This window comes from Streptomyces sp. NPDC058683 (assembly GCF_042716195.1).
Classification (GTDB): domain Bacteria; phylum Actinomycetota; class Actinomycetes; order Streptomycetales; family Streptomycetaceae; genus Streptomyces.
In genome coordinates this window covers 225,852-283,522 of sequence record NZ_JBHXSK010000003.1, presented here as the reverse complement: position 1 = coordinate 283,522, position 57,671 = coordinate 225,852, and the positions used below count along the sequence as shown (strand labels likewise).

The following is a 57,671-nucleotide window of genomic DNA, read 5'->3' as shown; positions in this document are numbered from 1 at the left end:
GACGGTGCCGGGTCCGTCGACGGGCTCGGGCTTGTGCGACCGCGTCTCCGGCACGAACCGCGCGCCGAGCACCAGCCCGACGACCACGACCGGCACGTTGACGAGGAACACGGCGCGCCAGCCGGTGCCCGCGATGTCGGCGGCGACCAGCACCCCGCCGAGTATCTGCCCGGCGACCATCGAGAGGCCGGCGGTGGCGCCGTACAGGCTCATGGCCCTGGCGCGGCGGCCGCCGCTGGTGGCGGCCTGGATGGTGGCGAGGACCTGCGGGAGCATCGCGGCGGCCGCGGCGCCCTGGGCGACCCGGGCGGCCACCAGCGACCAGGCGCCGGGCGCGAGTCCGCAGGCCAGCGAGGTCAGGCCGAAGGCGGCCATGCCGGCGAGGAAGAGCCGGCGGCGCCCGAACAGGTCGCCCAGCCGGCCGCCGAGCACGAGCAGCACGGCGTAGGCGACGCCGTAACCGGCGACGACGAGTTCCAGGACGGCCTCGCCGGCGTGCAGATCGGTTCCGATGGTGGGCAGGGCGACGTTGACGATGAAGAAGTCGACGAGGGGCAGGGCCGCGGCCAGCAGGACGGTGAACAGTCCGAGCCCGGCGAGCGCGGGTGCCGTGGACGGGGACCGTACGGCCGGAGTGGTGACGGTTTCGGTCATGGTCATGAGCCTGCTGTGTCACTCAGACTGGTACCAGAGTCTTCTTATCCTGGTAGAAGAAGTACCTGGAAACAGGATGCGGTCCGCGGCAGGCTGGAGGCATGACGACCATGGCGCACGAGACGGCGGCCCCGGCGGCCCCGGTGGTACGGAGCGCGGGCATCCGGCGCAGCGAACTGGCCGCGTTCCTGCGCAGCCGCCGCGAGCGGATCGCCCCGGAACAGGTGGGCCTGCCGCACGGTACCCGCCGGCGCACACCCGGCCTGCGCCGCGAGGAGGTCGCGCAGCTCTCCGCGGTCGGCGTCACCTGGTACACCTGGCTCGAACAGGCCCGGGACATCCAGGTCTCCGTCCAGGTCCTGGACGCCCTCGCCCGCACCCTCCTGCTCGACGCGAGCGAGCGCGCCCACCTCTTCCAGCTGGCCGCAGCCGTCGACCCGACCCCGGCCGCGAGCTGCACGGGCGTCACCCCGGCGCTGCAGGAGATGCTGCACGCGCTGGAGCCCATCCCGGCCTGCATCCAGAACAGCCGTTACGACATCCTCGCCTACAACCGCACCTACGCCCGCCTGATGTGCGACCTCGACGCGATCCCGCCCGAGGACCGCAACTGCATCGTCCTCGTCTACACCAACCCGGACTGGCGCCGCTCCGTCGTGCACCTGGAGGAGACCCGCCGTCTGATGGCCGCGAAGCTCCGCGCCGCCATGGCCGGCCACCTCGCCGAGCCGGCCTGGAAGATGCTGGTCAAGCGGTTGACGGCCGAGTCCCCCGAGTTCTGCGAGAACTGGGAGCGGTACGAGGTGATGGGCCTGCCCAACACCAGGACCAAACAGTTCCTCAACCAGCACGTCGGTCTTCTCACCATGGACCACACGGACCTGTGGCTGAACCCGGGGTCCGGGGCGCGGATGGTCGCGTACGTCCCGTCGGACGAGGAGTCGCGGGAGCGCCTGGAGAAGCTGTACGGGCTGGCGCTGTCGGCGAACTCCTGACCGGATTACGGGAATTCGTTCGGTCAACTGAGTACGGATACTCAGGACCGGGGGACCGTCCTGCCCCGACCATGCAGGAGGGGGCAGGAAACGACGACCGGCCCCCGGGGGAGACGACGATGGAATCCGGCCCTGCCCGCACCCTTGTCCGACTGGTCCGCCTGATGTGCGCCAACCGCCTCTCGGCGGCCTACCTCGGCCTGGTCGCCGTGGTCGTCGCCAAGGCCACCGTCGGCTCCCTCCAGGGGGCGGGCCCCGGTACGGACTACGCCTGGCTGTGGGCGCCCCTGGTCACCTTCCCCGCGTTCCCGCTCGTCTCGGCGATCGGCAGGACGGCCTGGGTCACGGATGCGCCGAACCGGTTCTTCGTCGGCATGATCGTCGTGTCGGCGCTGCTCCAGGCCCTGGCCCTGGGCGCCCTGCGCGAGGCCGTCCTCGCCCGGCACCGCCGCGCTATCCACTCCCCGTGACACCCGGGGCCGCGTCCGGCCCGCCGAGCAGTTCCCGCGCGGCGGCGAACGCGGCCCGTACGGTCGTGGGGTCGGCGCCGGGGCGGGCGAGAGCGCTCATCGGGATGGGGGTGACGGCGGGCAGGCCGCCGTACCGGGACAGGCCGTCCGGGGCCGCGCCGACCGCGGCGATGAGAGCGACGCCCTGGCCGGTGCGGGCGATGTCGAGGACGCCCGCGAGATAGCCGGCGTCGCCGACGACCGTGGCGGGGACACCGTGCGCGGCGAGGGTGGCGATGGCCCGGTGGCGGATGGCGCAGGGCTCCTCGATGGCGACCAGCGGGACGGGGGAGGGGGCGTCGGGCCGCTGCCAGCCGGGGGTGGCGTGCCAGGAGAGCGGGAGTCCGCCGACGGGCGTGCCCTCGGTGGCGGCGGCCTCGGTGACGTACACCGCCACGTCGACACTGCCCCGCTCGACCGCCTCCACCAGCCGCGCGGAGCGGTCGATGCGGTAGCGGACCCGGCAGCCGGGCCGCACCTCCTGGACGGCGGCGGTCAGCCGCGGCAGGAACTGGTCGGCCGCATGCTCGGTGGAGCCGATGGTGACGGTGTCGCCGTCCGTGTCGAGCAGCACGCGCACGGCCTCGTCGTGGACGGCGAGGATGCGCCGGGCCTGTTCGAGCAGCAGGCGCCCCTCGGGCGTGAAACGGGTACCGCGCCCCTCGCGTTCGACCACGGGGTGCCCCAGCGTCTTCTCCAGCCTGCGCACATGTTGGCTGACCGCCGACTGGCTGAGGGCGAGCGCGCGGGCGGCGCGGTGGAAGCCGCCGCAGTCGGCCACCGCGGTCAGGCTGCGCAGGGCCACGATGTCGAGGACGGGGCGGGGCATACCGGTGACGGTAGCTGTTCGCTCAACCGATCGCGAACCCTGATCGGTTTCGATGCGGAATCATCGTTGGACGCGTTCGGTCACCGCCGGTCATGATGGACGCATGTACGCGACCGCCACGGCTGCCCTTCTGACGCAGCGCCGAGTCATCGACTTCGGCGTGGCGTGCAGCGCCCGCTGTCGCTGAATCACCCGCGCGTACGCGCGTCTTCCCGCCGCCCCCACCAGGCCTGCCACGTGGCTGACACGTGCCGGTGACGGCCGCCTCTCCTCTCCCTCTCTTCCCCTTCTCTGCCCCCTCTCTCTTCCTCTCTCTTCCCTTCTCCTTCCTCTTCCCCCTGCTCCGGAACGGGAGTTGCCCCCTTATGCCCTTCTCCTGGGACGAACCCGAAGGCCTCGCCGCACGCGGCACGCTGATCGTGCTGGCCGGCCGAGGCGAACACGGCGGTGTGTACGAGCGGTTCGGCCGCCGGCTCGCCTTCGACGCCTACCGCGTCCGCGCCCTCGGCGACCCGGTCGCCGATCCGGCGGTCCTCGACGAGGCCGCCAAACTCCTTGCGGACGAGTCCCTGCCCGGCCCCAAGGTGCTGGTCGGCTCGGACACCGGCGCCCGGTACGCCGTACAGCTGGCCGCCGAACCGGCCCCCGGCGTCGACGCCCTGATCCTGGCCGGACTGCCCACCGGGCCCTGGACGGCCGGCAGTTGGGAGACGGAGGTCGAGGCGCGCACCGGCTGCCCCACCCACCAGGGCCGGCTGACCGGCGATCCCGCCTTCCGGCGCGGGGCCCTCGACCAGACCCCCGACCTCCCCGGCCTGCCCTGGGACCGGGTACGGGTACCGGTGCTGGCCCTGCACGGCAAGGACGACGTGGTCAGCCCCCCGGCGGCGGCCCGCGCGGCCTACGCCGGTTCCCCGGCGCACCTGGTGGAGTTCACCGGCGGCCGCCACGACGTCCTCAACGACGCCCTGCACCGCACGGCCGCCGCCACCGTCGTGCTGTTCCTGGAACGGCTGCGACTCTCGCCCGAGCTGCCCCTGATCGCGGAGGGCCTCGCATGAGCCGCCGGGTGACGACCACCGTCGCCGAACTGCGCGAGCTGCTCGGCTCCGGCCGGCCGCCCACCGTCCTCGACGTCCGCTGGGCGCTGGGCGACCCGCACGGCCGCGACCACTACGCCGACGGCCACATCCCGGGCGCGGTGTACGTCGACCTCGACACCGAACTGGCCGCGCCGCCTTCGCCGCAGGGCGGCCGGCATCCGCTGCCCGACCTCGCCGGGCTGCAGGCGGCGGCACGGCGCTGGGGTGTCCGGCAGGGGCGGCCCGTGGTGGTCCACGACGACCTGGGCAACACGGCCGCCGCACGGGCCTGGTGGCTGCTGCGGTACGCGGGGATCACCGACGTCACGCTCCTCGACGGGGCCCTCGGCGCCTGGCGGGCGGCCGGACTGCCGCTGGAGACCGGGATCCCCGCCGCTCCGGCGCCCGGAGACGTCGTACTCCGGGCCGGTGCGCTGCCCGTGACGGACGCCGACGGCGCCGCCGGACTCGCCGCCACCGGGCTGCTGCTGGACGCGCGTGCCGGTGAGCGGTACCGGGGCGAGGTGGAGCCGGTGGACCCCAGGGCGGGGCACATCCCGGGGGCGGTGTCCGCACCGACCGGCGAGAACCTCGCCGCCGACGGCACCTTCCTGCCGGCCGACGCGCTGCGCGAGCGGTTCGAGAAGGCGGGCGCGGGGGCGGCCACACGGATCGGCGTCTACTGCGGCTCCGGGGTCACCGCCGCCCACCAGATCGCCGCGCTGGAGATCGCCGGGTTCGAGGCGGTCCTGTTCCCCGGCTCCTGGTCGGCGTGGTCCGCGGATCCCGACCGCCCGGCCGCGACGGGACCGCTGCCCGCCGGAACCCTGCCGGCCGAACCCCTGCCGGCCGAATCCCTGCCGTCCGGTCCGTCGCCGTCCGGGCCGCTGCCGTCCGGATCGCCCGCCGCTGCGAGGGGTTCCTCATGACGACCGAATCGCTGAAGGCCGCCGTGCCCGCGCCGCAGGCCGCGCCCACGGCCGGGCGGGTCACGATCCGCGGCACCGTCCGGCAGGGCCGTCGGCCGGCCGTGCCCCGTTCCGTGCGCCGCGCCGCCGGACCGGTCGGCCTGGTCCTGCTCTGGTTCCTGGCCTCGGCCACCGGCATCCTCCCGGAGTCCGTGCTCGCCTCACCGGTCGACGTGATCAAGCAGGCCGTCGACCTGACCAAGGATGGCGAACTGCCCCGTGCCATCGCCGCCTCGGGCCGCCGGGCCGCCATCGGCTTCCTCATCGGCGCCACGGTCGCCCTCGTCCTCTCCCTGCTGGCCGGGCTGTTCCGGCTCGGCGAGGACGTCATCGACTCCTCGATGGGGATGTTCCGGGCGATCCCCTGGGTGGGTCTGATCCCGCTGTTCATCGTCTGGTTCGGCATCGAGGAGACCCCGAAGATCGCCCTGGTCGCCCTCGGCGTGACCTACCCCCTGTACTTCAACATCTACGGCGGCATCCGCTCCACCGACGCCCAACTCGTCGAGGCCGCCCGCATGATGGGCCTCGGCCGGCTCGGCCTCGTCACGTACGTGATCCTGCCGAGCGCACTGCCCGGCGCCCTCGTGGGGCTCCGGTACGCCCTGTCGACGGCCTGGCTGGCGCTGGTCTTCGCCGAGCAGATCAACGCGGACGCGGGCCTCGGCTATCTGATGAGCAACGCCCAGCAGTACTTCCGCACGGACGTGATCGTGCTGTGCCTCGTCGTCTACGCCCTGCTCGGGCTCGCCTGCGACTTCGCCGTACGGATCCTGTCGCGCCGGCTGCTGACCTGGCGGGCCAACTTCGAGGGCGAGGCATAGACATGGCCAACAGCGTGGAGATCAGGGGGCTTTCGCGGGCCTTCGACGGCAACACGGTCCTGCACGACCTCGATCTCGACATCCGGGAGGGCGAGTTCGTGGCCCTGCTCGGGCACAGCGGCTGCGGCAAGTCGACGCTGCTGCGGATCCTCGCCGGCCTCGACGACGAGATCGGCGGCGAGGTGACCGTGCCCGTGCGGCGCAGTGCCGCGTTCCAGTCGCCGCGGCTGCTGCCCTGGCTGAAGGTGTGGCGCAACGTCGTCCTCGGCCTGCCGGGCCGCCCCGACCGGGCGCTCGCCGCGAAGGCGCTGGACGAGGTGGGCATCGCGGACCGTGCCGGGGTGTGGCCGAAGACCCTCTCCGGCGGCCAGGCCCAGCGCGTCTCGCTGGCCCGCGCCCTGGTCCGGGAGCCCGAACTGCTGCTCCTGGACGAGCCGTTCGGTGCCCTGGACGCCCTCACCCGGGGCAGGGTCCAGCAGCTCGTCGCCGAGCTCTGGCAGTCGCACGGCTGCGCGGTCCTGCTGGTCACCCATGACGTGGAGGAGGCCCTGCTGCTCGCCGACCGGGTGCTGGTGATGGACGAGGGCCGTATCGCCCACGAACTCACCGTCGACCTGCCCCGCCCCCGCGACCTGACCACCCCCGAGTTCGTGACCCTGCGCGCCCGCCTGCTGACCTGGCTCGGCGTGACCCGCACCCTGGAAGGAACCCCGTCGTGATCCGCAGAATCGCCGCCGCCACCCTGAGCATGACCGCCCTGCTGGCGCTGAGCGCCTGCGGCGCCGACTCCTCGGCGGACACCTCCGCCGGCCGGCAGGTCACCCTCACCATCGGCGACCAGGCCAAGACCCTCCAGACGATCATCGCCGCCTCCGACGCCCTCAAAGGCGCCGAGTACAAGGTGAAGTGGGCCGAGTTCGAGGGCGCGGCCCCGCTCTACCAGGCCGTGCAGGCGAACGCCGCCGACACCGGCTACTCCGCCGACCTGCCCGCCCTGCAGGCGCTCAGCGGCGGGGTGAAGATCAAGAACGTCGCCGCCCTCAAGAACGACGGCACGCACGTCGGCATCGTCGTCCGCAAGGACTCCGGCATCGACAGCGTCAAGGACCTCAAGGGCCAGAAGGTGGTCGTCTCCTCGGCCAGGGGCAGCGTCTCGGAGTACCTGCTGGCCAACGTCCTCAAGCAGAACGGGCTCAGCTACAAGGACGTTCAGGTGCAGTACCTGCTGCCGACCGACGCGCAGGCCGCCTTCGCCTCCGGGAAGGTGAAGATCTGGGCCACCTTCGGCGTCTACCAGGCCGTCGGCCTGGAGCAGGGCGGCAGGCTGCTCGTCGACGGCGCGGACGGCCGGGTCAGCGGCATCGGCTTCGTCAACGCCTCCGACAAGGCACTCGCCGACCCCTCGAAGAAGGCCGCGCTGACCGACTTCCTCAAGCGGCTCGGTACGGCCCTGAAGTGGACCAGCACGCACCAGGACGCCTACGCCAAGGCCATCGAGCAGCGCAACGGCGCCGACGCGTCCGTCGCCAGGACCCTCGCCTCCGCCGCGTACAGCCAGGTGCTGCCGATCACCTCCGACGTGAACACGACCGTGCAGGGCGTCGCCGACCTCATGAACGGCATCGGCGTCCTCGACCCGAACGTCGACGTGGCGAAGTCCGCCGACACCTCTCTCCTCAAGTGACTTTTACGACACAGGAGTCCACCATGCCCGTCGAGTTCATCAGCGCCGTCCACACCGACTCCGGGGCCTCCGGTCCCGCCGCCGCCAGCCGTACCGGCCTGGACGTCGGCCACCTGCGCAGGTACGCCCGCGCCCTGGACGACGGCGGCTTCGACCACACCCTCGTCGCCTACCACTCGGCCTCCCCGGACGCCTTCCAGGTCGCCCAGTTCGTCGCCACCCACACCGAACGCGTCCGCCCGATCCTGGCCCACCGCCCCGGCGTGATCTTCCCGACCCACGCGGCCCGCGCCCTGGCCACCCTGGACCGGATCAGCGACGGCCGGCTCACGCTCCACATCATCTCCGGCGGCAGTGACGAGGAGCAGCACCGCGAGGGCGACTACCTCAACAAGGCGGAGCGGTACGAGCGTTCGGACGAATACATCCAGATCCTCAGGAAGGTCTGGCAGGCCGAAGGCCCCGTCTCGCACCACGGCAAGTACTTCACCTTCGAGGGCTACCACTCGGACGTGAAGCCGGTGCACGGGCTGGTCCCGATCTCCGTCGGCGGCTCCTCCCAGGACGCCTACCGGGTCGGCGGACAGCAGGGCGACATCTTCGGGCTGTGGGGCGAGCCGCTGAAGGAGACGGCCGAGCAGATCGCCGCCGTCAACGCGGTCGCGGACGCGGCCGGGCGCCCGCACCCCCGGATCTGGGTGTCGTTCCGCCCGATCATCGCCCCCACCGAGGAACTCGCCTGGGAGAAGGCACACCGCACCCTCGGTGTCCTCCAGGACCAGGCCCGCACCACCGAACTGCTCCGCCACTACCGCACCACAGGCCGTCCGGCCAACGTCGGCTCCCAGCGGCTGCTGGACATCGCCGAGCGCGGCGAGGTCCACGACCGCTGCCTGTGGACCGCCCCCGCCGTCGCCACCAACGCGGCCGGCGCCTCCACCGCCCTCGTCGGCACCCCCGAGACCGTCGCCCAGGCACTCCTCGACTACGTCGACATCGGCTGCGACCTGCTGTCGATCCGCGGCTACGACCCGCTCAACGACGCCATCGACTACGCCCGGCACATCCTCCCCCTGGTCCGCCAGGAACTGGCCCACCGCGCCGCGACCGCCCCCGCCGCCTGACCTCCGTAGAACCCTGCGAGCACCCCATGGAGACCCCGTGTTGTTCCGCCGCGCCCTGCGCGCGCCCGCCGCCCTGCTCACCGCCCTCCTGCTGCCCTTCGCCGCGGCCTGCGGCGGCAACGCGCAGGCCGACTCCGAGAACGACGTCACCCTCCGCGTCGGCGCCACCGGCTGGAAGGTCGAGGAGGCGGTCCTGAAGTTCGCCCACCTCGACGACACCCCCTACCAGGTGAAGTGGAGCGTGTTCCAGGGCGGCGACCAGCAGCTCCAGGCCGTCCGCGCCGGAGCCCTGGACCTCGCCGCCTCCAGCGAGATCCCGCCGGTCTTCTCGGCCGCCGACGGGGGACCGAACTTCAAGGTCGTGGCCGTCCAGCGGGGCTCGACCCTCAACCAGGAGGTCGTCGTCCCCAAGGACTCGAAGGTGAGCGACATCGCGGGCCTGAAGGGCAAGAGGGTCGGCTACGTCAAGAACACCACCGCCCACTACTTCCTCTACGAGCTGCTGAAGCGGGCCGGCCTGAAGTGGTCCGACATCGACGCCAAGCCCCTCCTCCCCAACGACGGCCTGGCCGCCCTCAACGGCGGCTCCATCGACGCCTTCGCCTCCTACGGCACCTCGATCATCACCGCCCACCAGCAGGGCGCCACGACCGTCGGCTCCGGCGCGGACATCCTCTCCGGCAACTTCCTCTGGTCGGCCCGCGACAGCGTGCTGGGCAGCTCCGCGCAGAAGGCCGCGGCGGCCGACCTGATCGCCCGGATCAGCAAGGCGTACGCCTACGTCCGCGACGGCCGCGAGGCCGGCTTCGCCAAGGTCGTCGCCCAGAACACCCACCAGCCGGTCACCCAGGCCGAACACGACCTGACCGCGCAGCAGAAGCAGCGCCCCACCCGGGCCCGCACGGTCGACGACACGGCGATCGCCTCCGAGCAGCAGGTGGCCGACGCCTTCACGGAGCTGGGCGCCCTCTCCGCGCACCTGGACGTGAAGTCCTTCTGGACCACTGCCCTCGACACCGACCTGAAGAAGGCCCTGTGACCGTCGACCGCATAGCCGAACTGGCGGCCGAGTACGACCGTTCCGGCGCGTTTCCCTCCTCGTCCCTCGAACTGGTCCACGAGGCGGGCTGGCTGACCGCGACGATCGGCCGGCAGTACGGCGGCCAGGGCGCCGGTGTCGAGCAGACGGCACGCATCCTGCACACCATCGGCCAGGGCGACCCGTCCGTGGCCCTGATCACGGCGATGACCCTCGCCACCCACGCCCGGCAGGCGGCCCGCCCGCACTGGCCGCAGGAGCTGTACGCGCGCGTGCTGAAGGAGTCCCGGGAGCGGCCGGTTCTCGTCAACCACGCGCGCGTGGAGCCCGAACTCGGCTCGCCCGCACGAGGCGGCCTGCCGGCCACCCTCGCCCGGCGCACCCCGGACGGCTGGTCCATCAGCGGCACCAAGAGGTTCGTGACCGGCGCGGAGGGCCTGGACTGGTTCCTGGTGTGGGCGACGACCGACGAACCGGAGCCGAGGGTGGGCACCTTCCTGGTGCCGGGCGGCTCACCCGGCATCGGGATCACCGGCCGCTGGGACCAGTTGGGGCTGCGGGCGAGCGGCAGCCACGACGTGACGTTCCGGGGCGTCGAGGTGCCGTACGAGCACGTCATCGGCATCGGCCCGCACGGCCCCGCCGCCGAGCAGGACAACCGCGCGGGAGCCTCCCTGCACCTGCCGCTGGCGGCGCTGTACCTGGGCGTGGCCCGGGCGGCGCAGGCCTTCTTCCACACGTTCGCGCGGACGCGGGTGCCCGCCAACCTCGGGCACCCGGTGGCCCGTACGGAACGCTTCCGCAAGGCCGCCGGCGAGATCGAGGTCCTGCTCGCGGCCGCCGAACAGCTGGTGTTCGACGGGGCCGCCAGGGTCGACGCGGCCGAGCCCTCGTACACCCCCGAACAGGCCCTCGGCGCCCGCGTGCTGGCCGACCGGCACGCGGTGCGGGCGGTCGAGCTCGCCGTACGCCTGCTCGGCAACCCCGGGCTGGCGCGCGGCAACCCCCTGGAGCGGCACTTCCGCGACATCCAGTGCGCGCCGGTGCACGCACCCCAGGAGGACATCTCCCTGCTGGCGATCGGAACGAAGGCCCTGAACCCGTGACCACCGCAGACACCACCACGACCACGACCACGACCGCCCCCGCCCGGCTGCTCGGCCTGCTCGCCCGCGACCTGCCCACCGACCGGCTGGCCACCGACCTGCGCACCCTGGCCGCGCACACGACCGACCGCTCCGGCACCCGCCCCGAGGGGCTGCCGCTGGCCGTCGTACGCGCCCGGCGCACCGAGGAGGTGACGGTGACCCTCCGGCACGCGCACGCGCTGCGGGTGCCGGTGGTGGCCCGGGGCGCGGGCACCGGCCTGTCCGGCGGGGCGACGGCCGGCGAGGGTTCCCTGGTCCTGGACCTGTCCGGGATGAACCGCATCCTCGAACTGTCCCCGCAGGACCAGCTCGCGGTCGTCGAACCGGGCGTGATCACGGCGGAGCTGGACCGCGCGGCGGGCGAGCACGGGCTGCGCTACGCGCCCGACCCGGCGAGCGCGGCGCTGTCGACGATCGGCGGGAACATCGCCACCAACGCGGGCGGGCTGCGCTGCGCGAAGTACGGCGTGACCCGGGACAGCGTGCTGGGCCTGGAGGCGGTCCTCGCGGACGGCACGGTGATCGCCACCGGCCGCCGTACCGTCAAGGGCGTCACCGGCTACGACCTCACCGCGCTGCTGACCGGCTCGGAGGGCACCCTCGCGGTGATCACCTCGGCGACGCTCCGGCTGCGCCCGCTGCCCGCCGCCACGGCGACCGTGGCCGCGTACTTCGCCACCTTCGAGGCGGCGGCCGAGGCGTCGTACGCGATCGCCCGGGCCGGGGTGGTCCCGGCCCTCGCGGAACTGGTCGACGGACCGGTGCTGGAAGCCGTCGACCCGGCCCTGCGCGAGCGCGGCGCCGCCCTGCTGATCGTGCAGTGCGACGGCGCCGGGGCGGCCGCCGAGGCGAAGGCGGTCGCGGACGTGCTGGCCCCGCTGGCCACGAGCGTGCGGAGGACCGACGACCCGGCCGAGGCGGACGCGTTGCTCGCCGCTCGCCGCCAGGCACTCCCCGCACTGGAGCGCCTCGGCCGTCCCCTCATCGAGGACATCGCGGTACCCCGCTCCCGGCTCGCCGAGGCGGCCCGCGAGATCCGCGCGATCTCGGCCCGCCACCGGGTGCCCGTCTTCACCATCGCCCACGCGGCCGACGGCAACCTGCATCCGATCATCGTGGTCGACCCGGCCCTGGACCGGCTGCCGGACGCCGCCTGGGAGGCGGCCGGCGAGATCTTCGCGCTGGCCCTGCGCCTGGGCGGCACCCTCACCGGCGAACACGGCGTCGGCGTCCTCAAGCGACAGTGGGTCGCCGACGAACTCGGCCCGGCCGCACACGCGTTGCAACGCCGCCTGAAGCAGGCCTTCGACCCGCACGGGATCCTCAACCCGGGCAAGGCCCTGTGAACCGCCCGGGGCATGCGGGCGGGGTCGAGGGCCCGGCGTACGCCCGGCCGGTCAGGAACGGGGCGGGAGGGTTCCGCGCTCCGCCGACCGGGTGAATCCCGCTCCACCGGTGCGCAGCGGGCCGACGGCATGTGCTCTCTTCTGAGGAGGAGCGCGGAGTTGTTGCCTGCTGTCCAGGAGCGGCAAGGGGGTTGGCACTGTGCGGGTGTTCATCGCAGGGGTCGACGGGTATCTCGGTTGGCCGTTGGCCCAGCATCTGTCCGCCCGGGGCCACGAGATCGCCGGTGTCGACGCGATGCTGCGGCGGGCCTGGGTCGCGGAGCGGGGTTCGGTCAGTGCCGTCCCGATCGCCTCGATCGGAGAGCGGCTGGCCGCGTTCCGTGACGCGAGCGGCGTCTCGCTGTCCTTCACGCACCTGGATCTGCGCGATCAGCCGAAGCTGGGCGAGACGCTGGCGGCGTTCGCGCCGGATGCCGTGGTGCATCTCGCCGAGTGCCCGTCCGCGCCGTACTCGATGATCGACTTCGAGCATGCCGACTTCGTGCAGAGCAACAACGTCTCCGGCACCCTGGGTCTGTTGTTCGCGATGCGCGAGCACTGTCCCGATGCCCCTCTCGTCAAGCTCGGCACGATGGGCGAGTACGGCACACCGGACCTGGACATCCCCGAGGGGTTCTTCGAGGTCGAGTTCCGCGGCCGCCGCGACCGGCTGCCTTTCCCCAGGCAAGCGGGCTCCTGGTACCACTGGAGCAAGGTCTTCGACTCCCAGAACGTCTCTTTCGCCTGCCGGCTGTGGGGACTTGCCGCCACCGACGTCATGCAGGGCATCGTCTACGGCAGCTGGTGCCCGCCCTCCGATCCACGGCTGAGCAGCCGGCTGGACTTCGACGAGGCGTTCGGCACCTCGGTCAACCGGTTCTGCTGCCAGGCGGTGATCGGCCACCCGATCACCCCGTACGGGAGCGGGACCCAGAGCCGTGGCCTGCTGTCGCTGGCCGACTCCCTGCAGTGCCTCACCCTCGCCCTGGAGCACCCGCCCGCCCCCGGCGAGTACCGCGTCTTCAACCAGTTGCGCGATGTGGTCTCCATCGGCCGGCTCGCCGAACTGGTCCGGGACGCCGCACGTTCGCTGGGAATCAGCGCACGCATCGAGCCCGTCGACAACCCACGGGCCGAGGCGGAGGCGCACCACTACAACCCCGACAGCAACAAACTGCGCGAGCTGGGATTCCGGCCCTCGGCGCCCATCGACGTGGAACTGCGGCGGATGATCGGCGATCTCGTCCCCCACGCCGACCGCGTCCGGGCCCACGCCGACCGGCTGCCGCCGACCGTCCGCTGGGAACCGGCAGCTGCGTTCACCGCAAGCGCCACCGAAGAACCGTAGGAACACCGACAGGAACACCGATAGGAACACCGACAGGAAGAAGGAACCCGGGTTGAGCACGAAACTGCAGCAGATCATGCTGGCCGCGGCCGAAGACCCCACCACCTTGTCCGAGCTGCGCGACGATCCCCAGGCCCTGGCCGACCGGTTCGGCCTGTCCTGCGACGCGTACCAGAGGCTGGCCGACGCCGAGCAGCTGATCCCCGCCCGGCGGGGCGAGTACTCGACGATCACCCTGCACACGATCACCATCACCGGCGGCATCGGCCGGTGACAGCCGCCTCGCCCGTGATCAGCGTGGTCCTGCCGGCACGGGACGAAGGCGACAGGGTCGGGGCGACGATCGCCTCGGCCCTGGACGCCGCCGCCGGTCCGGACGAGGTGGACATCGTCGTCGTCGACGACTGCTCGGAGCCGGGAAGCCGGCCCGGGATCGCCGACGGCCCCGCACGGCGCCGTACGACGGTCATCCGCTCCGACCGGCACCTCGGTGTGGGCGCGGCGCGCAATCTGGCCGCCCGGCACGCCCGCGGGCGCGTCCTCTTCGTGACGGACGCGCACACGCGTTTCTCCGACGGCTGGGACCGCGAGGCACTGCGACTCCTCACCCCGGCTCGGATCCTGTCCGTCACCGTCCGGGACAGTTCGTCGCAGTGGCGCGGCTACGGCTGCCGCCTCGTGATCCCCTACATGGGAACCCGCTGGAACACGAGCCTGCCCGGCCCCGCTCCCCACGTCCACGTCGCGTCCTCGGCCGGCACCGTCCTCGAACACGCGCTCTTCGACCGCCTCGGCGGCTACGACGAGGGGATGGTGCAGTACGGGGGATTCGAGCCCGAGTTCAGCGTCCGCGCCTGGCGCTTCGGCGCCGAGATCGTGCACACCGACGCCATCGAGATCGCCCACCGGTTCAAGCCCGAGGACGAATGCGCCGCGTTCGTCGGTCCGAGGCGGACCGCGATGGTCCACAACTGCCTGCGGTTCGGGACCGCCCATCTGCCCGAATCAATGATCCTGGAAATGGTGCGGCTGCACGCCCTGGAATTCCCCGACCACATCCAAGCCGCCCTGACCATGCTCGAACAGCGCGGTGCCTGGCGGCGCCGTGAAGAGCTGAACGCCTCGCTCCCCTACGATTTCGCCTGGTTCGTACGGCACTTCGGACTCCACGACCAGATCGGCCGCCCGGTCCCCGCTACCTGAGGCTCCCCTGCGCCTGAGGCACAGCGCGTCGCCAACCTCACCGGGCCCTACGCCTGGACCTGCTGCGTCGACCCCACGGCCGCGCGTATCTCCGGGGACGCCAGCCGCTCCGCGGCCCGCTCGGCCGTGGCGCGGGCCCAGCGGCCGTTCGTCAGGGCGCCCAGAAGCAGGACGGCGAGGCCGCAGCCCGCGAGGATCCACCAGCCCGGCCGGGCGGCGCCCACGAACGTGCCGGCGTACGACGACGAGCCGATCCCGGACGCCAGTACCGCGCCGATCACCGCGACGCCCAGGGTCTGGCCCAGCTGGCGGCTGGTCGAGGCGACCGCGGCGGCGACGCCCGCCTGGGTCCTGGGCATGCCCGACACCGCCGTGTTGGTGATCGGGGCGTTCACGAAGCCGAAGCCGATACCGAACAGGACGTAGCCGAGGAAGAGGGTGGTGTCCGAGGTCTCCGCCTCGAACGCCGCGAACAGCACCGCGCTCGCGGTCATCGCCACCCCGGCGATCACCAGCGGCAGCCGCGGACCCCGGCTGCCGACCAGGCGGCCGGCGAGCGGGGCGCACAGGAACATCGGGACGGCCATCGGCAGCATCCACAGGCCCGCGTGCAGGGCGTCCAGACCGCGCACGTTCTGCAGGTAGAGCGTGGACAGGAACAGGAAGCCGCCGAGCGAGGCGAACGCGCTGATCGCGATCACGGTCGCGCCGCTGAACGGCGCCGAACGGAAGAAGCGCAGGTCGATCAGGGGTTCGTCACGCCTGGGCTCGTACCACAGGAGGCCGACCAGGGCGACGAGGGCCACCGCGGCGAACGGCAGGACCGTGCCCGCACCGGCGGTCGGCGCCTCGATGATCGAGTACGTCAGCGCGCCGAACAGCGCGATGACCAGCACCTGGCCGACCGGGTCGGGCCGGCGGGCCTTCGGCGCCCGGGACTCCGGCACGAACCGCAGCGTCAGCAGGAGCGCGGCGAGACCGATCGGGAGGTTGACCCAGAAGATCGCGCGCCAGCCGACCGACTCCACCAGCAGGCCGCCGACCAGCGGTCCGGCGGCCATGGATATGCCGACCACCGCGCCCCACACCCCGATCGCCCGGGCCCGCTCGCGCGGGTCGGTGAAGGTGTTGGTGATGATCGACATGGCCACGGGGTTGAGCATCGAACCGCCCACCGCCTGGACCATGCGGAACGCGATCAGCGATTCGAGGTTCGGCGCCAGCGAGCAGAGCAGCGAGCCCAGCGAGAAGACGACCAGGCCCGTCATGAAGACCTTCTTGCGGCCGACCCGGTCGCCCGTCGACCCCGCGAGCATCAGCAGCGAGGCCAGGACCAGGGTGTAGGCGTCGATGGTCCACTGCAGACCGGCCGTCGAGGCGTGCAGTTCACGCTGCATGGACGGCAGGCCGACATTGAGGGCGGTGGTGTCGAGACTCACGATCAGCAGGCTCATACAGCAGATCGCGAGCACGAGCATGCGACGGCGGGGGCTCAGCTCGGGCATGCGCTCCATCGTACGCCCGTTTCGATAGTGCGTCTAACTAATGAGTGTTACATGATCATGACGGAGGGTGCGGAAGCGGCGGTTGTCCACAGGCCTGCCGAGCACCGCGGGCCGTACGGGACAATGGGGGAATGCCCGAGTCCACGACCCCGCTCCAGATCGGCCCGCACAGCGTCCGGCCGCCGGTCGTCCTGGCCCCCATGGCCGGGATCACCAACGCACCCTTCCGCACCCTGTGCCGGCACTTCGCCGGAGGCGGAGCCTTCGCCGGAGGCGAAGCGAAGGCGGGAGCCGGCGGGGGCAAGGGGCTGTTCGTCAGCGAGATGATCACGACCCGGGCGCTGGTCGAACGCAACGAGAAGACCATGCAGCTGATCCGCTTCGACGCGACCGAGAAGCCGCGCTCGATCCAGCTGTACGGCGTCGACCCGGCCACCGTCGGCAAGGCCGTCCGCATGATCGCGGAGGAGGGCCTGGCCGACCACATCGACCTGAACTTCGGCTGCCCGGTCCCGAAGGTCACCCGCAAGGGCGGCGGCTCGGCCCTCCCCTACAAGCGCAACCTGCTGCGCGCGATCCTGCGCGAGGCGGTGAGCGGCGCCGGCGACCTCCCGGTCACCATGAAGATGCGCAAGGGCATCGACGACGACCACATCACCTACCTCGACGCCGGCCGGATCGCGGTCGAGGAGGGCGTCACCTCGATCGCGCTGCACGGCCGCACCGCCGCCCAGCACTACGGCGGCACCGCCGACTGGGAGGCCATCGCCCGCCTCAAGGAGCACGTCCCGGAGATCCCGGTCCTCGGCAACGGCGACATCTGGTCGGCCGAGGACGCGCTCAGGATGGTCCGCGAGACGGGCTGCGACGGAGTCGTGGTCGGCCGTGGCTGCCTGGGCCGGCCGTGGCTGTTCGCGGACCTGGTCGCCGCGTTCGAGGGCCGCCACGAGGACATCGCGCGCCCGTCCCTGCGCCAGGTCGCCGACGTCATGGTCCGGCACGCCACGCTGCTCGGCGAGTGGCTCGGCGACGAGGCCAAGGGAGTCGTCGACTTCCGCAAGCACGTCGCCTGGTACCTCAAGGGCTTCGCGGTCGGCAGCGAGATGCGCAAGCGCCTGGCCATCACCTCCTCGCTGGCCGAACTCCGCGCGGGCCTGGACGAGCTGGACCTCGACCAGCCCTGGCCCACGGGCGCCGACGGGCCCCGCGGCCGCACGTCCGGCAACAACCGGGTGGTGCTGCCGGACGGCTGGCTGAAGGACCCCTACGACTGCGCGGGCATCACGGAGGACGCCGAGCTGGACACGTCCGGCGGCTGAACCCGGCTCCGGCGGCGCTGCCGCGCGTGCCGCAGCGTCGCCGCGTACAGCAGCAGGAACGCCGAGCCGACCACGGCCAGGAGGAGCCACGACACCGGTCGCCAGCCGGTCGGGGCGGTCCCGTGGAGCCAGCGGAGCAGGAAGTTGCTGCCGGCCGCGGCCGGGAACGAGAAGACCCAGTACCCGTAGTGGAACGACTGCTGGCGCAGGTCCGGCAGCAGCAGGACGACGACCAGCAGGGTGAAGAGCACCAGCCCGGCGAACCCCTCGCCCACGGCGTCGAACACCCCGCGGTGCGCGGACGTCCACGCGAGCCCGCCGGTGGCCGGCGGGATGACCAGCACGGCGAGAGTGGGACGGGCGGGCTGCGGCATGGCGGCGCCGCCTGCGACCAGGCCGCCGAGGACGACGGTGCCGAAGGCGAGCCAGTACAGGACGCCGACGGCGAAGGTCATCGCCGCGACCTGCGGGAGGTGCAGCGTCGAGGCGGTGATGCTGGAGATGAACGGGGCCGACACCACGGGCAGCAGGTACCCCGGGTGCAGCGGAGCGGACGCGAGACCACCGGTGACCCAGTGCGCCAGCAGGCGCGCGGCGATGACCGCGGCCATGAGGGCGAACACCGCGTATCCCCAGCGGGCCGCGTCCGGCACGTCGGGGAAGACGTGCCCCGCGGCGAGCATGCCGACGATGGGGACGTAGGCGAGGGTGAAGCCCTGGCCCGGGTGGTGGAGGTCGTCGAGGACGGTGCGCCACCGCCGGCCTCCGTGACGGAGGTACTGCACCAGCAGCACCAGCCACACCAGACCGCTCAGGGCGAACAGCGCGTGGCTCACCGCCAGGGGCACACCGAGGGTCCCTGACGCCGCCTGCCATGCGCCGCCGAGGCCGGCCGTTCCGAGGGAGACCGATTGCAGGCTGTTCCGCTCCGCACGGAATGCGGGCGACCGTTCGTCGACACCCGGGCGGCGGCGTTGCGCCGCATGGGCCGGGGCGTGCGGAGTCCGCTGCGGTGCGATGCGCATGGTGGGCCTTTCCGGTGCCCCCGGAGCCCGCGGCCACGGAACCGGACCAGTGCGGAGGGGACGACCGTCAATCGAGAAGACGTAAGAGGCGAATGCCACACGACGCTTACGCCGTGGGCTTTGCTGGGCAGCGCCTCTTTGCGCCTACCGCATTCACCAGACAGACCCAAACATCATACGCATATGTCAAACCTTGTCGATATGGCGCGACCGTGAGGCCGTGGCGCACGACGTCGCTCTTGGCGTCGCCCATGGCCTGGAGGGGGTGCCCGGACGGCAGGGCGATGGGGTCGGACCGGTCGTCTCCCGGCCGTCCTCGTCCGGAGGTGACGGCGGCCGGGAGGCAGCGGCTAGTTGTTCTTCGGGTGCGGCGTGGAGCCGTAGGCCGTCAGGAATCGGTCGCGGAAGGAGCTCATCTTCCACACCGGGGCGTTGTGCGCCGGGCGCAGGCCGTCGGTCCAGTTCCAGGAGTTGATCGCGTCCAGCATCTTCGGGTCCTTGGCGACGATCGAGATCGGCACGTCACGGCTGGCGTGGTTGCCGCTGACCCGGGCGATCGGCTGGTGGTCGCCGAGGAAGACGAGCACCGTGTTGTCGTTGCCGTACCGCTCCAGCCACTGGGTGAGCGCGGTCACCGAGTACTCGATCGACTTGCCGTACTCCTGGCGGGACCTGGTGGTGTCGGCGATGACGTCGGACGCCTTGTTGCCGGCCTTCTGGATGGCGTCGAAGACCGAACCGTCGCCCAGCTGGTCCCACGGCACCATCTTCGGGATCGGCGCCCACGGCTGGTGGCTGGAGGTCAGGATCAGGAACGACATCCGTGACTTGCCGTCGGCCGGCTGCTTGCTGTGCACCCGGTCCTGGAACTGCTGGAGCGCGTACTGGTCGGGCATCGTCGACCAGCTGAACTTGGGTCCCTGGTACCCGAGCTGGAAGGCGTTGTAGACCTTGTCGAGGCCGTAGTAGCTCTGCTCCGGCCAGCCCTTCTGGATGCCCGGCATCACACCGACCGTGTCGAAGTCACCGGTCTTCTGGAACGCCTTGGTGATGCTGAGGTGATCGCTGGCCACGACGGTCCGGTAGCGCTGCTGGTTGCTCACCCACAGCCCCGACATGGTCGTGGAGTGCCCGAGCCAGCTGCTGCCGCCGTAGGTCGCCGACGTCAGCCAGCCGCTCTTCGCGGCGTAACCGGCCTTGGTGAGTGACTTGGTCTGGGCGTCGAGCATCTTGTCGACACCGGGCGCCATGATCGGGTCCTCGATGGCGCTGCGGCCGTAGCTCTCGATGAACGTGAAGATCACGTCCTTGCCGCGCAGGTCCGGCACCAGCTGGTCGGCCGGGGTGTTCCCGAAGGCGTCCACCTTGGCGACCTTCCGGAACTCCGCCTCGTCGTGCAGGGTGTCCCGCACCTGGCGAGCCTTGATCTCCAGCGCGGTCGCGGTGCGGTCGGAGGCGAGCGGCACACCGCCGGCGATCTGGAGGCCGAAGGAGGAGCAGGTGATCCAGACGACACCCGCGATCAGCGTGCCCCGGGTGGCCCGTCCCGGATGCCGGGCCAGCAGATTGCTCAGCCGCACCGTCGCCAGGGCGAGCAGCACGAACAGCAGCAGCACGAGGACGACGGCACCGACGCTGACGGCGACGGTGGCCGTCTTGCCCAGGGTGTCCTCCAGGTACGACTCCGCGTCGCTGAGCAGGCTCCAGTCCAGGATGGCGTTGAAGCTCCGGCCGAGGTATTCGTTGAACCCCATGTCGAGGAAGTTGATCAGGGTCAGCGCACCGAGCGCGACGCCGAACACCGCGGCCAGCACGATCCGGGGCCGCCGGGGCAGCGCCAGTGCGACGGCGGCCGCGATGATCCCCTCGGACGGTAGCCGCAGGAACTTCACCGGCCCGAGCCCGACGACCGTGTTCGGCATCACCAGCGCGGCGATCACCAGCGCGGCGCAGAGCACGCTGATGCCGACGGACAGCGCGGACGCAGCCGCAGGATGAGCTTCCCGCCAGGCCTCCCGCCGCACCCGAACCCGCCCACTCCAGGAGGCCCAGCCGCGACGGCGGGGGGTGGTGGGGGCGGGAGCGTCCGGGGCGTCCGGGACGTCCGGGACGGGGACGGGGGTGGGTTCGCTGCCGCCTTCGACGGTGGGCGCGACCTCCGGGTCGACGGCGGACGCGGCTTCCGGGTCGACGGCGGACGCGGCTTCCGGGTCGGTGGGTGCGGTTTCGGAGTCGGCGGCGGACGCCGATTCCGGGCCGGCGATGGGTGCGGCCCCCGGGCCGGTGGCGGATGCGGCTTCCGGGTCGGCTGTGGATGCGGCATCGGGGCCCGGAGCGGAGTCGGACTCGGACGCGGGATCGGACTCGGCGTCGGTGGAGTCGGACTCGGCGTCGGTGGCTTCGGCGGTCGGCGTCGACCGCTCGGCCGCGGCGGCGGGCGCCGGTTCCGGTTCGGGTGCGGAATCCGGTTCGGGCTCGGGTTCGGGCCCGGCGGCGGATTCCGGTCCGGATTCCGGGGGGCCGGCGTCCGGGGCAGCGCTCTGCACGGCCGTCTCCTCGGCTATCTCCTCGGCCGTCTCCTCAGGATCCGCGGGCGACGTCTCCGCAGCCGCGTCGGCAGCGGGCTCGGAGGTCTCGGGAGCCGCTTTCCGCTCGGACGTCAGGGCCTCGGACTCCTCCGGTGCGCCCTCGCGTCCGGACGGCCCGGAGGGCGTGTCCGATGACTGGCGAATGCTCGTGTGCTGAGGCAACCCGGAGGTCCTTCCGTGCGAGACCCGTGAAACGGAATCGGCGGGCCAATGCCGAGGAGGTCCAGGCCCGCCGTCTTCCCGTACGGCTCACACAAGCCCCCTGTTCAGGTCTTTCGGCAAACAAGGGGCAAATACAGCGCCCCGATCGGGACGCGGGACTGTGTCGATATGCGGCTCCGCCGCGCGGGCGCGAACAACCTCACCGGCCCGCAGCGAACCCCGACCCCCTACGCACCGCCCACGGCAGTGAGCAGCGCCAGCGGAGCCGCCGCCGACCGGGACTCCCGCACACACGCATGCGGATACGGCACCGGCTCCGGATGCGTGTCCCTCCCGTACCCGGCCAGCACCTCCGGCAGCCGGTGCCCGCCGGCCGTCGCCGCGTCCACCAGCCCGTGTGCCACGGCCCGCGCCTCGTCGTGCAACCCGTACCGCGCCAGCCCCAACGCGATCAGCGCGTTGTCGTGCGGCCACACCGATCCCCGGTGGTACGACAACGGGTGGTACGCCGCCTGCCCCGCGGCCAGCGTCCGTACCCCCCACCCCGAGAAGAAGTCCGGTTCCAGCAGCCGCCGTCCGACCTCCTCCCCGTACTCCTTGTCGAGCAGCCCGGACCACAGCAGATGCCCGGCGTCCGAGGCGAGCGCGTCGACCTGCCGCCCCTCCCCGTCCAGGGCCAGCGCGGGGAAGGCGGACCTGTGCATCCAGAAGTCGCGCTGGAACCGGTCCCGCAGATCGGCGGCGGCCTGTTCGAGGAGCGCCGCGTAGGTCTCGTCGGCCCACACCGTCCGCGCCACCCACGCCGTCCGGCGCAGCGCGTCGTAGGCGTATCCCTGCGCGCCCGCCGCCATCACGGTGCCCACCGGCCGGCTGCCGTCGGCGGAGCAGATCGCGCCGGGGGAGTCCTTCCAGTTCTGGTTGGCGAGCCCGCCCTTGTCGGCGCGGTAGACGAGATAGCCGCGTGAGGTCAGCCCGCCGTGGTCGAGCATCCAGCCGATGGCCGCACGGGCGTTGCGTTCCAGGCGCCGGGCCATGCCGGTGTCCCCGGTCTGCTCCACATACGCGCCCAGCAGGATCAGGAAGAGCGGGGTGGCGTCGACGGAGCCGTAGTAACGGCCGTACGGCACCTGCCCGAAGTGGGCCAGCTCCCCGTGCCGTACCTCGTGGACGATCTTCCCGGGCTGGGCCACGGAGTGCGCGCCGGCCTCGGTGGCCTGGGTGGCGGCGAGGGCCGGGAGGGTGGCGGCGGCCAGCCGGGGCCGGTAGGGGAGGGCGAAGAGGGAGGTGATGAGGGCGTCGCGGCCGAGCAGGGTGAGGAACCAGGGGGCGCCCGCGGCGGGGACCTTGAGTTCCTCGCCGTCCGGGCCGGTGGCCGGCACCTGGAGCGCGGCGAGGTCGGAGAGGCCGCGGGCGCAGGCCGCCGCCAGCTCGGGCCAGCCGGTCGGGAAGGCCACGCCCTCCACGAACTCCCCTTCGAGGGCGAGGAGTTGCTCGTTCAGTGCGGCCGGGTCGCGGGGGACGCGCAGGGCCCGCTTGTCGCCGTGCGGGCGCCCGATGACCCGTACGACCAGCTCGGCCGTGCCGTGCGGCGGGAGTTCCAGCGTCCACACCATGCGCCGGGCGCCGGTCCCGGTCTCCTCGACGCCGTCCGGCGCCGGCTCGGCGGTGATCGTCGTACAGGACCGCCACTCGCCCCGGCGGTAGCCGAACTCCACCCCGTCGTCGAGGACCTGGCGGGAGCGTACGGCGCCGGACTTGGTGTAGGTGCGGTGGTCGGCGCGGAGTTCGAACTGGTCGGTGAAGTCGGCGTCGGCGGTGATCGCGAGCCGGATCGTGGTCGGCACCGGACGGTTGCTGGTGACCCGCAGGGATTCGGCGAACGAGCCGTCGCCGACGGCCTGTTCACGGAAGAGGGTGTGCGCGGGCGGTTCCTGGCGGCCGCCGCGCGGGACCAGCACACACCGGGTGCCGTCTCCGTCGGAGACCGGGGTGAGCACCTCGGGCAGCGCCCCGTCGACCGTCAGCTGCCAGCGGCTGAGGTGCCGGGCGTCCCGTACGAATAACCCGTCCGGGGAGCCGCCGCCCCGGACGCCGCTGATGTCTCCGCGGTCGTCCACGGCGGCGAACGTCGCGCCGTGCACGAGCAGATGATGCCGGTCCGTCATCCCCGGTCCCCTCCTTTGTCCCACAGGTCGAACGTGCGGTGTCCGTCGAAGACACCTCGTTTTGTCAGCTCTTGTCCATGCTTTGAAGCTTTTGAGGCTCTTGGCGCTTTTGCAGTTTCTGATGCCCGTCGTGCGGTGCGTGCCGCCGGTGGTGCAGATCGAGTGCGAGCGCCGCCGTCCAGCTGAACCCGGTCGCGCCGCACGCCTCGCCCGTGTACGGGTCGACGTACTCGGCGAACCCGGTCGCGCCGGCCGTCCGCAGGACCGCCTCGCCGAGTGCGTCCGCCCGCTCCCGCTCGCCGTGCTCGCGCAGCCCCCGCTCCAGCAGCCAGCCGGTGTTGGCCCAGGCCGGGCCGCGCCAGTACCGGTGCGGGTCGAAGGCCGCGCCGAGCAGGTCGTAACTGGGCACCAGATGGGTGCCGGTGCCGAAGTGCGGGCCGCTGAGCGTGCGGACGAGCGCCGCGGCGATCTCGCGCGGCAACTCCGGGAGGATCAGCGGGATCAGACCCGAGACCCCGCGTTCGGGGATCAGTCCGCCGCCGCCTCGCAGGTCCCGGCAGAGGAAGATCTCCCGCTCCGGATCCCACAGCCGGTCCACCAGCGCCGCCGTCAGCCGCTCCGCGCGCGCGTGCCGTGCCGTCCCCGTGGCCCCCAACTCCTGTGCGATCCGCGCCAGGGCGTGCTCGGAGGCGATGAGCAGCGCGTTGAACGCCGGGTCCTCGACGGCGAACTCCCGCCGCCGGTCGGCGTATTCGGCGTCCCGGTACTCCGTCGCCAGCCGCACGTACCGCCCGTAGTCCAGGTCCGTCGGCCGGTCCTCGGCGGCGCCGTGGTCCAGGTCGGCGCGGTGGAAGGAGCGCGCCGGAGCGGGCGCGACACGGGCCAGCGGGGCGTCCCAGCAGGGGCTGTTGTCCATACCCTGTTCCCAGGGGTGCACGACGGACGCGAGACCGCCGCCGCCGAGGTCCCGCCGGTGCAGCAGATAGCGGTGCCAGGCGGCGAGCCGGGGATAGGCGCTCGCCAGGAAGCCGCGTGCCCGCGACAGGCCGGGATCGGCGAGGTGCACCAGCCAGGCGGCCAGCGCGTGCACCGGAGGCTGCACGATCCCGGAGGTCTGTACGGTGCGGGGGGCGCCCGCGGCGCGCCCCGCGGTCGAGGAACGCCAGAAGTCGGGGCTCGGGAAGTACGCGTCGAGGGGCACGGAGGGGTTGAACACGATGTGCGGGATCCGCCCGTCGCCCCACTGGGCGGCCAGCAGCGTCTCCAGCTCCGTCTGCGCGCGCAGCGGCGACAGGTGCCTGAGGCCGATCGCGACGAACGCCGAGTCCCAGGACCACTGGTGCGGGTACAGGCTCCGGGACGGCACGGTCGAACTGCCGGTCCAGTTGTCGGCGAGCACACGTGCGGCTCTGACGTGCAGGGACCCTGGGCCGATGGTGCCGGGGGCGCGCGTGGAGGGTGGATCGTATGCGATCCCGGAACCGAGCGCATGGGCTGTGAGCTGGGCAGTGCGATCCACTCGGGGCTCCCCGAAGACATCCGGCCGACCGGGTTTGGCTGTGGCTACCGTAGGGTTACGTCTATTTAACACGCAAAACTCAATATGTAATGCAAGCTTGAGAAACACAAGGGGGTGCGCATGACCGGACGTCCCGGCAGGACCGGCAAGGGCGGCGGACAGGCGAGCTCGGGCGAACTGCTGGAGCTGGTGCGCAGCGGGCGGGCCGTGACCCGCGGCGCCCTCCAGCAGGCCACCGGACTCTCCCGCGCGACCGTCGGCCTGCGCCTGGACCGGCTGTTCCGCGCCGGCTGGCTGCGCGAGGGCGCCGGCGGCCCCGTCGACTCCCCGCTGGGCGGCCGCCCCTCCATCACCCTCGAATTCGACGACGCGCACGCGGTGGTCCTCGCCGCCGACCTGGAGACGCGCCATGCCCGGGCCGCCGTCCTCTCCCTGACCGGCGAGATCCTGGCCGAACACTCCGGCACGCTGGTCATCCAGGACGGCCCGGACGCCGTACTCACCGAACTCGGCCACTGGTTCGCCGAGTTGCTGGAGAAGGCCGGCCACCTGGCGACGGAGGTGTGCGGGATCGGCCTCGCGGTACCGGGCCCGGTCGACACCGAGACCGGCCGGGTCGTGCAGCCGCCGATCATGCCCGGCTGGGACGGCTACGACATACGCGGCCGCATGGCCAGGGCGTTCACCGAGCACACGGGCGCGCCGTCGGGGGTCCCGGTCCTGGTGGACAACGACGCGAATCTGATGGCGTACGGCGAACAGCGCACCAGGCATCCGGACTGCTCCGCGTTCGTGCTGGTGAAGGTCTCGACCGGTATCGGCGCCGGGGTGGTGGTCGACGGCTCGATCTACCGGGGTATCGACGGCGGCGCCGGGGACATCGGCCATATCCGGGTGGGCGCCGAGGCGCAGTGCCGCTGCGGTTCGTACGGCTGCCTCGCCGCCGTCGCGAGCGGTGGCGCGGTGGCCCGGCGGCTGGCGGAGGCCGGGGTTCCGGCGGCCTCCGGCTCAGATGTGCGCGATCTGCTCGCCTCGGGCCATCCGGAGGCGGCGGCACTGGCCAGGGAGGCCGGCCGCCGGGTCGGGGACGTACTGGCGACGGTCGTGACCCTGCTGAACCCGGGCGTGCTGATGATCGCGGGGGACCTGGCGGGCACGTCGTTCCTCACCGGCGTGCGGGAGCTGCTGTACCAGCGGGCGCTGCCCCGCTCCACCGCCCACCTGGACGTCGTGACCTCACAGCTGGGGGACCGGGCCGGGGTGATCGGCGCCGGGGCGCTGGTCGTGGAGCACCTGTACGCGCCGGAACGGGTCGAGGAGCGGTTGCTGGCGCTCGGCATGTGAGGCGCCTGCCGCCGGTAGGACGACGGCCTGGCTGTCGCCGGTGGGACGGCGCGGCTGCCGTCGGCGGGGCGGCATGGCTGTCGCCGGTGGGGGCGGCGCGGCTGTCACCGGTGAGGGCGGCGCGGCTGCCGCCGGTGAGATGACGCGGCTGTTTCCGTCCGCTTTCCGCGTCCATTCCGTGTCCGCATGGTGAAATCCCGGCGTCTGTGGCAGCGTGATTCTCGCCACCCTTGATAAGGGTTGCGCTCAGATGAGCGGATCATGAGCGACTGCACTTCTCCAAGGGGTGGCACTGGGTGCCACCCCTTGATCGTTCATCGATCGAAATCAGACGTGCAGTCACTCCGCTCATCTGAGCGAAATAGTGCGACCCTGAGCGGTCTTGCGTTCAAGAAGTGAAAACATCTGCCCGTCTCCGCTTGCCAAGCTTTGACTTTCGATCCCGTGGCGGACGGTCGGTTACGGGCGCATGACACGCGAGTAGACGTACCCAGGCGCCTTCGATCTGGGTATGTTCCTCGCCGTCAGGGCAGCCACCGCGTCCTTCAGGGAGTCGAGACCCGTGTCGGAAAACAAAGAACCCCACGTAGCGAAGTTCGTTTACGACTTCACCGAGGGAAACAAGGACCTCAAGGACCTCCTGGGTGGCAAGGGCGCGAACCTCGCCGAGATGACCAACCTCGGGCTCCCCGTTCCCCCCGGCTTCACGATCACGACGGAAGCCTGCAAGGTCTACCTCGACAGCGGCGAGGAACCGGTGGCACTGCGTGACGAGGTGAGTGCGCACCTCGACGCGCTGGAGCAGCGGATGGGCAAGAAGCTGGGGCAGGCCGACAACCCCCTCCTGGTCTCGGTCCGCTCCGGCGCGAAGTTCTCCATGCCCGGCATGATGGACACGGTCCTGAACATCGGCCTCTCCGACAAGTCCGTGCAGGGTCTGGCCAAGCAGGCCGGCGACGACCGCTTCGCGTGGGACTCCTACCGCCGGCTCGTCCAGATGTTCGGCAAGACGGTCCTCGGCGTCGACGGCGACCTCTTCGAGGAGGCCCTCGACGCGGCGAAGGACGCCAAGAAGGTCACCGTCGACACGGAGCTGGAGGCGGCCGACCTCAAGAAGCTCGTCACCAAGTTCAAGAAGATCGTCAAGGCGGAGGCCGGCCGGGACTTCCCGCAGGACCCGCGCGAGCAGATGGACCTCGCGATCCGCGCGGTCTTCGACTCCTGGAACACCGACCGCGCCAAGCTCTACCGCCGTCAGGAGCGCATTCCCGGCGACCTCGGCACCGCGGTCAACGTCTGCTCGATGGTCTTCGGCAACCTGGGCCCGGACTCCGGCACCGGCGTCGCCTTCACCCGCGACCCCGCCTCGGGCCACCAGGGCGTCTACGGCGACTACCTCCAGAACGCGCAGGGCGAGGACGTGGTCGCGGGCATCCGAAACACGGTCCCCCTGGCCGAGCTGGAGAACATCGACAAGAAGTCGTACGACCAGCTGATGCAGATCATGGAGACGCTGGAGAACCACTACAAGGACCTCTGCGACATCGAGTTCACGATCGAGCGCGGTCAGCTGTGGATGCTCCAGACGCGCGTCGGCAAGCGCACCGCGGGCGCCGCCTTCCGCATCGCGACCCAGCTGGTCGACCAGGGCCTGATCGACGAGACGGAGGCCCTCCAGCGCGTCACCGGCGCCCAGCTGGCCCAGCTGATGTTCCCCCGCTTCGACGAGCAGGCGAAGGCACAGTCGGTCGGCCGGGGCATCGCGGCGTCGCCGGGCGCGGCGGTCGGCAAGGCGGTCTTCGACTCGTACACGGCGGTCAAGTGGTCCCGCTCCGGCGAGAAGGTCATCCTGGTCCGCCGCGAGACCAACCCCGACGACCTCGACGGCATGATCGCGGCGGAGGGCATCCTGACCTCCCGGGGCGGCAAGACCTCCCACGCGGCCGTGGTCGCCCGGGGCATGGGCAAGACGTGCGTGTGCGGCGCGGAGGAGCTGGAGGTCGACACCAAGCGCCGTCGGATGACGGTCCCCGGGGGCCATGTGGTCGAGGAGGGCGACGTCATCTCCATCGACGGCTCCTCCGGCAAGGTCTACCTGGGCGAGGTCCCGGTCGTGCCCTCCCCGGTCGTCGAGTACTTCGAGGGCCGGATGCACGCGGGCGCCCACGACGCCGGCGAACTCGTCGAAGCGGTGCACCGCATCATGGCGTTCGCGGACCGCAAGCGCCGGCTGCGCGTGCGCGCCAACGCCGACAACGCCGAGGACGCCCTGCGCGCCCGCCGCTTCGGCGCCCAGGGCATCGGCCTGTGCCGCACCGAGCACATGTTCCTCGGCGACCGCCGTGAACTGGTGGAACGCCTGATCCTGGCCGACACGGAGGAAGACCGGGAGGAGTCCCTGAAGGCCCTCCTCCCCCTCCAGAAGAAGGACTTCGTCGAACTCCTCTCGGCGATGGACGGCCTGCCGGTCACGGTCCGCCTCCTCGACCCCCCGCTCCACGAGTTCCTCCCGGACATCACGGAACTCTCGGTCCGGGTGGCCCTCGCCGAGTCCCGCCAGGAGCCCCACGAGAACGAACTCCGGCTCCTCCAGGCGGTCCACCGCCTGCACGAGCAGAACCCGATGCTGGGCCTGCGCGGCGTACGCCTGGGCCTGGTGATCCCCGGCCTGTTCACCATGCAGGTCCGCGCGATCGCCGAGGCCGCGGCGGAACGCAAGAACGCCAAGGGCGACCCGCGCGCCGAGATCATGATCCCGCTGGTCGGCACGGTCCAGGAGCTGGAGATCGTCCGCGAGGAGGCCGACCGGGTCATCGCGGAGGTGGAGGCGGCGACGGGCACGAGCCTGAAACTCTCGATCGGCACGATGATCGAACTCCCGCGGGCCGCCCTGACGGCGGGCCAGATCGCCGAGGCCGCGGAGTTCTTCTCCTTCGGCACCAACGACCTGACGCAGACGGTCTGGGGCTTCAGCCGCGACGACGTCGAAGCCTCCTTCTTCACCGCCTACCTGGAGAAGGGCATCTTCGGCGTCTCCCCCTTCGAGACCATCGACCGGGACGGCGTCGGCTCCCTGGTGGCGGCGGCGGCGAAGGCCGGCCGTGCGACCCGCCCGGACCTGAAACTGGGCGTCTGCGGCGAGCACGGCGGCGACCCGGAGTCCGTCCACTTCTTCCACGAGGTGGGCCTGGACTACGTCTCCTGCTCCCCGTTCCGCATCCCGGTGGCCCGCCTGGAGGCGGGCCGCGCGGCGACGCAGTCGGCGGGCAGCGACCACCGCTGAGGCGCTGCCGACGGGAGGCCGGTGAGCTGACCGGCCTCCCCTGAACCCCGGGTCCGCCGTCCGTCCCCGACCCTCAAGACCGATGGACGGCGGCCCCGGCACGCAAGAGAGGGGCGGCACCCTGTGCGGGGGTGCCGCCCCTTGGTGCGTCGTCAGGCTGTTACTGGGGTCAGGCCTGCCGGTGCTCGTTTCACAGCCAGCCGCGTCGGGTGGCGGTGAGGCCCGCCTGGAAGCGGGTGGAGGCGCCGAGTTGGCACATGAGCTGGTGGACGCGACGCTGGGTGGTCCGCTCGCTCCAGCCCTGGGCGCGTGCGATGGCCGTGTCGGTGAGGCCGGAGGCGAGCAGGGCGAGCAGGGACCGCGTCTCCTCGTCAGGCTCTGCGTCCTCGGATTCCGCCGCCGCGGTGGTGGCGGCGCCGGGTGGCAGTGGGGCGTCCGACAGCGGCGCTGCGCGCTCCCACTGTGCCTCGAAGAGCGATTCCAGAGCTACGAGCACGGGGGAGCGGTGGACCAGGTAGGCGACCGACTGGTCACCAGGTCCGAGGCTGAAGGGGAGGATGGCCGCCCGGTCGTCGCTGATGACGAGCTTGAGGGGCAGCTCAGGGTGTACCCGTGCCTGCTCGCCCGCCTTCATGCTGGGCACGATGTCGTTGTTCAGCCTGCCGGGCCAGGCCACCGCTTCGCGGTCGTAGATCACCCGGTAGACCACGCCGCGCCGCTGCTGCTGAAGCTGGCTGTCGAGGTTGCTGCCGGGGCCGTCGAAATAGGGCGGCCGGTCGCACACACGCACCTCGCGGCGGGCGTCGACAGTCAGCCGGAGCACGGTGGCGTTGATGTGCTCACGGCTGGTGAGCAGTTCGACGGCCATGTCGCGCTGGCTGATCCGGGCCGCCTCCCGGTGGGTCTCGGTCAACCGCTGTACCAGGGCTCGTGCTTCCTTGAGCTGGTGCTCGCGCTGGTCTATCAGCGCGGTGACGGCGACATCCGGGGGAGCGGCGGTGAAGCGTGACGGGCGTCCGGTGTCCTGCACGGCGAGCCCGGCCTTGACCAGTCTGGACAGCAGCCTTCCCACGGTGGTCGCGGGCATGCCGCAGACGTCGGCCAACTCCGCAGAGGTGCAGCGAGGCTGCCGGACCAGTGCCACGTAGACGTGTTCTGCTTCTTCCGCAAGCCCGAGCACGTCAAATTCCATACCGCTCCGCCGATTTCCGTGGCGGCTTCCGCCACCTGGCAGAGATCCGCCAGCCTCGTAATCTTGTGTTGCGTTGGTCGCGGTTGACATCTTTCACGCTGAAGTCGGCGCTGTCCTGAGCACGTTCGAGCGGGCAGAGCCTTCCGGTGCGGATCCGTGCTCGCGGATTCGCTCCTTGAGAAAGGTGTCCCATGACGTATGCCCACACGCGCGGCAGACGGCTTGGTGCCGTCGGTGCCGCGCTCGTGGCCATCACCGCGGCCGTAACGATACCCGCGGCCGCGCTTCCCTCAAGCTCCCCCGGGTCCGGCTCCGCGGCCACTGATTCCGGCCGGTCGCCGGCCGTGAAGACCCCGCTCGGCAGCAGCTCATCGGCGGCACAGCCCGGTGCGGGGGCCGCGCTGCCCGCCACACCCGGATCCTCGGCGCTCGGTCCGTGGCGCTCGTTCCTGAAGCCCACGCCCGCGCAGTCGGCGAAGAACAGCCCTCACCAGGTCCTTGTGGTCCTCGGCTCGGCCACCCAGGTGACGGGCACGTCGCTGGGGAAGCAGCGCAATCTGCAGGCCCGTACCCCGCTGACCTCGGACACCGCGGTCAACACCGCGCTCCAGCGGGCCCACGCGGTCTCCATGCGGCCCCTGGTGCCCGAACTGTCGGCCGCCCAGGCGAAGCAGTTGCGCTCGGCCGCCCGGGCGAAGCTGGGCTCCGGGGCGATCGACCTGTCCAAGGTCCAGGTCGTCCAGCTCGCCGGCGGCGACACCACGGCGGCCGCCCGGGCGCTGGCCGCCACCCCCGGTGTCGTCTACGCCGAGCCCGACCAGACCGTCTCCCCCATGAACACCGGCTCTGTGCCGCTGCCCTCCTCGGTGAGCGCCGCGACGGGGAAGTCCGGCTCGTCGGAGAAGGGGAAGGGGCAGGACAGCGGCGCGACCGGCTCCGACGGCGTGCCCGGCAACGCGGCTCTCGGCACCTCGGCGCAGAGCTTCCTCAACGCCGGCGGCGTCAACGCGACCGGTGCCTTCAGTGTGCTGAAGCAGAAGTTCGGCCAGCTGCCGGGCACCGGTGAGACCATCACCAACGTCTCGGTCGGCGACCTCACCGACACGCAGACGCCCGACCTCGCCCCGAGCGGGCCGACGACCGTCGTCCAGAACGGCCAGCGGTACCTGGACATCCCCACGATGCCCTTGATCCCCACCTACACCGCGGACGCGACCGGCGCACTCGACCCGACCGGATCGACCCAGGGGCAGGACTCCGCGCTGGGCGAGGTGCTGCTGGACTTCTCCGTGATGGCGCCGCTTCCGCACGAGCTGCAGCGGCCGGGCATGCAGGGCAGCGGAGCCTCCGACCTGCTGGGCATCGCCCCGGGCGCGAACTACCGGCTCGTCGTCCCGCAGCAGCCGACGTTCAGCCAGATCGCGGTGGCGCTGCTGGCCGCGGCCCGGCAGCAGCCGCGACCCGACGTGATCACCGCCAGCCTCGGCTACGGCACCGACGCCCAGGGGCTCCCCGGCCGCTACCTGGAGGACGACCCGGTCCAGCAGGCCGTGATCGCGTCGATCGTGCAGCAGTACGGCATCACCGTGGTGGTCTCGTCGAACGACGGGACCAGGCTGTTCACCAACGCGGCCGTCGGGCCCGACGGCGGCAGCACCGCGACCGACATCACGCGCAAGGCCGCCGACACCACCCGGATCGACGACGACCAGCTGTCGACCACGCCGAGCAAGGTGCTGGATTCCGGCGCGATCGCCGCGGGCGGCACCACGACCGACGACACGCTGTCCGTTCCTCCGCAGAACGGCGGCGCCGCGTCGGCCAACGGCACCTGGGCGACCACCAGGCTCAACGGTTCCGAGGTCTTCTCCTCGGGATTCGGCACCCGCGTGAATGTCTCGGCGCCCAGCGACGGCATCCCCGCCTTCGAACACCAGGGCCAGACCGCACAGTCGGTGACGGAGGTCCTCAACGGAGGCACTTCGGCGTCCGCGCCCGAGATCGCGGCCGCCGCCGCGGTCGTCCTCCAGGCCTCCCGGCTGACCGGACAGCACCCGTCCCCCGATGACGTCCGTTCACTGCTGGAGCGCACCGGCCGGGCCGTGCCCACGCCGCCGCAGATCGACCGGCCGCTGCACGTGGGCCCGCAACTCGACGTCACCGCCGCGCTGCAAGCGGTCCTGGCCAAGGCGCACGGCAGCCATGCCCGCACCGGCACGCCCCGCATCGTCCGGCTCTCCGTGGCGCATCGCCAGACCGTGGGCGGACTCGGCGGCGCGTACACCGAAGGCACCGACCCCGGTTACATCGACCTGGCCGGACCCGGCACGGGCGCAAGCGCCACCGGCGAGGGCCTGGTGGGGCCGGTGACCATCGGCGCCGACGTGACCGGCCTGCCCGACCGGCAAGGCGTCAGTTACGCGCTGCGCATCGGGAATCACGAGTTCACCTCGGATGTGCCGGCGATCCGGCTGACCCCCACGCAGATGCTGACCGCGGCCGGACTGCCGGTCGTCTCCACGACGGACCGCCGGGTCTCGCTCACCTTCGAGGTGCGTCACGGCCACCAGGTGCTGGCCTCGGCCACCCACGAGCTGACCTTCGGCCCCACCGACGGCGGCTACGCCGAGTCCCTTGCTCCGGTGGTCCGGCCCGTCGTCGACGCGGGACACTCCGTGCGGGTGAGCTACGACCTCACCGGGGTGCGGAACGTCAGCTCGCCGAAGCTGGTCGTGTCAGGAGTCGGCCACTGGAGCCCCGCGGCGGCGCCCATCCTCTCCGCCTCCTACACCACCCCGCTGACGGCACTGCGCGGCACGGTCACCGTCCCGGCCGGAGCCTTCTCCGCCGGCGGCGGCATCTACGGGATCGGCATCCTCCAGAACCCCACGGCCGGCTCCAAGGGCGGCCCGGCGTACGGCGAGTTCGCCTCGATCCGGGTCGACGGCGGTGACCCCTCGCAACGCCCGGCAGCGCCGACCCTCGCCGCGAAGGCCGGAGGCTTCGGTCACCTGCTGGAGATCGACCGGGCCGCGCCGCGGTTCTCGGTGCACTACGACGTATCGGGCATCAAGCACGCCACCGGCACACTGCTGGAGTTCTCCCCGCCCGGACCGAACATGTACAACTCGTACAACCTGGTCAGCAACCAGAACGGCACCACCCGCGACCACAACGGGGTGGACAGCCCGGCCACGCTCGACCGCTCGCTGACGGGCACACGAGGCACGGCGGCACTCGACGCCCTCGCGCTCAAGCTGCCCTCATCGATCGCGTACGACCTGCGCGTGTTCGCCGTCGACCGGCACGGCCGGATTGTCGGGCAGGCCTCGCCGACGTCGCTGCTGGCATACGACGACGGACCGGCCCCCGACGGCACCAACCTGACGAACTTCGCGATCGTCCCCGGCGGCACGTCCGTCGCGGCGGTCGAAAGCCCCACCGGTGAAGGCTCGGTGTACGACTACGACGCCGCCACCGGAACCTATGGGCGCAAGTTGACGAGCGACCCCGCGTACGGCTCCATCTACGAGGTGTTCGGCGTCGACTCCGCCCACCACACGCTGGTCCTGCACAAGCAGACGACCACCGGTGAGCAGTGGCTCGAGACCTACGACACGAGCACCGGCGACGCGGTCGGCAGCCCCGTCCGCATCGACGACCAGTACGTCGTGACGGGCGGGCGGGTGGACGCCAAGCGCCACCGTGCGGCGGTGCTCGCCTACCGTTCGAGCGACCGTGCGGGCTTCGTCCTGCCCGTGGACACGGCGACCGGCACTCAGGGGACGCCGCTTCAGCTCGAGCCCACCTCGGACGGGAGAACCTCGTACGGCCTGCTGGACGTGGACGAGTCGACCGGCGTCTTCTCCGCGCAGAAGTCCGGGTCCGCCATCAACTGCCTGGCCTCGGTCGGGGCCGGCACCATGGCCTCGATCGACCTGGACAGCGCGACGGTCACCCGCAGCCAGGGGGGATCCCCTTGCGCCACGGACCTCGCCTCCGACCAGAAGGGCAGCCTCTACGAAACCTGGTACCACTCCTTCAGCGTCAACTTCGCCGGCACCGGGTACTTCGCGCAGTTGCCCGCCGGGGACCAGGTGAGCCTCGGAGCGGCGCAAGCGCCCCTCGCACTCGCCGTCGACGGTGAGCACCACCTGGCACTGTTCGCCTTCCGGCTCCCGGACCTGAAGCCGACGGGCGGCTTTCAGCAGTACGGCTTCGGCGACAACAACGCCACCGGCCGCATCGCCGTCGTCGATTTGAAGACGGGCCAGACGGTGCGCACCGTGACCGGCGTCCAGTACCCGCTGTTCGGGTCCTACAACGGCCGGCTCGAAACCCATCGCGAGCGTGTCATGCAGCTCGACCCGGCAACCCGGACCGGCTGGACGTACGCGGGCGACGGCAGCCAGATCCAGCAGTTCTCCTACTGACCCGACCCGCTGCTCGACCACCCGGGTCCGCGGGCGCCACGGCGTCCGCGGACCCGCGGCGTTTTCGACTGCTGACAGACGAGCCGCCGTACGAGACGACGTGCCGTCAGAGCAGGCCCAGGTCGCCGAGTTCCTTGTACAGGTCGGAGCGTGGCTGCGAGGCGTCGCCGGTCACCGCTCGGGGGGTCCCCTCGCCGGTGCCGGCCCGCGGGCGCCGGTCCCGGAAGAGCCAGGCGCCCGCCAGACCCCCGAGCAGCCCGCCGAGGTGGCCGAGCCAGCTCACCCCCGGCGTGCCGGGCACGGCCACGGTGAGGAGGTAGGCGAAGGAGGCGCCCATGACGATCCCGACCAGCGTGTCGATCAGGTGCCGGTCGAAGAGCCCGCGTACGACGACGTAACCGAAGTACCCGAAGATCAGGCCGCTGGCGCCGACCGTCGCCACGTCGCCCTTCTCGAAGAACCAGACCACGGCACCGCTGCTCAGCGCGATCAGCAGGGTCAGCCCCAGGAACCGCAGCACCCCGCGGTAGGCGGCGAGGAACCCGAAGACGAACAGCGGGCCGGAGTTGCTCTCGATGTGCGCCCAGCTCCAGTGCAGCAGGGGTGCGACCAGGATGTCGGGCAGCGTGCCGACGTCGCCGGAGACCACGGCGTAGTCCCGGGAGAGGGCGTAGTGGTCGGCGTAGTTGGCGAGTTGCACCAGCCAGACGACGGCGAGCAGCGCGAACATCACGAAGAACGCCTTCCGCGCCTCCGCGATCATCTCCTCGGGACTGCCCGGCACCCCGCCGCCCCGCACTGTCTTCGGCACATCCACGGCAGGCTCCCCCTCGAACGGCTTCCGCGTCCCCACCACGCCGCACTCTACGACAGCCCGCCGACAGCAGCCCCGGGCCGTGCGGGCCCCGCCGTCAGAGCGACGGCTCCGCCCACAGGTCCGCCGGTACGACGCCGGTGGAGCGGCCGTGGGGGTCCAGGAGGCGGCCGAGGAGTTTGTCCTGGCGGAGGGTGACGACCCGGTCGGCGATGTCCAGGGCCGGGTGGGCGGTGGCCAGTTGGGACTCCAGGCGGGGGATGTCGGCGAGGGAGTGGAGGGTGGCCTGGAGGATCAGGTTCTGGGGGCCGCTGATCGCCGCGCAGTTGCGGGTTTCGGGGAGACGGATCAGGGACTGGCCGATGTGCGGGAGGTCGGCGGGCGGGACCTTCGCCCAGAAGGTCACGGAGACCGGCCAGCCGCCGAGGGGGCGGGCGAAGTCGCAGCGGAAGCGGAGGAGGCCCCGGCGGGTGAGGTCTTCGACGCGGCGCTTGGCGGTGGAGAGGCTGACGCCGAGGTGCCGCGCCAGGGTCTGGTAGGAGATGCGGCCGTCGTGGGCGAGGTGGGTGACCAGGGCGCGGTCGATCGGATGGGCCTCGGCAGCGAGGCCGGCGGTGCTGCGGGGCGGCGGCGGGGGTGTCAGCCGGGCCCGTTGGGCGGGGGCCAGGGCCGCGATGCGCCAGTGGCCGCCCTCGGTGAACATGTGGGTGACGATCCGGGACCGTACGGCGGTGATGCCGGGCAGGTGGGGGAGCCGGTCGAGGGTGTAGCGGGACAGGGCCGGCAGGTCGCGGGTGGCGACCGTGGTGAGGAGGTCGTGGCCGGTGGCCGTGCGTTCGATGGTGACCATGTGGGGGTGGGCGCCGAGGGCCTCGGCGACCCGGGCCGTCGCTCCCGGGGCGCAGTCGATCACCACGTACGCCACACAGATCTGTTCGAGGAGGCGTGGGCCGGGGGAGAAGCCGACCCAGGCGGCGCCCTGCTCGGAGAGGCGGTGGAAACGGCGGGCCACGGTGACCGGGTCGACGTCCAGGGCGCGCCCGAGTTCGGTCCAGGAGGCGCGCGGGCGCAGCTGCAGGGCGTTGATCAGCGCCAGTTCGTCCTCGCTCAGCAAGGAGGGGACAGCATCCTGCGTCAGCGCGCCCGCGGTGCGAGAATCCTGCGTTTCGGGGCTGTGCCGCGTCACTCTCCCATTGTGGACCCGAGGACCCGCATCCGGCGGGCGGGGGCGTGAAGGAGGTCTGGATCATGGCTTTCGCCGACTACCAGAACGAGATCTACCTCGACGGGCTGCGCGGGGTGACGCCGCGGTTCCCGATGACGTACGACGAGCTGGAGCCGTTGGCCCAGGCCGCGATGGCTCCCTCGGTGCGGTCGTATGTCGCGGGCGGCGCGGGCGACGAGCGGACCCAGCGGGCCAACGTCGGCGCGTTCGAGGGGTGGGGGCTGGTGCCGCGCATGCTGGTGGGGGCGAGCGAGCGGGACCTGTCCGTCGACCTGTTGGGGATGCGGCTGCCCTCGCCGCTGTTCATGGCGCCGGTCGGGGTGATTGGGCTGTGCGCGCAGGACGGCCACGGTGATCTCGCCGTCGCCCGCGCCGCCGCCCGTACCGGCGTACCGATGGTCGCCTCCACGCTGACCGTCGATCCGCTGGAGCAGGTCGCCGCCGAGTTCGGCGACACCCCGGGCTTCTTCCAGCTCTACACCCCCACCGACCGGGGGCTGGCCGAGAGCCTGGTGCACCGGGCCGAGCAGGCCGGGTTCAAGGGGATCGTGGTCACCCTGGACACCTGGATCACCGGCTGGCGGCCGCGGGACCTGAGCACCAGCAACTTCCCGCAGCTGCGCGGGAACTGCCTGGCCAACTACACCAGCGACCCCGTCTTCCGCGCCCTGCTCGGCGGCCGGAGTCCGCAGGAGGACCCGCAGGGCACGGTCGCCCTGTGGGCGGGCATCTTCGGCAACCCGCTCACCTGGGACGACCTGCCCTGGCTGCGGTCGATCACCGACCTGCCGCTGATCCTCAAGGGCATCTGCCACCCCGAGGACGTCCGCCGGGCCAAGGACGCCGGCGTGGACGGCGTCTACTGCTCCAACCACGGCGGCCGCCAGGCCAACGGCGGTCTGCCCGCCCTCGACGCGCTGCCCGGCGTGGTCGAGGCCGCCGACGGCCTGCCCGTCCTGTTCGACTCCGGGGTGCGGACGGGTGCCGACGTCATCAAGGCCGTGGCGCTCGGCGCGACCGCCGTGGGCGTCGGCCGTCCCTATGCGTACGGTCTTGCGTACGGCGGTGAAGCCGGCCTCGTCCATGTGCTGCGGGCCCTGCTGGCCGAGGCCGACCTGATCATGGCCGTCGACGGGTATCCGACGCTCGCCGATCTGACGCCCGAGACCCTGCGGCGCGTCATCTGACCCGTCGGCCCGGGGAGCGGTCGTCAGTCGGTGGCGGCCGTGACCGACTCCCAGCGGGCGTACTCGTCCAGCAGTTCGGCGAAGTGGCCGCGCACCATCTCCAGGCCGGCGGTGGCCACCGCCAGGTGCACCGGGGGCTCCTCGATGCCGGTGATGTCGGCCACGGCCGCCATGGACCTGGCGAGGTTGCCCCGTACCGCCTGCTTGTCGAACTCGGCCATCATGGCGTAGGAGTCCGCGTAGTCCGGGACGGACCTGGCCGGGAGCCTGGAGCTGGTCCCGAAGTTGGTGTCGAAGCCGGCCGGCTCGACCAGGGTGACGCGGATGCCCAGCGGGCCGAGCTCCTTGGCCATTCCCTCGGTCAGGTTCTGCACGGCGCTCTTGGAGGCGCAGTACACGGCCATGGTGGGCAGGCTGACGTGGCCGCCCATGGAGCCGACGTTGAGGATGTGGCCGGATCCGCGTTCCCGCAGGTGCGGGAGGACGGCCTGGACCACCTGGACGATGCCCACCACGTTGGTCTCGAACTGGTCCCGCACCTGCGCGGGGCTGACCTCCTCGACGGCACCGAGCTGTCCGTAGCCGGCGGCGTTGACGACCGCGTCGAGGGCGCCGAAGCGCTCGACGGTCTCCCGCACGGCCTGCTCGATGCTCGCGGCGACGGTGACGTCGAGGCGCGTGACCAGGACGTTGTCGAGTCCGGCGAAGGCCGGGTTGGCCCTGGCGGGGTCGCGCATGGTCGCGGCGACGTTCCAGCCGCGCGCCGCGTACTCGAAGGTGAGGGCCTCGCCCATGCCGGTCGAAGCGCCGGTGATCAGAACGGTCTTGCTCATGATGTGCTCTCTCGTTCTCGCTCTACTAAACAGAATCTACAAAACATGTATAGCACGCCCAGTCGGTATGGTGTGCATATGACCGTGACCCGAGGGGACATCCAGCGCCGCGAGCAGGTGCTCGCGGCGGCGCTGAGCGTTTTCGCCACGTTCGGCTACCGCAAGACGTCGATGGACGCGGTGGCGCGGGCCGCGGACATCTCCCGCCCCGGCCTGTACTTCCTCTTCTCCGGCAAGGAGGAGCTGTTCCGCGAGACCATGCGGCAGGAGCTGGACCGGGCTCTGGACGACGTCCGTACGGCGCTGGCCACGCCCGGCGCGGATCTCGACGCGCGTCTGGTGGCCGCGCTCGACGCGAACCTGGGCCGGTACGTCGGCACGCACCTCAACGAGGGTGTCGACGATCTGCTGGAGCACAGCACCGCCCAGCTGCACGGCATGTACGACGACCACCGGGACGCCTTCCTCGGCACCCTCGCCGCGGCGATCGCCGACTCCGGCCAGGAGACAGGGGGCGTCACACCCCGCCAGATCGCGGAGGTCCTCCAGGCGGCCGGCGAGGGATGGAAGCACCGGGTCGCGGAGCGGGGAGAGTTCGCGGAGAAACTCCGTATGGCGGTGGCCGTGGTGTTGCGGCCGTAGCGGCCGTGGTGGCTGGAGGAGCTGGGGGGCTGTGCGAGGCGGTGGAGGAGCTGACGGCGACGCTGCCGGGGGGGGCGATGCGCGCGATGTGCTGATGGCGCTCGGGGGATCAGCCTGATGGGACGGTCAGCAGCTCCGCCAACACGTCGGCGAAATGGGTGATGCGGTCCAGCTGGGGGCCGCCGCGTGCGATGCGGAAGCCGTGCCGGCGGCCCCCGAACGACGCCTGCACGGCGTGCAACTGCGCCCAGCGGCCTACGCGTTCGCGGTCGACTTCCGCCGCCTCGGCGAAGACGTCGAGGAGGCGGTGGACCGTCCTCGGCAGATCGTCGGCCCGCATGAGGGACAGCGCACGGGACTTGAGCAGCGTGCCGCCGTCGTACGCCGGGTCTCCCGCGTAGCCCTTCGGGTCGACCGCCAGCCACGGCTCCCGGTCCGCCCGCAGGATGTTCCTCGCGTGCAGGTCGCCGTGGACGAGGGTGTCCGGCTGGTCGTGGCCCAGTTCGCGCGCGGTGGCGACGGCCGCGTCCACCACGCGGGGCGGCAGCGCGTGCGTCAGTTCCGTCGCGTCCCTGCGCAGCTCCGTCTCCCAGGTGCCGGCGCGGTCCCTCAGCCGGGGCAGCCCCGCCGGCGCCGGGACGGCCAGCCGGCGGTTCAGGCGGCCCGCGACGGCCACCACCGTCTCGTCGTCGGACCGGAGCGCCGCCAGCGTCGACATGCGGGCCCGTTCCAGCAGGAGGGCGAAACGGGCGTCGTCCCGCCGGTGCAGGAGGACCGCTCCCCGGCCCTCCCACGCCTCGAACGCGTCCGGCTCGTGGACGTTGCCGGGATGCGGGAAGGACACCTTCAGGACGAGCCGCCCGCCGGTGGGCCGCTGCCGTACCGGCACGATCACTCCGACGCCCCCGTGCGTCACCTCACCGTCCGGTACGCACTCCCAACGCTCCAGCAGGTCCTCGACGATCGCCGGGAGCCCGGCGATCCAGGCCGCCCCGCGCTCACCCTCACGGTCGACCGTGCCGCGCGCCAGCGCCTCCGGAATGCCGATCATCCCGGCACCCTACGCGCCACCGAGCGCTTCGTACGGCGCACGGCCGCGTCCGGTGTCCTGCCGTGCCCCGTCCTCGTAGGCTGGCCGCGACACAGATCCCCACCTGTGGAGGGCGCCCTCATGCGCAGCAGCGGCTGGAGAAGCGGCGACATCCCGGATCTCACCGGCCGCGTCGCCGTCGTCACCGGGGCCAACAGCGGACTCGGGTACGTCACCGCGCGCGAGCTGGCCCGCAAGGGGGCCCGGGTCGTGCTCGCCTGCCGGAGCGAGGCGCGGGGACAGGAGGCCGGGGACCGGATGGCCGCCGAAGTGCCCGACGCGCACATCGAGTTCGGGCGGCTCGACCTCGGGGACCTGGCCTCGGTACGGGACTTCGCCGGTTCGTTCCCGTACCGGCGCCTCGATCTCCTCGTCAACAACGCCGGGGTGATGGCACCGCCGTACGGGACCACCGCGGACGGCTTCGAGACGCAGTTCGGGGTCAATCACCTCGGGCACTTCGCCCTCACCGGGCTGCTCATGCCCGTCCTGCTGGGCACCCCCGCCGCCCGGGTCGTCACCGTCTCCAGCATGATGCACGTCCTCGCCAACATCGACCTCGACGACCTCGACAGCGCCCGCCGCTACCGGCGTTGGGTCGCCTACGGCCGGTCCAAGACCGCCAACCTGCTCTTCGTCCACGAGCTGGCCCGGCGCGTCGACGCCCACGGCGGCGACCTGGTCGCGGCCGCCGCCCATCCCGGGTACGCGTCCACCAACCTGCAGACCGCCGGCCCCCGTGCCGAAGGACGGCGCGGTGCCGAGCGGGTGATGGCGGCCGCCAACGTCGTCTTCGCGCAGTCCGCCGAGGCCGGGGCGCTGCCCACGCTGTACGCGGCCACCGCCCCCGGCGTACGGCCCGACTCCTTCACCGGGCCCTCGATCGCGATGTGGCGCGGCGCCCCGGCCCCCTCCCGGCGCGCACCCTGGACCCGTAACGACACCATGGCGCAACGCCTCTGGGACACCTCGGAGCAACTCACCGGGGTCTCCTACGCCGCCGCCCTGAAGGAGCTCTAGGGAGCCGGCGAGCCCTGAGCGCTACAGCGAGCCGCCGCTGTCCACCACCAGGTCGGTGCCCACCACCGACGCCGCGTCGTCCGAGGCCAGGTACAGCACGGCCGCCGCGATCTCCTGCGTCGAGGAGATTCGGGCCAGGGGGAGCGTGGCCCTCGCCCGTTCCGCACGGTCCCGCTCCGTCTCGCCCGCGCGCAGCGACATCGGCGTGGCCGTCGCCCCCGGGCTCACGACGTTGATCCGGACCCCGTCCCGGATGTGGTCCAGCGCCGCACCCCGGCTCAGCGCCGTCACCGCGGCCTTCGTCGCCGAGTACGCGGCGGCCCCGGCGGTGGTGACGTGGGCACCGAACGTGGAGGATACGTTCACGATCGCGCCGCCGGCCGGCTGGGTGCGCATCCGGCGGATCTCCGCCTGCAGCGCCAGGTGCACGCCGGTGACGTTGACCGACAGCTGCTCGTGCCAGTCGGCCTCCGGAAGGCCGGCCAGCGGGGCCCCGCCCCGGAAGATCCCCGCGTTGTTCACCGCCACGTCCAGCGAGCCGAAGTGCTCGACGGCAGCCGCCACCAGCGCCTCGGCGCCCCCGGCTCGGGAGACGTCGGCCGGCACCGCGAGCGCCTCGCCGCCCCGCTCCTCGATCAGCGCGACCGTCTCCTTGAGGGGCTGCTCACGGCGGCCCGCCACGACGACGCGCGCGCCCTCGGCGGCGAACGCCAGGGCGACGGCCCGGCCGATGCCGCTGCCGGCGCCGGTGACCAGAGCCGTACGACCCGCGAAACGATCCCGGGCAGCAGCCCCGGTAGCAGCCATCAGATGTCTCCCTTTTCTTGAACGCTTTTCTTGAACGCTTTTCTTGGACGATTTCTTGAACGATCGGTTCAATATCAGGACGCGAAGAGCCGCCCCGGCGTGGCAGGGCGCCCGCCGGCCGTCGGTCAGTCCAGCAGTCGCAGCACTTGCTCCGCCGCGTCCCGGACCCGGGCCGGGTCCGTCGACGCCTTGCCCACCACCCGCATGCCCTGGAGCAGCACCAGCAGGGTGCGGGCGAGGGCCGGCGGATCGCGGTCGGCGGGCAGTTCGCCCTGGGCCTGAGCCCGGACCAGGGCCATGTGCAGGCCGGTTTCGACCCGGTCCCAGTCGTGCTCGACGCTGCGCGCGGCGGCGGGGTCGTGCGCAGCGAGTTCGGCCGCCGTGTTGGTGACCAGGCAGCCGCGCAGGCGCAGGTCGTCGGCGGCGGACTCGGCGGCGTACTGCCGTATCAGCGCGCGTACGGCCGGCAGGGCCGGGCCCGGCCGGGACAGGTCGCGCAGGAGGGGCGGGAGGCGGTCCTGCTGGTAGCGCTCCAGCGCCTTCAGGTAGAGGTCGTGCTTGCTGCCGAAGGTCGCGTAGAGGCTGGCCCGCCCGATGCCCAGGTGCGCGACCAGGTCGGCCATGGACGTGGCCTCGTAACCGCGCCGCCAGAACAGCTCCAGGGCGGACTGCAGCGCGACGTCCGGGTCGAACTCCTTGGTCCTGGCCATGGACCGGAGCCTAGGTTTATCCGGAACGATCAGTCAAGTATCGGCGATTCCGGTACGACGGCCCGTACCGCGTAGGCGGCCACCCGCACCCCCTCGTCGTCCAGGCACTGGCCGGTCACCAGGTCGAAGCGCTGCTTGAGCAGGGGCGAGGCGACGAACGGGCGGCCCCGGTGGGTGCCGGTCAGGCCGCGGGAGAGGACCGCCGCGCCGCCGAAGGGGTCGCGGTTGTCGATCGCGTACAGGCGGTCCGCGCGGTCCCGGAAGACGGCGACCTGGCGGCCGTCCGGCAGCAGCGCGGCCACCCCCCGCCCCGGGGTCAGCCGGCTCAGGTCGCAGACCGTGAACCAGCCGTCGTCCAGACGGAGTTGGACCATCAGCTCGGTGGTCTCGGGTGCCAGGGTCATCGCTGGGCGCTTCCTTCCAGGACGTCTTCGGCGGGACGCATGCCGATCGACAGCAGGGTCAGGTCGGGCTTCGTCTGGCCGCGCTCGGGCACGAAGCCGACGACCGGGTCGGGGGTGTCGGGGGCGTTGACGAAGGACACGAACCGGGCAAGCTTGTCGGGGTCGGCGACGGTCGACGCCCACTCGTCGGCGTAGTGGGCGACGTGCGCCGCCATCAGGGACTCCAGCTCCTCGCAGATGCCGAGGGAGTCCTCGACCACCACGTCACGGACATGGTCCAGGCCGCCCGGGATCCGCTCCAGCCAGGTCGACGTGCGCTCCAGGCGGTCCGCCGTCCGGATGTAGAACATCAGGAATCGGTCGATCAGGCGGACCAGTCCGGCGTCGGTCAGGTCCTGGGCGAGCAGGTCCGCGTGGCGCGGAGTGGCGCCGCCGTTGCCGCCCACGTAGAGGTTCCAGCCGTTGGCCGTGGCGATGACACCGAAGTCCTTCGACTGGGCCTCCGCGCACTCGCGGGCGCACCCGGAGACCGCCGACTTGAGCTTGTGCGGCGACCGCAGGCCCCGGTAGCGCAGCTCCAGGTCGATCGCCATCCGGACCGAGTCCTGGACGCCGTAACGGCACCAGGTCTGTCCGACGCACGACTTCACCGTCCGCAGCGACTTGCCGTACGCGTGGCCGGACTCGAAGCCGGCGTCCACCAACCGCGTCCAGATCAGCGGGAGCTGCTCCACCCGCGCGCCGAACATGTCGATCCGCTGACCGCCGGTGATCTTCGTGTAGAGGCCGAAGTCCCGGGCGATCTCACCGATCACGATCAGGCCCTCGGGGGTGATCTCGCCGCCGGGGATGCGCGGGACGACCGAATACGAGCCGTTCTTCTGGAGGTTGGCGAGGAAGTGGTCGTTGCTGTCCTGGAGCGCCGCCTGCTCGCCGTCCAGGACATACCCGCTCACGCCGATCGTCGGAGCGAGCGAGGCGATGACCGACGCCACCGCCGGCTTGCAGACCTCGCAGCCGTCGCCGCCCCGGGCACCCTCCCGGCCGTAACGGTCGAGCAGCTCCCGGTAGGTGCTGATGCGCAGGGCGAGGACGATCTCGTACAGCTCCTCGCGGGTCTGCGCGAAGCAGCCGCACAGCCCCTTGTCGACCTCGACGCCGGACGCCTCCAGCTCGGCCGTGACCAGCTGGCCGAGGACCTTGACGCAACTGCCGCAGCCGGTACCCGCCTTGGTGCACTTCTTCACCTCCGGCACGGTGGTGCAGGAGTGCTCGGTCACCGCGCCGCGGATCGTGCCCTTGCTGACGTTGTGGCAGGAACAGACGACCGCTTCGTCGGGGAGCGCGGACGGGCCGAGCTGGGCGCCGCCGCTCGCACCGGCCGGCAGCACCAGGGACTCCGGGGAGAGGGGCGGCACCGAACCGGTGAGGGCGCGCAGGGTGCCGTACGCGTCGGCGTCGCCGACCAGGATGCCGCCGAGCAGCGTGCCGTCCCGGCCGATGACCAGCTTCTTGTACAGGCCCGAGCGGGCGTCGGAGTAGACGACGTCCAGGCAGCCCTCGGTCGTGCCGTGCGCGTCGCCGAAGGAGGCCACGTCCACGCCGAGCAGCTTGAGCTTGGTGGACAGGTCGGCGCCGGTGAAGGCGGACTCGTCCCGCGCGATGGTGGCCGCGGCCGTCGCCGCCTGCTCGTACCCGGGCGCCACCAGGCCGTACACCCGGCCGTCCGCCGCCAGCGCGCACTCGCCGATCGCGAACACGTGAGGGTCGTCCACCGTACGGCACTGCTCGTCGACGGCGATGCCACCGCGCTCGCCGACCGACAGGCCGCAGTCCCGGGCGAGTTGGTCCCTCGGCCGCACCCCGGCGCTGAACACCACCATGTCGGTGGCGAGTTCGGAGCCGTCGGACAGCCTCATGCCGACGACGGCGCCCGCGTCGTCCGTCACGATCTCCTGGGTGCCCACGCCCGTGTGCACGCTCAGGCCCGTCTCCTCGATGGTGCGCAGCAGGGCCGCGCCGCCGCCCGCGTCCACCTGCACCGGCATCAGCCGGGGCGCGAACTCCACGATGTGCGCGGTGAGTCCGAGCCCCTTCAGCGCGCCCGCCGCCTCGAGTCCGAGCAGACCGCCGCCGACCACGGCCCCCACGGTCGCCCTCGACTTCGCGTACGCCTCGATCGCCAGCAGGTCCTCGATCGTGCGGTAGACGAAGCAGCCCTCGGCGTCCTTGTTGGGGACCGGCGGCACGAACGGGTACGAGCCGGTGGCCAGCACGAGCGTGTCGTAGCCGAAGACCCGGCCGGACCTGGCCGTCACCGTCCGCGCCGCGCGGTCGACCGTCTCCGCGGGGTCGCCGAGACACAGCTCGATGCCGTGGTCGTCGATGAACTCCATGTCGGTCATGGAGAGTTCGTCGGCGGACGTGCCCGTGAAGTACGAGGTGAGGGCGACCCGGTCGTAGGCGGGACGCGGCTCCTCGCACAGCACGACCACGCGGTGCGTGGCGGTCAGACCGCGCTCGGCCAGCGCTTCGAGGAAACGCTGCCCGACCATCCCGTGGCCGACGAGCACGATCGTGGGGGTGGCCCCCGGGGTGGCGGTCATCAGGAGCCTCCATCGTGGGTGAACGCGCCCGGGGCGGCGACGGCGAGCGGTACGACGACGTCGCCGGGGCGTACCTCGGCCTCGCCGGTCGCGCGGCGGTGGTGCGGGTCGCGGGAGTGCCGTTCGCGGGAGCGCGGTTCGCGGGAGCGCGGTTCGCACCCGTCCCGTTCCCGGTCCTCGGGGTGCGCCCCGAGGCCGGCGCCGATCACCACCACACGCGTATGCGACGTCATGCCCAGGAGCGTGCGCGGCGGACGTTACCCGGCCGCATCCCCCCTGTTTCCCGCACGGAACGCTGCCCTCTTCGGGGGCGGGGGTGGGGTGTGAGGGGTCTGGGGCCGGGCCTGCGGACGCTGTGAGGTGGGGAAACGCGGGGGAGCGGGTGGCTCGCCCCGGCGGCCTGTGGGGTGCGCGTCGGTGGCCGACGGGGTGCGCGTCGGTGGCGGACGGCCGGGGGTGCGGACGGGTGTACGGCCTTGGATGGCCGGCCGGGTGTACGGCTTGGGGCGGACGGCCGGGTGTGCGGCCTGGGGTGGGGTGGTCGGCCGGGTGTACGGCCTTGGGCGGCCGTTCGTCAGCGGCTTGCCGTCAGGTGGGCGAAGACGACGACGTTTCCCTGGTAGCCGGTGGCCCGGGAGTAGCCGCCGCCGCAGGTGATCACTCTGAGCTCGGGGCGTCGCGCGGCTCCGTAGACCTTCTCGTCGGGGAAGTCCCGGGCCTGGTACACCTCCACCGCGTCGACCGTGAAGACGGCGACGGCCTTGTCCTGCCGGTCCACCTCGATGGTCGCGCCGCGCTTGAGGGCGCCGAGGTCGTAGAAGACGGCGGGGCCCTCGGTGTTGTCGACGTGACCGGCGACGATCGCGGTCCCGGTCTCGCCGGGTGCGGTGCCCGACTCGTACCAGCCGGCGAGGTTCTTGTTGCCGGCGGGCGGGACGTCGAGGCTGCCGGCGGGGGTGAGGGCGAGGCCGATGAGAGGGGCGTTCACACGGATCGCGGGGATGCGGATGCGGGTGGGCGGGGACGGGGGCAGTGCCGGGGCTTCGAGGCGTTCCTCGCCGGGATCGGGGCGGCCCTCGGCGGCGGACGGCTGGGGTGGCGCGGTGTGCGGGCCGGAGCCGGGGCCGAGCAGCCAGACGCCTGAGCCGAGCGCTATGACGGTTACGGCGGCTATCGCGGTGTCCCCGATCTTGCGCATGCGAACCCCTTTTTCGGAGGCTAGAGCTTCTAACGCGGGGGTGAGGGGTTAGCGGGAGCGCTCCGTTGTAGCGGAGGCGCCACCTCTAACAAAAGTGAGAGGTCTCGCGAAAGTGACAGCCTCTAACAAACCTGACCCCCTACCCCCTCCGGGCCGCGAGGGGCGTCGGACCCGGAGGGGGTGGGATGTGCGGTACCGGCGGACGGACAGCGGAGGGTGTCCGTCAGATCCCGTCGCCTCTCGCCCGGCGATGCAGGAGCCAGGTACCGCCCGCGGCGGCGACGGCCAGAGCCGTCACACCTGCCGCGGTCTGTACGGGGTCGGTGCCCAGAGCACCACCGACCCCCGTCTTCACACTGCCGTGGGGCTGCACCTGCCCGCCGGCTGCCGGCATCAGTGCCACCACCAGGTCACCGGCCACCTGCCGGTTCCCGTCGGCGCACTTCGCGACGATCTCGTACGTTCCCGGCTGCGCGCTGGGCGGCACCTGGAACTGGCCGATCGCCTCGCCCTCATGGGTGCTGGGCGCGAGAGTGAACGTTCCGGCGCCGACCGAACTGGCGTCGCCGACAGCTGACGACTTCTCCCCGCAGGCGGCCGTGTTCACCGAGACCTGGGCGCCCGCCGCCGCGGTCGACGGGTAGACGTCCAGGCCGCCGGTACTGCCGCCGTACGCCGGCGCGGCGCCGAGGCCGGCCGCGGCCACGGCGAGCGCGGCCCCGGCCAGCGGACGGACAGTGCGTCGCATGGTGCTCCCTCGTCGAGCTCGTCCCACTCCCTTGCTCTTCCGAGGTAAAAGCCAACGGGCCGGGCCCGCTCCCTGAGATTCCGTCGGCTGTGGGATGAACGGGTGTCACGGCGGTGGTCCACGACGGGCGTCATGGAGGAGTTCCGGCAGGTCAAGGGGGTTGCACGGGGGCCGGTATGAAGAACACACGAACGGCGGGTGCTGCCGGGAGTGAACGGGTGACGCCCGTCGTGGAGACCTACCGGCGGGCCTACTGGCGGGGCCCACCGGCGGACCGCTCCGGACCGCTGCGGGCCGCGGAGGCGGCAGTGTCAGGCCGTCCGGAACCGCCTCCAGCGCGAACCGGAACCCGGCCCGCAGCGCACGAGACCGCCCGTCAAGGCCGCCGCAGACCTCACTCCGGCCCCGCCTTGGTCCCGATCTCGCGGCCGCCACTTCCGGTTGCGGGGGCCCGGTGGACGGACAAGGCTCGAACCAAGGACTTCTGGTGCGAGGAGAAGACGGTGTCCGATCGCCATGGGCCGTCATCCGTCGCGGAGGCTCCCACCGTGGGGACACGTGGCCCGGATGCGGCGAGGGTGAACCTCTCGGTGAACGGGACGAGCCGGGTGGTGGCACTGGAGCCACGCGTGAGCCTGCTGGACGCGTTGCGCGAGCATCTCGGTCTCACGGGCTCGAAGAAGGGCTGCGACCAGGGCACTTGTGGTGCCTGCACGGTGTGGGTCGACGGGCGCAGAGTGCTGGCGTGCCTGACGCTGGCGATCACCTGCGAGGGCCTCGAAGTGACCACGATCGAGGGGCTGGCCGAGGGTGAGGAACTGCATCCGATGCAGCGTGCGTTCTGCGCGCACGACGCCTTCCAGTGCGGGTACTGCACACCCGGCCAGATCATGTCCGCCGTCGCGCTGCTGGAGGAGGGACACGCCGGGTCGGATGCCGAGATCGCCGAGTGGATGAGCGGCAACCTCTGCCGCTGCGCGGCCTATCCCAACATTCGCGCGGCCGTCCGGGACGTGCGTGACCAGGCCCGGGGCGAGTGACATGAGGTCCATCGCCTACGCCCGTCCGACCGACGTACGCGGCGCGATCACGGCCGTCGCGTCGGACCCCGGCAGCTCCTTCCTGGCAGGCGGTACCACGGAGGTCGACCTGCTGCGCCTGGACGTCGCGTGGCCGAACCGGCTGGTGGACATCAACCGCCTTCCGCTGACCGGTATCGACGAGCTGCCCGGGGGCGGTCTGCGCATCGGGGCGCTGGCCCGGATGAGCGACGTCGCACAGGCCCCGGCAGTCGTGGACCGCCTGCCGATGCTTTCCCAGGCGCTGCTTCTCGGGGCGTCGGCCCAGTTGCGGAACATGGCGACGATGGGCGGCAACCTGATGCAGAAGGTGCGCTGTTCGTACTTCCGTGACCCCGGGTCGGCGTGCAACAAGCGCGTTCCGGGCAGTGGTTGTGCCGCGCTGGAGGGCGTCAACCGGGGCCACGCGATCCTGGGCGTCAGCGAGCACTGCATCGCCACGCATCCCTCGGACGCGGCGGTCGCGCTGGTGGCTCTGGACGCCGTGGTGCACACCCTGCGGGCCGACGGCAGTACCCGTGCCGTCCCCGTCGACGACTTCTTCCTGCTGCCGGGGGACACACCGCACCGTGAGCATCCGATCGAGCACGGCGAGCTGATCACGGCGATCGAGGTCCCCGCCACGCCGGTGGCACGACACTCGCTCTACGTGAAGGTCCGGGACCGCGAGTCCTACGAGTTCGCACTCGCCTCGGTGGCCGCCGCCGTACACGTTCGTGAGGGCGTGATCAGCGAGGTCCGCCTCGCGCTGGGCGGCGTGGCGGCCAAGCCGTGGCGGGCGCGCCGTGCGGAGGGATTCCTGACGGGGCGGGCGGCGCGGCACGAGGTGTTCGCGCAGGCCGCCGCCGAGGAACTGGCCGGTGCCCGGACCCGTCCCCTCAACGCCTTCAAGGCCGATCTCGCCCGGCGCACCATGGTCCGCGCGCTGGAGACGGTCACCGCGAGGGGAGAAGCGGCATGACCACAGCCCCCGCCTCCGCCTCCGCCTCCGCCTCCGCCTCCGCCCCTGCCCCCGCCATCGGACAGCCAGTCGACCGGGTCGACGGGCCCGCCAAGGTCACCGGCCGCGCCCGCTACTCCGCGGAGATCACCTTGCCGGGCACCGCGTACGCCGCCCTCGTCGGCGCCCGCACGGCCGGCGGGCGTATCACCGGCCTGGACACCTCGGCGGCGGAGAACGCCGAAGGCGTCCTCACGGTGCTGACCCACCGCAACCTGCCGAAACTGGCGACGGAGCCACGCCTGGGGCTCGCGCTGTTCGGCCACGACGCCGCGGGCCAGAGCTTCTTCCCCATGCAGGACGACATCGTCCACTACTCCGGCCAGCCGGTGGCCCTGGTGGTCGCGGACTCCCTGGAGCGTGCCCAGTACGCGGCCCGTCTCGTCCACGTCGACATCGAGCGGCGGCCGTCGACGACCACCCTGGAGGAAGGCCGCGGCCAGGCCTACGAACCGAAGGCGATCTTCGCCGGCCTCCTCCCCGGGCGCAGTGTGCGCGGGGACGTCGACGCCGGTCTCGCCGCCGCCTCCATCCGGCTCTCCGCGACGTTCCGCCTCGCCGCCAACCACCACAACCCGATCGAGCCGTCGGCCACCACCGCGGTGTGGGACGGCGACCGGCTCACTCTGTACGACTCCACCCAGGGCGTCGTGGCCACCCAGACCACGGTCGCCCGGCAGCTGGGCATCCCCCGGTCGCAGGTGCGGGTCCGCACCCGTTTCGTCGGTGGCGGATTCGGTTGCAAGGCGGCTACCTGGCCGCATGTCACGCTGGCGGCGATGGCCGCCCGCCGGGTGGGGCGTCCGGTCAAGCTGGTGCTGACCCGGGAGCAGATGTTCACCTCCTGCGGCCACCGCGAGGAGCAGGAACAGTACATCGAGATCGGCGCCACCGACGCAGGCCGCCTGACCGCACTGCGCCACCACAAGCTGTCGGTCACCTCGCCCTTCGACGACTGGGCGGAGCCGTCGCTCGGTATGGCCGGGCAGGTGTACGACTGCCCCCACTACGAGGGCGTCTACCGGCTCGTCCGCGGCAGCACCATGACGCCCACCTTCACCCGCGGCCCCGGTGAGATCTCGGGCATGTTCGCCATGGAATGCATGATGGACGAACTCGCCCACGCACTGGACCTGGACCCGCTCGAACTGCGGCTGCGCAACCATGCCGAGACCGATCCGAACAGCGGCAGTCCCTGGTCCAGCGACGGTGCCGTCGAGTGCTACCGGCGCGGAGCGCAGCGCTTCGGATGGCAGGACCGGGATCCGCGGCCGCGCTCACGGCGGGAGGGGAACTGGCTGATCGGCACGGGCATGGCCACCGCCGCGTACCCGGTGACCTTCCCCATGCAGCCGCAGCGCGCCCGCGCCCGCCTCTATGCGGACGGCACGGCCGTGGTGCAGGCCGCGACCCAGGAGTTCGGGACCGGAGTCGCCACCGTGGTGACCCAGGTCGCCGCGGACGGCCTGGGCGTGCCGCTCGACCGCGTCCGCTTCGAGTACGGCGACACCGACCTGCCCAACATCGCGGCCACGGTGGCCTCGGCGGGCGCCGGCATGGTCAGTGCCGCCGTCCACACCGCCGTCACCGCGCTGCGCGACGAGATCGTCGGCCGGGCCGTTGCGGACCCCGGTTCCCCTCTGCACGACGCGGACCCGGCCACCGTCGTCGTGCACGGCGGGCGGATGCGGCTGCGCGACCGCCCCGGCGTCGGGGAAACCTACGGCGAGTTCATGCAGCGCCACCTCATGACGGACTGTGACGCGCTCGGCAGCTGGAACCCGCCGCCGAACGATGTGCCCTTCGGGCTCGCCACCTTCGGCGCCCAGTTCGCCGAGGTCGCCGTCGACGCCGATCTCGGCATGGTCCGCGTGCGGCGCATGACCGGAGTCTTCGCCCCCGGCCGGGTGCTCAACACCAAGACCGCCCGCAGCCAGGCCATGGGCGGAATGCTCTGGGGCCTCAGCCACGCTCTGCTGGAGGCGACCGTCGTCGACGCCCGCGACGGCCGCTGGGCCAACACCGGCCTCGGCGAGTACCTCGTGCCCGTGAACGCGGACGCCCCCGACATCGAGATCGAGTTCGTCGACGTCCAGGACACGGTGGTCAACCCCCTGGGAGTCAAAGGGATCGGGGAGATCGGCACGGTCGGCGTCGCCGCCGCCATCGCCAACGCCGTCTTCCACGCGACCGGCCGCCGCGTCCGCGAACTGCCCATAAGGATCGAACACCTGCTGTGACCGGGTGACGGCCGACGACTGACGCACCGTCGGCAAGGGCACCGCGGGAAGCGAGAGGGAGGCCGGCCGATGGGATCCGTGTCCGAGTTCGACTACGTCGTCGTAGGGGCCGGAACGGCGGGTTGCGTCATCGCCGCCCGCCTGTCGCAGGACAGCGGTGCACGGGTGCTTCTGCTGGAGGCCGGAGGCCGGGAGCCGTTGGAAGCCATGGCGATACCGCCGGCCTGGCCCACGCTGCTGGGGACGTCGGCGGACTGGGCGGACACCACGGTGCCGCAGACCACGGCCGGTCTCGCGGTGCCGTGGCCCCGCGGCCGGGGGCTGGGCGGCTCGTCGTCGATCAACGCCATGAACTTTCTGCGCGGTCACCGGTCCGGTTACGACGCGTGGGCCGCGGCCGGCGCGGACGGCTGGAGCTACGACGACCTTCTGCCGTACTTCAAGCACAGCGAGAACGCCACGGGCGTCGCGGGGCGCGACCCCGCCGTACGAGGCATGGACGGTCCCCTGCGGGTGGGACCCGCGACCGCACGGCATCCACTGGCCGAGGCGGGCCTCACCGCGGCGGTGCAGGCCGGACATACCGAGGTACGGGATCTCACCAGCGGCCTGGAGGAGGGGTTCGGGTGGGGCGATCTGAACATCGCCGACGGCAGACGGCAGGACGCCGCCGCGGCCTACCTGCGGCCGGTGCTGGACCGCCCGAACCTCCACGTCGTGACCGACGCCCTCGTACACCGGGTACTTCTGGACGGCGACCACTGCACCGGCGTGGAGTACGGCGTGGGCGGTGAGACGGTCACCGCGCGATGCGCCGGGGAGGTCGTGCTGAGCGCGGGAGCCGTGGGCACACCGCAGGTGCTGATGCTGTCCGGCATCGGCCCCCGGGACCACCTCGGGCAACTCGGCATCGACACGGTGGTGGACCTCCCCGGTGTCGGTGCCAACCTCTGGGACCACCCGATGTCCGGCATCGTCTACCGGGCGGCACGTCCGGTCCCGCCCGGCGCGAACAACCACGGCGAGGTCCAGGGGCTGATCCGCAGCGGACCGCAGGTCGCCGGCCCTGACCTGCACATCCAGTTCGTGGACGTCCCCTTGCGCGAGGACAGCCTGCCCGGTCCCGGGATCGGACAGGGCTACACGATCATGGTCGCCCTCATGATGCCGTTCAGCCGCGGCACGGTGCGCCTGGCCGACAGCACACCAGGTGCGGCCCCGCTGCTCGATCCCCGTTACTACACGGACAGCCGTGATCTCGACGCCATGGTCAGCGGTCTGCGCAGGGCCCGGGAGATCGGAAACGCCCCGGCGCTGGCCGACTGGCGCGGCGAGGAATCACTACCGGGCTTCGCCGCCCACGACAACCAGCAACTGGCGGCCTACCTGCACCAGAACCTGCGTACCTACAGCCACTACGCCGGAACCTGCCGGATCGGCATCGACGAGACGGCCGTCGTCGACCCGCAGCTGCGCGCACGCGGCGTCAGCGGCCTGCGCGTGGCCGACGCCTCCGTCATGCCGTCCAGCGTCTCCGCCAACACCAACGCCACCGTCTACGCGATCGCCGAACACGCGGCAGACCTCCTGCGCTCCCGTCCATAGGAACCCGCACACACCGCGCACCGGGACGATGGACCCGGTCCGGCGACCGGCCCTGGGCGGGCACCCTGCCACACGGCCCGTGGAGCAGGGGTTCGACGTCAGCCCCCTTCCGGTGTCATCCGGATCGCCGCGATGTCGAACTGCAGGCGCACCGTCTCGCTCACCATCGCGCCGCCCTCCGCCAGGCGGGAGTTGTAGGACAGGCCCCAGTCCATGCGGTTGATGGTGGTCGTGCCGTCGAAGCCGACGCGCTGGTAGCCGAAGGGGTCCGTGACGTTGCCTATGTAGGTCAGCTCCAGGTCCACCGGGCGCGTCGTGTTCTTGATGGTGAGGTCGCCGGTCATGACGTAGACGTCGGGGGATTTGAGGCGGACCGCCGTGCTGGCGAAGCGCATGCGCGGGTAGGTCGCCGCGTCCAGGAAGTCGCGGCCGATGAGATGGGCGTCGCGTTGTTCCACGCCCGTGTCGACGCTCGGCGTGGAGATGATCAGCTCCGCCTGGGAGCGGGACGGGTTGCGGCCGTCGAAGTAGAGGCGGCTCTTGTACTCGGCGAAGGCTCCGCGGACCGTCGTCACCATCGCGTGCCGGACCGAGAAACCGATTCTGCTGTGGGCCGGGTCGACGATCCATTCACCGGTGAGGGCGGCGAGGGCGGGGTCCAGGAGGACGGGGGCGGAGGTGGGGGAGGGGGCAGCCGGGGCGACCGTGGGGCGCGGCGGAGCCGTGGGGGCTGCTGCGCGGCGGGACGTGAGGGGGCGGCTGAACAAGTTCATGTTCAATCTAGTTAGTGCACAACAAGAATTGCCGCAAGTGCCGGTCCGGACAACGGAGTTCGGCAATCCGGCGAGTCGTCACCGAAACTGCACAACCTCCCCATGGACTCCCCCCAGGGAGGGTTCCGGAATTCCCGAATTCCGTGTGTTCGTTAATTCCGCATGTTCCTTGAATTGCGGTATTCCCTTTTATGTGGGGTGTATGTGACGGCCGCACCGGTTCGTTCACCGGAGCGGCCGTCCCCGGACCGGAGGTCAGTTCACGTTCACCGCGCTCCAGGCCGCGGCCACCGCGTTGTACTCGGTGCTCCCCGTCCCGTACAGGTCCTTCGCCGCGTTCAGTGTCGCCGTCCGCGCGCCCGCGTAGTTCGTCGAGGACGTCATGTAGACCGTCAGGGCGCGGTACCAGATGGCTCCCAGCTTGTCCCGCCCGATCCCCGTCACCGTCGAGCCGTTGTACGTCGGCGAGTTGTAGCTGACGCCGTTGATGGTCTTCGCGCCGCTGCCTTCCGCCAGCAAATAGGCGAAGTGGTTCGCGACGCCGGAGGAGTAGTGGACGTCGAGATTGCCGACCGACGAACTCCAGTAGTCGGCCGAGTTCCCGTCCTTCGACGGCTGGTCCATGAACCGCAGCGCCGCCTTGCCGAAGCCGGAGCGGACGATCTCCTCGCCGATCAGGTAGTCGCCCGCGTCGGCGGAGTTGTTCGCGTACCACTCCACCAGCGTGCCGAGGATGTCGGAGGTCGCCTCGTTCAGGCCGCCGGACTCGCCCGAGTAGGTCAGCGCCGCGGTCTTGGAGGTGACGCCGTGGGTCATCTCGTGGCCCGCCACGTCCAGCGCCACCAGCGGGCCGAAGGTGGTCCCGTCACCGTCGCCGTACGTCATGCAGAAGCAGCTGTCGTCCCAGAAGGCGTTGTTGTAGCTGTTGCCGTAGTGGACGCGGTTGTACGAGCCCTTGCCGTCGCCGGCGATGCCGGAGCGGCCGTGGACGTTCTTGTAGTAGTCCCAGGTCTCGTTGGTGCCGTACTGGGCGTCGACGGCCGCCGAGGAACGGTCCGAGGTCGCCCCGGTGCCCCAGTGGTTGTCGGCGTCCGTGAACACGGTCGACGGCGCCCGGACGATGCAGATGCCGAAGATGCACAGGTCCGTCTTGTTGGCCGCGTCGCCCGTGTACGTGTTGCCGCGCGTCGGGTCGGTGAGGTTGTACGTCGATCCGGAGAGCGTCGTCTCCAGCGGAACCGTTCCGCTGTACAGCGACTGGCCGTCGCCCGTCGCCGTCTCGATGCTGTCCCAGGCGTCGATCTGGGCGCCGCTGCGGGCGTCCGTCAGCACCGTGCGGGCGACCGGGTTGCCGAGCGAGTCCTTGCCGACCGCGTTGGTGCGCCAGGCCAGCTTCGGGGTGCCGTGCAGGGCGTCGACGACCAGCTCCGGCCTGGCCTTCACCTGCTTCAGCGCGTCGCCGAGGTTCGCCGCCCGCAGCGCGTTCACCGCGAGGTCGGCGGCCTTCGGGGCGGATATGTGCGGGACGATCGAGGTGAGGGATATCTTGCTCCGGGTCGCCCGGTCGGCGCCGCGGTAGGCGCCGTCCGCCTTGAGGTGGACGACGAAGTCGCCGCCCAGGACCGGGAGTTGGCGATAGGTGCGGTCGTAACGGACGTGCTGGGTGCCGTTCTTGTCGACGACCACGTCCCGGACCTTGGTGCCCTCGGTGGCGGTGAGCCCGAGGGTATTGGCGTACTGGACGAGCGCCTGCGCCGCGTTCTCGATCGCGGTGGCCCGGGTCGGTCTCGCGTCGGCGTGGGCGGCGGGGGAGAGCGCGGCGGCCAGCAGGGTCGCGGTGGTGGCGGCGACGCCGGCCGTGGCGAGACGGGAAACTCGGGTGTTCCGTGTCCGGCTCATCGATCTCCTTGGAGATGCGCCTCAGGGGCGTGGGGGTGGCGCTGATGACTTCAGCGATTTAAGAGGCCATGACAATCCATGTCCATAGCGCCTCCATGGAGATGTGTGTGGAGGTGGAGGGGGTGGAGAATCCTTTCTGTGACCGCCAGGAACCCCCGCCACCTCCCCTTCTTCGTCTACGGCACGCTCCGCCCCGGCGAAATCAACCACGACCTGTTCCTGCGGGGGCGGACCGTGTCCGAGGAACCCGGCCGGCTCCCGGGCGCGGTGCTGTACGAAGGGCCCGGCTACCCCTACGCCGTCGAGGAACCCGGCGCAGACGTGTGCGGCGAACTGGTCACCGCCCGTCCCGAGTCGTACGACCGACTCCTCCTGGAACTCGACGAGTTGGAGGAGTGCGTGCCGGGGGACCCGCGCAGTCTGTACGTGCGCGTGGAGCGGGACGTCGTACGACGGCGGGACGG

General features: G+C 71.8%; 47 protein-coding genes (2 of these 47 cut by a window edge). 26 read left to right on the top strand and 21 right to left on the bottom strand.

What is annotated here, in order from left to right; genetic code table 11:
- Positions 1 to 654: the 5' end (the start) of an MFS transporter gene (locus tag ACFWXC_RS05045; RefSeq protein ID WP_384473213.1), read on the bottom strand. It extends 774 nt beyond the left edge of the window; the window shows 654 of its 1,428 coding nt (coding positions 1-654); the start codon lies at positions 652 to 654; the stop codon falls past the left edge of the window.
- 101 nt (positions 655 to 755) lie between these two features.
- On the opposite strand from ACFWXC_RS05045, the gene ACFWXC_RS05040 reads away from it, so the two are divergent.
- Both ACFWXC_RS05040 and ACFWXC_RS05035 read left to right on the top strand, forming a co-directional pair.
- Entirely contained in the window at positions 756 to 1,649 is an 894-nt protein-coding gene (locus ACFWXC_RS05040) for a helix-turn-helix transcriptional regulator (protein WP_384473210.1), read from the top strand.
- Positions 1,650 to 1,768: 119 nt separating this feature from the next.
- Entirely contained in the window at positions 1,769 to 2,119 is a 351-nt protein-coding gene (locus ACFWXC_RS05035; protein ID WP_384473207.1) for an SCO4225 family membrane protein, read from the top strand.
- Here the strand turns inward: ACFWXC_RS05035 and ACFWXC_RS05030 are convergent.
- Positions 2,103 to 2,987 (bottom strand): LysR family transcriptional regulator, encoded by an 885-nt coding sequence (locus tag ACFWXC_RS05030; RefSeq protein ID WP_384473204.1) that lies wholly within the window; start codon positions 2,985 to 2,987, stop codon positions 2,103 to 2,105. The genes ACFWXC_RS05035 and ACFWXC_RS05030 overlap by 17 nt on opposite strands.
- Before the next feature lie 365 nt (positions 2,988 to 3,352).
- Here ACFWXC_RS05030 and ACFWXC_RS05025 point away from each other — a divergent pair, with 365 nt between their 5' ends.
- The 12 genes from ACFWXC_RS05025 (at position 3,353) to ACFWXC_RS04970 (ending at position 14,792) form a co-directional block, all read left to right on the top strand.
- Entirely contained in the window at positions 3,353 to 4,048 is a 696-nt protein-coding gene (locus ACFWXC_RS05025) for an alpha/beta hydrolase (protein WP_384473201.1), read from the top strand.
- Complete coding sequence (locus ACFWXC_RS05020; protein WP_384473198.1) at positions 4,045 to 4,998, top strand: sulfurtransferase; 954 nt, start codon at positions 4,045 to 4,047, stop codon at positions 4,996 to 4,998. The genes ACFWXC_RS05025 and ACFWXC_RS05020 overlap by 4 nt, the downstream gene beginning before the upstream one ends.
- Positions 4,995 to 5,861, top strand: coding sequence for an ABC transporter permease (locus tag ACFWXC_RS05015; protein WP_384473195.1), 867 nt, complete (start codon positions 4,995 to 4,997; stop codon positions 5,859 to 5,861). Before ACFWXC_RS05020 ends, ACFWXC_RS05015 begins: the two co-directional genes overlap by 4 nt.
- A 2-nt stretch (positions 5,862 to 5,863) precedes the next feature.
- On the top strand, positions 5,864 to 6,580 hold the full coding sequence (locus ACFWXC_RS05010) for an ABC transporter ATP-binding protein (protein ID WP_384473192.1): 717 nt from the start codon (positions 5,864 to 5,866) through the stop codon (positions 6,578 to 6,580).
- Positions 6,577 to 7,545, top strand: a complete 969-nt coding sequence (locus ACFWXC_RS05005; protein WP_384473189.1) for an ABC transporter substrate-binding protein — start codon at positions 6,577 to 6,579, stop codon at positions 7,543 to 7,545. The genes ACFWXC_RS05010 and ACFWXC_RS05005 overlap by 4 nt, the downstream gene beginning before the upstream one ends.
- Before the next feature lie 23 nt (positions 7,546 to 7,568).
- Positions 7,569 to 8,669: an LLM class flavin-dependent oxidoreductase gene (locus ACFWXC_RS05000; RefSeq protein ID WP_384473186.1), complete on the top strand. Its 1,101-nt coding sequence runs from the start codon at positions 7,569 to 7,571 to the stop codon at positions 8,667 to 8,669.
- A 37-nt stretch (positions 8,670 to 8,706) separates the two neighbouring features.
- Entirely contained in the window at positions 8,707 to 9,708 is a 1,002-nt protein-coding gene (locus tag ACFWXC_RS04995) for an ABC transporter substrate-binding protein (RefSeq protein ID WP_384473183.1), read from the top strand.
- The gene (locus ACFWXC_RS04990) at positions 9,705 to 10,814 is read left to right on the top strand and encodes an acyl-CoA dehydrogenase family protein (RefSeq protein WP_384473179.1); all 1,110 of its coding nucleotides are present in this window, start codon (positions 9,705 to 9,707) and stop codon (positions 10,812 to 10,814) included. Before ACFWXC_RS04995 ends, ACFWXC_RS04990 begins: the two co-directional genes overlap by 4 nt.
- On the top strand, positions 10,811 to 12,202 hold the full coding sequence (locus ACFWXC_RS04985) for an FAD-binding oxidoreductase (protein ID WP_384473177.1): 1,392 nt from the start codon (positions 10,811 to 10,813) through the stop codon (positions 12,200 to 12,202). The genes ACFWXC_RS04990 and ACFWXC_RS04985 overlap by 4 nt, the downstream gene beginning before the upstream one ends.
- Positions 12,203 to 12,407: 205 nt before the next feature.
- Positions 12,408 to 13,589, top strand: a complete 1,182-nt coding sequence (locus tag ACFWXC_RS04980) for an NAD-dependent epimerase/dehydratase family protein (protein WP_384473174.1) — start codon at positions 12,408 to 12,410, stop codon at positions 13,587 to 13,589.
- A 52-nt stretch (positions 13,590 to 13,641) separates the two neighbouring features.
- Positions 13,642 to 13,863, top strand: coding sequence for a hypothetical protein (locus ACFWXC_RS04975; RefSeq protein WP_384473172.1), 222 nt, complete (start codon positions 13,642 to 13,644; stop codon positions 13,861 to 13,863).
- Positions 13,860 to 14,792, top strand: a complete 933-nt coding sequence (locus ACFWXC_RS04970; RefSeq protein ID WP_384473169.1) for a glycosyltransferase family 2 protein — start codon at positions 13,860 to 13,862, stop codon at positions 14,790 to 14,792. The genes ACFWXC_RS04975 and ACFWXC_RS04970 overlap by 4 nt, the downstream gene beginning before the upstream one ends.
- Before the next feature lie 47 nt (positions 14,793 to 14,839).
- On the opposite strand, the gene ACFWXC_RS04965 is transcribed toward ACFWXC_RS04970, so the two are convergent.
- A complete protein-coding gene (locus ACFWXC_RS04965; protein WP_384473166.1) occupies positions 14,840 to 16,297 on the bottom strand; it encodes an MFS transporter in 1,458 nt (485 codons plus the stop codon).
- Between the two features lie 131 nt (positions 16,298 to 16,428).
- On the opposite strand from ACFWXC_RS04965, the gene dusB reads away from it, so the two are divergent.
- Complete coding sequence (dusB, locus tag ACFWXC_RS04960) at positions 16,429 to 17,616, top strand: tRNA dihydrouridine synthase DusB (protein ID WP_384473163.1); 1,188 nt, start codon at positions 16,429 to 16,431, stop codon at positions 17,614 to 17,616.
- Here the strand turns inward: dusB and ACFWXC_RS04955 are convergent.
- The 4 genes from ACFWXC_RS04955 to ACFWXC_RS04940 all read right to left on the bottom strand — a co-directional run bounded on the left by ACFWXC_RS04955 (position 17,562) and on the right by ACFWXC_RS04940 (position 25,075).
- Positions 17,562 to 18,641: a hypothetical protein gene (locus tag ACFWXC_RS04955; protein ID WP_384473160.1), complete on the bottom strand. Its 1,080-nt coding sequence runs from the start codon at positions 18,639 to 18,641 to the stop codon at positions 17,562 to 17,564. The genes dusB and ACFWXC_RS04955 overlap by 55 nt on opposite strands.
- Positions 18,642 to 18,991: 350 nt before the next feature.
- Entirely contained in the window at positions 18,992 to 20,563 is a 1,572-nt protein-coding gene (locus tag ACFWXC_RS04950) for a sulfatase-like hydrolase/transferase (protein ID WP_384473435.1), read from the bottom strand.
- 1,055 nt (positions 20,564 to 21,618) lie between these two features.
- Positions 21,619 to 23,556, bottom strand: coding sequence for a glycogen debranching N-terminal domain-containing protein (locus ACFWXC_RS04945; RefSeq protein WP_384473158.1), 1,938 nt, complete (start codon positions 23,554 to 23,556; stop codon positions 21,619 to 21,621).
- A gap of 64 nt (positions 23,557 to 23,620) precedes the next feature.
- Positions 23,621 to 25,075, bottom strand: a complete 1,455-nt coding sequence (locus ACFWXC_RS04940; RefSeq protein WP_384473155.1) for an amylo-alpha-1,6-glucosidase — start codon at positions 25,073 to 25,075, stop codon at positions 23,621 to 23,623.
- A gap of 120 nt (positions 25,076 to 25,195) precedes the next feature.
- Here ACFWXC_RS04940 and ACFWXC_RS04935 point away from each other — a divergent pair, with 120 nt between their 5' ends.
- Together ACFWXC_RS04935 and ppdK are read left to right on the top strand one after the other, a co-directional pair.
- On the top strand, positions 25,196 to 26,419 hold the full coding sequence (locus ACFWXC_RS04935) for an ROK family protein (RefSeq protein WP_384473152.1): 1,224 nt from the start codon (positions 25,196 to 25,198) through the stop codon (positions 26,417 to 26,419).
- Positions 26,420 to 26,981: 562 nt separating this feature from the next.
- Positions 26,982 to 29,702, top strand: coding sequence for a pyruvate, phosphate dikinase (gene ppdK / locus ACFWXC_RS04930; RefSeq protein ID WP_384473149.1), 2,721 nt, complete (start codon positions 26,982 to 26,984; stop codon positions 29,700 to 29,702).
- Between the two features lie 190 nt (positions 29,703 to 29,892).
- On the opposite strand, the gene ACFWXC_RS04925 is transcribed toward ppdK, so the two are convergent.
- Entirely contained in the window at positions 29,893 to 30,894 is a 1,002-nt protein-coding gene (locus ACFWXC_RS04925) for a TrmB family transcriptional regulator (protein ID WP_384473147.1), read from the bottom strand.
- 344 nt (positions 30,895 to 31,238) lie between these two features.
- Here ACFWXC_RS04925 and ACFWXC_RS04920 point away from each other — a divergent pair, with 344 nt between their 5' ends.
- A complete protein-coding gene (locus tag ACFWXC_RS04920) occupies positions 31,239 to 35,327 on the top strand; it encodes a S8 family serine peptidase (RefSeq protein WP_384473144.1) in 4,089 nt (1,362 codons plus the stop codon).
- 106 nt (positions 35,328 to 35,433) lie between these two features.
- Here the strand turns inward: ACFWXC_RS04920 and ACFWXC_RS04915 are convergent, their stop codons facing one another.
- Both ACFWXC_RS04915 and ACFWXC_RS04910 read right to left on the bottom strand, forming a co-directional pair.
- Positions 35,434 to 36,144 (bottom strand): rhomboid family intramembrane serine protease, encoded by a 711-nt coding sequence (locus tag ACFWXC_RS04915; RefSeq protein ID WP_384473141.1) that lies wholly within the window; start codon positions 36,142 to 36,144, stop codon positions 35,434 to 35,436.
- Between the two features lie 94 nt (positions 36,145 to 36,238).
- Entirely contained in the window at positions 36,239 to 37,255 is a 1,017-nt protein-coding gene (locus ACFWXC_RS04910; RefSeq protein ID WP_384473138.1) for an Lrp/AsnC family transcriptional regulator, read from the bottom strand.
- A gap of 134 nt (positions 37,256 to 37,389) precedes the next feature.
- On the opposite strand from ACFWXC_RS04910, the gene ACFWXC_RS04905 reads away from it, so the two are divergent.
- Positions 37,390 to 38,553, top strand: a complete 1,164-nt coding sequence (locus ACFWXC_RS04905) for an alpha-hydroxy-acid oxidizing protein (RefSeq protein ID WP_384473135.1) — start codon at positions 37,390 to 37,392, stop codon at positions 38,551 to 38,553.
- 23 nt (positions 38,554 to 38,576) lie between these two features.
- Here the strand turns inward: ACFWXC_RS04905 and ACFWXC_RS04900 are convergent, their stop codons facing one another.
- Positions 38,577 to 39,386, bottom strand: a complete 810-nt coding sequence (locus ACFWXC_RS04900) for an SDR family NAD(P)-dependent oxidoreductase (protein WP_384473132.1) — start codon at positions 39,384 to 39,386, stop codon at positions 38,577 to 38,579.
- Between the two features lie 78 nt (positions 39,387 to 39,464).
- On the opposite strand from ACFWXC_RS04900, the gene ACFWXC_RS04895 reads away from it, so the two are divergent.
- Positions 39,465 to 40,028 carry a TetR/AcrR family transcriptional regulator gene (locus ACFWXC_RS04895; RefSeq protein ID WP_384473129.1) on the top strand — a complete coding sequence of 188 codons (564 nt, stop codon included), beginning with the start codon at positions 39,465 to 39,467 and terminating at the stop codon, positions 40,026 to 40,028.
- Positions 40,029 to 40,137: 109 nt separating this feature from the next.
- Here ACFWXC_RS04895 and ACFWXC_RS04890 read toward each other — a convergent pair whose 3' ends face one another.
- A complete protein-coding gene (locus ACFWXC_RS04890; protein ID WP_384473126.1) occupies positions 40,138 to 41,079 on the bottom strand; it encodes an aminoglycoside phosphotransferase family protein in 942 nt (313 codons plus the stop codon).
- Positions 41,080 to 41,199: 120 nt separating this feature from the next.
- On the opposite strand from ACFWXC_RS04890, the gene ACFWXC_RS04885 reads away from it, so the two are divergent.
- Complete coding sequence (locus ACFWXC_RS04885; protein WP_384473123.1) at positions 41,200 to 42,138, top strand: oxidoreductase; 939 nt, start codon at positions 41,200 to 41,202, stop codon at positions 42,136 to 42,138.
- Between the two features lie 21 nt (positions 42,139 to 42,159).
- On the opposite strand, the gene ACFWXC_RS04880 is transcribed toward ACFWXC_RS04885, so the two are convergent.
- From ACFWXC_RS04880 to ACFWXC_RS04850, 7 genes are all read right to left on the bottom strand, one after another.
- On the bottom strand, positions 42,160 to 42,945 hold the full coding sequence (locus tag ACFWXC_RS04880) for an SDR family NAD(P)-dependent oxidoreductase (RefSeq protein WP_384473120.1): 786 nt from the start codon (positions 42,943 to 42,945) through the stop codon (positions 42,160 to 42,162).
- A gap of 125 nt (positions 42,946 to 43,070) precedes the next feature.
- On the bottom strand, positions 43,071 to 43,655 hold the full coding sequence (locus ACFWXC_RS04875) for a TetR/AcrR family transcriptional regulator (protein WP_384473117.1): 585 nt from the start codon (positions 43,653 to 43,655) through the stop codon (positions 43,071 to 43,073).
- 29 nt (positions 43,656 to 43,684) lie between these two features.
- Entirely contained in the window at positions 43,685 to 44,059 is a 375-nt protein-coding gene (gene nirD, locus ACFWXC_RS04870) for a nitrite reductase small subunit NirD (protein WP_384473115.1), read from the bottom strand.
- Positions 44,056 to 46,665: a nitrite reductase large subunit NirB gene (gene nirB, locus ACFWXC_RS04865; RefSeq protein ID WP_384473111.1), complete on the bottom strand. Its 2,610-nt coding sequence runs from the start codon at positions 46,663 to 46,665 to the stop codon at positions 44,056 to 44,058. The genes nirD and nirB overlap by 4 nt, the downstream gene beginning before the upstream one ends.
- Positions 46,665 to 46,898, bottom strand: coding sequence for a hypothetical protein (locus ACFWXC_RS04860; protein ID WP_384473108.1), 234 nt, complete (start codon positions 46,896 to 46,898; stop codon positions 46,665 to 46,667). The genes nirB and ACFWXC_RS04860 overlap by 1 nt, the downstream gene beginning before the upstream one ends.
- A 341-nt stretch (positions 46,899 to 47,239) precedes the next feature.
- Positions 47,240 to 47,863, bottom strand: coding sequence for a class F sortase (locus ACFWXC_RS04855; protein WP_384473105.1), 624 nt, complete (start codon positions 47,861 to 47,863; stop codon positions 47,240 to 47,242).
- A gap of 223 nt (positions 47,864 to 48,086) precedes the next feature.
- A complete protein-coding gene (locus ACFWXC_RS04850) occupies positions 48,087 to 48,611 on the bottom strand; it encodes a hypothetical protein (protein ID WP_384473102.1) in 525 nt (174 codons plus the stop codon).
- Positions 48,612 to 49,159: 548 nt separating this feature from the next.
- Between ACFWXC_RS04850 and ACFWXC_RS04845 the strand changes: the two genes are divergently transcribed.
- From ACFWXC_RS04845 to ACFWXC_RS04830, 4 genes are all read left to right on the top strand, one after another.
- Positions 49,160 to 49,651: a (2Fe-2S)-binding protein gene (locus ACFWXC_RS04845; RefSeq protein ID WP_384473099.1), complete on the top strand. Its 492-nt coding sequence runs from the start codon at positions 49,160 to 49,162 to the stop codon at positions 49,649 to 49,651.
- 1 nt (position 49,652) lies between these two features.
- Positions 49,653 to 50,651, top strand: a complete 999-nt coding sequence (locus ACFWXC_RS04840) for an FAD binding domain-containing protein (protein ID WP_384473096.1) — start codon at positions 49,653 to 49,655, stop codon at positions 50,649 to 50,651.
- Positions 50,648 to 52,930, top strand: coding sequence for a xanthine dehydrogenase family protein molybdopterin-binding subunit (locus ACFWXC_RS04835; protein ID WP_384473092.1), 2,283 nt, complete (start codon positions 50,648 to 50,650; stop codon positions 52,928 to 52,930). Before ACFWXC_RS04840 ends, ACFWXC_RS04835 begins: the two co-directional genes overlap by 4 nt.
- A 69-nt stretch (positions 52,931 to 52,999) precedes the next feature.
- Positions 53,000 to 54,535: a GMC family oxidoreductase gene (locus tag ACFWXC_RS04830; RefSeq protein ID WP_384473089.1), complete on the top strand. Its 1,536-nt coding sequence runs from the start codon at positions 53,000 to 53,002 to the stop codon at positions 54,533 to 54,535.
- A gap of 98 nt (positions 54,536 to 54,633) precedes the next feature.
- Here ACFWXC_RS04830 and ACFWXC_RS04825 read toward each other — a convergent pair whose 3' ends face one another.
- Together ACFWXC_RS04825 and ACFWXC_RS04820 are read right to left on the bottom strand one after the other, a co-directional pair.
- Entirely contained in the window at positions 54,634 to 55,308 is a 675-nt protein-coding gene (locus ACFWXC_RS04825) for a YceI family protein (RefSeq protein ID WP_384473086.1), read from the bottom strand.
- A gap of 255 nt (positions 55,309 to 55,563) precedes the next feature.
- Entirely contained in the window at positions 55,564 to 57,207 is a 1,644-nt protein-coding gene (locus tag ACFWXC_RS04820) for a M4 family metallopeptidase (protein ID WP_384473083.1), read from the bottom strand.
- 138 nt (positions 57,208 to 57,345) lie between these two features.
- On the opposite strand from ACFWXC_RS04820, the gene ACFWXC_RS04815 reads away from it, so the two are divergent.
- On the top strand, positions 57,346 to 57,671 hold the 5' portion of the coding sequence (locus tag ACFWXC_RS04815) for a gamma-glutamylcyclotransferase family protein (protein ID WP_384473080.1). The gene runs 127 nt beyond the window's last position; 326 of the gene's 453 nt are visible here — the first part of the coding sequence; its start codon is at positions 57,346 to 57,348; its stop codon lies beyond the right edge, outside the window.

Bases quoted from the DNA above. Each gene is read 5' to 3' on its own strand.
- ACFWXC_RS04895 (WP_384473129.1), top strand. From the start codon at position 39,465: ATGACCGTGACCCGAGGGGACATCCAGCGCCGCGAGCAGGTGCTCGCG.
- nirD (WP_384473115.1), bottom strand. From the start codon at position 44,059: ATGACCCTGGCACCCGAGACCACCGAGCTGATGGTCCAACTCCGTCTG.
- ACFWXC_RS04885 (WP_384473123.1), top strand. From the start codon at position 41,200: ATGCGCAGCAGCGGCTGGAGAAGCGGCGACATCCCGGATCTCACCGGC.
- ACFWXC_RS04890 (WP_384473126.1), bottom strand. From the start codon at position 41,079: ATGATCGGCATTCCGGAGGCGCTGGCGCGCGGCACGGTCGACCGTGAG.
- dusB (WP_384473163.1), top strand. From the start codon at position 16,429: ATGCCCGAGTCCACGACCCCGCTCCAGATCGGCCCGCACAGCGTCCGG.
- ACFWXC_RS05025 (WP_384473201.1), top strand. From the start codon at position 3,353: ATGCCCTTCTCCTGGGACGAACCCGAAGGCCTCGCCGCACGCGGCACG.
- ACFWXC_RS05010 (WP_384473192.1), top strand. From the start codon at position 5,864: ATGGCCAACAGCGTGGAGATCAGGGGGCTTTCGCGGGCCTTCGACGGC.
- ACFWXC_RS04835 (WP_384473092.1), top strand. From the start codon at position 50,648: ATGACCACAGCCCCCGCCTCCGCCTCCGCCTCCGCCTCCGCCTCCGCC.
- ACFWXC_RS04905 (WP_384473135.1), top strand. From the start codon at position 37,390: ATGGCTTTCGCCGACTACCAGAACGAGATCTACCTCGACGGGCTGCGC.
- ACFWXC_RS04900 (WP_384473132.1), bottom strand. From the start codon at position 39,386: ATGAGCAAGACCGTTCTGATCACCGGCGCTTCGACCGGCATGGGCGAG.
- ACFWXC_RS05030 (WP_384473204.1), bottom strand. From the start codon at position 2,987: ATGCCCCGCCCCGTCCTCGACATCGTGGCCCTGCGCAGCCTGACCGCG.
- ACFWXC_RS04945 (WP_384473158.1), bottom strand. From the start codon at position 23,556: ATGACGGACCGGCATCATCTGCTCGTGCACGGCGCGACGTTCGCCGCC.
- ACFWXC_RS04850 (WP_384473102.1), bottom strand. From the start codon at position 48,611: ATGCGACGCACTGTCCGTCCGCTGGCCGGGGCCGCGCTCGCCGTGGCC.
- ACFWXC_RS04880 (WP_384473120.1), bottom strand. From the start codon at position 42,945: ATGGCTGCTACCGGGGCTGCTGCCCGGGATCGTTTCGCGGGTCGTACG.
- ACFWXC_RS04935 (WP_384473152.1), top strand. From the start codon at position 25,196: ATGACCGGACGTCCCGGCAGGACCGGCAAGGGCGGCGGACAGGCGAGC.
- ACFWXC_RS04950 (WP_384473435.1), bottom strand. From the start codon at position 20,563: ATGCCGAACACGGTCGTCGGGCTCGGGCCGGTGAAGTTCCTGCGGCTA.
- ACFWXC_RS04860 (WP_384473108.1), bottom strand. From the start codon at position 46,898: ATGACGTCGCATACGCGTGTGGTGGTGATCGGCGCCGGCCTCGGGGCG.
- ACFWXC_RS04925 (WP_384473147.1), bottom strand. From the start codon at position 30,894: ATGGAATTTGACGTGCTCGGGCTTGCGGAAGAAGCAGAACACGTCTAC.
- ACFWXC_RS04875 (WP_384473117.1), bottom strand. From the start codon at position 43,655: ATGGCCAGGACCAAGGAGTTCGACCCGGACGTCGCGCTGCAGTCCGCC.
- ACFWXC_RS04855 (WP_384473105.1), bottom strand. From the start codon at position 47,863: ATGCGCAAGATCGGGGACACCGCGATAGCCGCCGTAACCGTCATAGCG.
- ACFWXC_RS05015 (WP_384473195.1), top strand. From the start codon at position 4,995: ATGACGACCGAATCGCTGAAGGCCGCCGTGCCCGCGCCGCAGGCCGCG.
- ACFWXC_RS05000 (WP_384473186.1), top strand. From the start codon at position 7,569: ATGCCCGTCGAGTTCATCAGCGCCGTCCACACCGACTCCGGGGCCTCC.
- ACFWXC_RS05020 (WP_384473198.1), top strand. From the start codon at position 4,045: ATGAGCCGCCGGGTGACGACCACCGTCGCCGAACTGCGCGAGCTGCTC.
- ACFWXC_RS05040 (WP_384473210.1), top strand. From the start codon at position 756: ATGACGACCATGGCGCACGAGACGGCGGCCCCGGCGGCCCCGGTGGTA.
- ACFWXC_RS05035 (WP_384473207.1), top strand. From the start codon at position 1,769: ATGGAATCCGGCCCTGCCCGCACCCTTGTCCGACTGGTCCGCCTGATG.
- ACFWXC_RS04965 (WP_384473166.1), bottom strand. From the start codon at position 16,297: ATGCCCGAGCTGAGCCCCCGCCGTCGCATGCTCGTGCTCGCGATCTGC.
- ACFWXC_RS04840 (WP_384473096.1), top strand. From the start codon at position 49,653: ATGAGGTCCATCGCCTACGCCCGTCCGACCGACGTACGCGGCGCGATC.
- ACFWXC_RS04820 (WP_384473083.1), bottom strand. From the start codon at position 57,207: ATGAGCCGGACACGGAACACCCGAGTTTCCCGTCTCGCCACGGCCGGC.
- ACFWXC_RS04830 (WP_384473089.1), top strand. From the start codon at position 53,000: ATGGGATCCGTGTCCGAGTTCGACTACGTCGTCGTAGGGGCCGGAACG.
- nirB (WP_384473111.1), bottom strand. From the start codon at position 46,665: ATGACCGCCACCCCGGGGGCCACCCCCACGATCGTGCTCGTCGGCCAC.
- ACFWXC_RS04955 (WP_384473160.1), bottom strand. From the start codon at position 18,641: ATGCGCATCGCACCGCAGCGGACTCCGCACGCCCCGGCCCATGCGGCG.
- ACFWXC_RS04825 (WP_384473086.1), bottom strand. From the start codon at position 55,308: ATGAACTTGTTCAGCCGCCCCCTCACGTCCCGCCGCGCAGCAGCCCCC.